General features: G+C 64.7%; 60 protein-coding genes (1 of these 60 only partly in view). 29 read left to right on the top strand and 31 right to left on the bottom strand.

What is annotated here, in order from left to right; translation table 11 throughout:
• Nucleotides 1–51: the start of an SDR family NAD(P)-dependent oxidoreductase gene (locus IE122_RS00520; RefSeq protein ID WP_229813600.1), read on the bottom strand. 705 nt of this gene lie to the left of the window's left edge; the window shows 51 of its 756 coding nt (coding positions 1–51); it begins with the start codon at nt 49–51; the stop codon falls past the left edge of the window.
• Nucleotides 52–80: 29 nt separating this feature from the next.
• Nucleotides 81–491 (bottom strand): nuclear transport factor 2 family protein, encoded by a 411-nt coding sequence (locus IE122_RS00515; RefSeq protein ID WP_189619140.1) that lies wholly within the window; start codon nt 489–491, stop codon nt 81–83.
• Between the two features lie 244 nt (nt 492–735).
• Here IE122_RS00515 and IE122_RS00510 point away from each other — a divergent pair, with 244 nt between their 5' ends.
• Nucleotides 736–1,602, top strand: coding sequence for an NmrA family NAD(P)-binding protein (locus tag IE122_RS00510; protein WP_189619139.1), 867 nt, complete (start codon nt 736–738; stop codon nt 1,600–1,602).
• Between the two features lie 58 nt (nt 1,603–1,660).
• Here the strand turns inward: IE122_RS00510 and IE122_RS00505 are convergent, their stop codons facing one another.
• From IE122_RS00505 to IE122_RS00490, 4 genes are all read right to left on the bottom strand, one after another.
• Nucleotides 1,661–2,353, bottom strand: coding sequence for an EthD domain-containing protein (locus IE122_RS00505; protein ID WP_189619138.1), 693 nt, complete (start codon nt 2,351–2,353; stop codon nt 1,661–1,663).
• Nucleotides 2,354–2,405: 52 nt separating this feature from the next.
• Entirely contained in the window at nt 2,406–2,825 is a 420-nt protein-coding gene (locus IE122_RS00500) for a nuclear transport factor 2 family protein (protein ID WP_189619137.1), read from the bottom strand.
• A 14-nt stretch (nt 2,826–2,839) separates the two neighbouring features.
• Nucleotides 2,840–3,442 carry a VOC family protein gene (locus IE122_RS00495; protein WP_229813599.1) on the bottom strand — a complete coding sequence of 201 codons (603 nt, stop codon included), beginning with the start codon at nt 3,440–3,442 and terminating at the stop codon, nt 2,840–2,842.
• A gap of 74 nt (nt 3,443–3,516) precedes the next feature.
• Complete coding sequence (locus IE122_RS00490; protein ID WP_189619136.1) at nt 3,517–3,921, bottom strand: nuclear transport factor 2 family protein; 405 nt, start codon at nt 3,919–3,921, stop codon at nt 3,517–3,519.
• Between the two features lie 110 nt (nt 3,922–4,031).
• Between IE122_RS00490 and IE122_RS00485 the strand changes: the two genes are divergently transcribed.
• The gene (locus tag IE122_RS00485; protein ID WP_189619135.1) at nt 4,032–4,517 is read left to right on the top strand and encodes a VOC family protein; all 486 of its coding nucleotides are present in this window, start codon (nt 4,032–4,034) and stop codon (nt 4,515–4,517) included.
• Nucleotides 4,518–4,576: 59 nt separating this feature from the next.
• On the opposite strand, the gene IE122_RS00480 is transcribed toward IE122_RS00485, so the two are convergent.
• From IE122_RS00480 to IE122_RS00455, 6 genes are all read right to left on the bottom strand, one after another.
• Nucleotides 4,577–5,305: a TetR/AcrR family transcriptional regulator gene (locus IE122_RS00480; RefSeq protein ID WP_189619134.1), complete on the bottom strand. Its 729-nt coding sequence runs from the start codon at nt 5,303–5,305 to the stop codon at nt 4,577–4,579.
• Nucleotides 5,306–5,435: 130 nt separating this feature from the next.
• The gene (locus tag IE122_RS00475) at nt 5,436–6,290 is read right to left on the bottom strand and encodes a fumarylacetoacetate hydrolase family protein (protein ID WP_189619133.1); all 855 of its coding nucleotides are present in this window, start codon (nt 6,288–6,290) and stop codon (nt 5,436–5,438) included.
• A gap of 45 nt (nt 6,291–6,335) precedes the next feature.
• The gene (locus IE122_RS00470) at nt 6,336–7,151 is read right to left on the bottom strand and encodes an SDR family NAD(P)-dependent oxidoreductase (protein ID WP_189619132.1); all 816 of its coding nucleotides are present in this window, start codon (nt 7,149–7,151) and stop codon (nt 6,336–6,338) included.
• Nucleotides 7,152–7,231: 80 nt separating this feature from the next.
• Nucleotides 7,232–7,576 (bottom strand): hypothetical protein, encoded by a 345-nt coding sequence (locus tag IE122_RS00465; RefSeq protein ID WP_189619131.1) that lies wholly within the window; start codon nt 7,574–7,576, stop codon nt 7,232–7,234.
• Nucleotides 7,573–8,838 (bottom strand): aromatic ring-hydroxylating oxygenase subunit alpha, encoded by a 1,266-nt coding sequence (locus IE122_RS00460; RefSeq protein ID WP_229813598.1) that lies wholly within the window; start codon nt 8,836–8,838, stop codon nt 7,573–7,575. Before IE122_RS00460 ends, IE122_RS00465 begins: the two co-directional genes overlap by 4 nt.
• Nucleotides 8,839–9,001: 163 nt before the next feature.
• Nucleotides 9,002–9,751, bottom strand: coding sequence for a MerR family transcriptional regulator (locus IE122_RS00455; protein ID WP_308430379.1), 750 nt, complete (start codon nt 9,749–9,751; stop codon nt 9,002–9,004).
• Nucleotides 9,752–9,899: 148 nt separating this feature from the next.
• Here IE122_RS00455 and IE122_RS00450 point away from each other — a divergent pair, with 148 nt between their 5' ends.
• Entirely contained in the window at nt 9,900–11,015 is a 1,116-nt protein-coding gene (locus IE122_RS00450) for an alkane 1-monooxygenase (RefSeq protein ID WP_189619129.1), read from the top strand.
• 79 nt (nt 11,016–11,094) lie between these two features.
• Here IE122_RS00450 and IE122_RS00445 read toward each other — a convergent pair whose 3' ends face one another.
• Genes IE122_RS00445 through IE122_RS00435 form a run of 3 tightly spaced genes read right to left on the bottom strand, consistent with a single transcriptional unit; the run spans nt 11,095 to nt 14,447 of the window.
• Nucleotides 11,095–11,904 (bottom strand): tyrosine-protein phosphatase, encoded by an 810-nt coding sequence (locus IE122_RS00445; protein ID WP_189619128.1) that lies wholly within the window; start codon nt 11,902–11,904, stop codon nt 11,095–11,097.
• Between the two features lie 6 nt (nt 11,905–11,910).
• Complete coding sequence (locus IE122_RS00440; RefSeq protein ID WP_189619127.1) at nt 11,911–13,350, bottom strand: aldehyde dehydrogenase; 1,440 nt, start codon at nt 13,348–13,350, stop codon at nt 11,911–11,913.
• Between the two features lie 53 nt (nt 13,351–13,403).
• Complete coding sequence (locus IE122_RS00435) at nt 13,404–14,447, bottom strand: 2Fe-2S iron-sulfur cluster-binding protein (RefSeq protein ID WP_189619126.1); 1,044 nt, start codon at nt 14,445–14,447, stop codon at nt 13,404–13,406.
• Between the two features lie 166 nt (nt 14,448–14,613).
• On the opposite strand from IE122_RS00435, the gene IE122_RS00430 reads away from it, so the two are divergent.
• From IE122_RS00430 to IE122_RS00375, 12 genes are all read left to right on the top strand, one after another.
• A complete protein-coding gene (locus tag IE122_RS00430) occupies nt 14,614–17,187 on the top strand; it encodes a TonB-dependent receptor (RefSeq protein WP_189619125.1) in 2,574 nt (857 codons plus the stop codon).
• Between the two features lie 75 nt (nt 17,188–17,262).
• The gene (locus IE122_RS00425) at nt 17,263–17,991 is read left to right on the top strand and encodes a hypothetical protein (protein ID WP_189619124.1); all 729 of its coding nucleotides are present in this window, start codon (nt 17,263–17,265) and stop codon (nt 17,989–17,991) included.
• A 5-nt stretch (nt 17,992–17,996) separates the two neighbouring features.
• Nucleotides 17,997–18,599 carry a cytochrome c oxidase subunit 3 gene (locus IE122_RS00420; RefSeq protein ID WP_189619123.1) on the top strand — a complete coding sequence of 201 codons (603 nt, stop codon included), beginning with the start codon at nt 17,997–17,999 and terminating at the stop codon, nt 18,597–18,599.
• Entirely contained in the window at nt 18,596–18,859 is a 264-nt protein-coding gene (locus IE122_RS00415) for a cytochrome C oxidase subunit IV family protein (RefSeq protein WP_189619122.1), read from the top strand. The genes IE122_RS00420 and IE122_RS00415 overlap by 4 nt, the downstream gene beginning before the upstream one ends.
• 58 nt (nt 18,860–18,917) lie before the next feature.
• The gene (locus tag IE122_RS00410) at nt 18,918–19,880 is read left to right on the top strand and encodes a DUF7064 domain-containing protein (protein WP_189619121.1); all 963 of its coding nucleotides are present in this window, start codon (nt 18,918–18,920) and stop codon (nt 19,878–19,880) included.
• A gap of 4 nt (nt 19,881–19,884) precedes the next feature.
• Nucleotides 19,885–21,024 (top strand): phosphotransferase family protein, encoded by a 1,140-nt coding sequence (locus IE122_RS00405; protein ID WP_189619120.1) that lies wholly within the window; start codon nt 19,885–19,887, stop codon nt 21,022–21,024.
• A complete protein-coding gene (locus tag IE122_RS00400) occupies nt 21,021–21,488 on the top strand; it encodes a hypothetical protein (protein WP_189619119.1) in 468 nt (155 codons plus the stop codon). Before IE122_RS00405 ends, IE122_RS00400 begins: the two co-directional genes overlap by 4 nt.
• Before the next feature lie 25 nt (nt 21,489–21,513).
• Nucleotides 21,514–22,620: an NAD(P)-dependent alcohol dehydrogenase gene (locus tag IE122_RS00395; RefSeq protein WP_189619118.1), complete on the top strand. Its 1,107-nt coding sequence runs from the start codon at nt 21,514–21,516 to the stop codon at nt 22,618–22,620.
• Nucleotides 22,621–22,638: 18 nt separating this feature from the next.
• Complete coding sequence (locus IE122_RS00390; protein WP_189619117.1) at nt 22,639–23,427, top strand: enoyl-CoA hydratase/isomerase family protein; 789 nt, start codon at nt 22,639–22,641, stop codon at nt 23,425–23,427.
• 6 nt (nt 23,428–23,433) lie between these two features.
• Entirely contained in the window at nt 23,434–24,993 is a 1,560-nt protein-coding gene (locus IE122_RS00385; RefSeq protein WP_189619116.1) for a long-chain-fatty-acid--CoA ligase, read from the top strand.
• Complete coding sequence (locus IE122_RS00380) at nt 24,974–25,657, top strand: molybdopterin-dependent oxidoreductase (protein ID WP_189619115.1); 684 nt, start codon at nt 24,974–24,976, stop codon at nt 25,655–25,657. Before IE122_RS00385 ends, IE122_RS00380 begins: the two co-directional genes overlap by 20 nt.
• 33 nt (nt 25,658–25,690) lie before the next feature.
• Nucleotides 25,691–26,794, top strand: coding sequence for an alkene reductase (locus IE122_RS00375; RefSeq protein WP_189619114.1), 1,104 nt, complete (start codon nt 25,691–25,693; stop codon nt 26,792–26,794).
• A 22-nt stretch (nt 26,795–26,816) separates the two neighbouring features.
• Here IE122_RS00375 and IE122_RS00370 read toward each other — a convergent pair whose 3' ends face one another.
• The 4 genes from IE122_RS00370 to IE122_RS00355 all read right to left on the bottom strand — a co-directional run bounded on the left by IE122_RS00370 (nt 26,817) and on the right by IE122_RS00355 (nt 28,970).
• Nucleotides 26,817–27,119: a putative quinol monooxygenase gene (locus IE122_RS00370; protein WP_189619113.1), complete on the bottom strand. Its 303-nt coding sequence runs from the start codon at nt 27,117–27,119 to the stop codon at nt 26,817–26,819.
• A 220-nt stretch (nt 27,120–27,339) separates the two neighbouring features.
• Nucleotides 27,340–27,624, bottom strand: a complete 285-nt coding sequence (locus IE122_RS00365; RefSeq protein WP_189619112.1) for a cytochrome C oxidase subunit IV family protein — start codon at nt 27,622–27,624, stop codon at nt 27,340–27,342.
• 9 nt (nt 27,625–27,633) lie between these two features.
• Complete coding sequence (locus tag IE122_RS00360) at nt 27,634–28,233, bottom strand: cytochrome c oxidase subunit 3 (RefSeq protein WP_189619111.1); 600 nt, start codon at nt 28,231–28,233, stop codon at nt 27,634–27,636.
• A gap of 5 nt (nt 28,234–28,238) precedes the next feature.
• Entirely contained in the window at nt 28,239–28,970 is a 732-nt protein-coding gene (locus IE122_RS00355) for a hypothetical protein (RefSeq protein ID WP_189619110.1), read from the bottom strand.
• Between the two features lie 206 nt (nt 28,971–29,176).
• Between IE122_RS00355 and IE122_RS00350 the strand changes: the two genes are divergently transcribed.
• Together IE122_RS00350 and IE122_RS00345 are read left to right on the top strand one after the other, a co-directional pair.
• Nucleotides 29,177–30,421, top strand: coding sequence for a cytochrome P450 (locus IE122_RS00350; protein WP_189619109.1), 1,245 nt, complete (start codon nt 29,177–29,179; stop codon nt 30,419–30,421).
• Nucleotides 30,414–30,593 (top strand): rubredoxin, encoded by a 180-nt coding sequence (locus IE122_RS00345; protein ID WP_189619108.1) that lies wholly within the window; start codon nt 30,414–30,416, stop codon nt 30,591–30,593. Before IE122_RS00350 ends, IE122_RS00345 begins: the two co-directional genes overlap by 8 nt.
• A gap of 55 nt (nt 30,594–30,648) precedes the next feature.
• Here the strand turns inward: IE122_RS00345 and IE122_RS00340 are convergent, their stop codons facing one another.
• The 9 genes from IE122_RS00340 to IE122_RS00300 form a co-directional block, all read right to left on the bottom strand.
• Nucleotides 30,649–31,587 carry an NAD(P)H-dependent flavin oxidoreductase gene (locus tag IE122_RS00340; RefSeq protein WP_189619107.1) on the bottom strand — a complete coding sequence of 313 codons (939 nt, stop codon included), beginning with the start codon at nt 31,585–31,587 and terminating at the stop codon, nt 30,649–30,651.
• 7 nt (nt 31,588–31,594) lie between these two features.
• Complete coding sequence (locus IE122_RS00335; protein WP_189619106.1) at nt 31,595–32,443, bottom strand: MaoC/PaaZ C-terminal domain-containing protein; 849 nt, start codon at nt 32,441–32,443, stop codon at nt 31,595–31,597.
• 13 nt (nt 32,444–32,456) lie between these two features.
• Entirely contained in the window at nt 32,457–33,371 is a 915-nt protein-coding gene (locus IE122_RS00330; RefSeq protein WP_229813597.1) for an SDR family NAD(P)-dependent oxidoreductase, read from the bottom strand.
• 79 nt (nt 33,372–33,450) lie between these two features.
• Nucleotides 33,451–34,629, bottom strand: a complete 1,179-nt coding sequence (locus tag IE122_RS00325) for an acyl-CoA dehydrogenase family protein (RefSeq protein ID WP_189619105.1) — start codon at nt 34,627–34,629, stop codon at nt 33,451–33,453.
• Nucleotides 34,626–34,955 carry a hypothetical protein gene (locus IE122_RS00320; RefSeq protein WP_189619104.1) on the bottom strand — a complete coding sequence of 110 codons (330 nt, stop codon included), beginning with the start codon at nt 34,953–34,955 and terminating at the stop codon, nt 34,626–34,628. Before IE122_RS00320 ends, IE122_RS00325 begins: the two co-directional genes overlap by 4 nt.
• Nucleotides 34,952–35,827: an HpcH/HpaI aldolase/citrate lyase family protein gene (locus tag IE122_RS00315; RefSeq protein WP_189619103.1), complete on the bottom strand. Its 876-nt coding sequence runs from the start codon at nt 35,825–35,827 to the stop codon at nt 34,952–34,954. The genes IE122_RS00320 and IE122_RS00315 overlap by 4 nt, the downstream gene beginning before the upstream one ends.
• Nucleotides 35,824–36,276, bottom strand: coding sequence for a MaoC family dehydratase (locus tag IE122_RS00310; protein ID WP_189619102.1), 453 nt, complete (start codon nt 36,274–36,276; stop codon nt 35,824–35,826). Before IE122_RS00310 ends, IE122_RS00315 begins: the two co-directional genes overlap by 4 nt.
• A 26-nt stretch (nt 36,277–36,302) precedes the next feature.
• Nucleotides 36,303–37,502 (bottom strand): acetyl-CoA acetyltransferase, encoded by a 1,200-nt coding sequence (locus IE122_RS00305; RefSeq protein ID WP_189619101.1) that lies wholly within the window; start codon nt 37,500–37,502, stop codon nt 36,303–36,305.
• Nucleotides 37,502–38,926 (bottom strand): OB-fold domain-containing protein, encoded by a 1,425-nt coding sequence (locus IE122_RS00300; protein ID WP_189619100.1) that lies wholly within the window; start codon nt 38,924–38,926, stop codon nt 37,502–37,504. The genes IE122_RS00305 and IE122_RS00300 overlap by 1 nt, the downstream gene beginning before the upstream one ends.
• 167 nt (nt 38,927–39,093) lie before the next feature.
• Between IE122_RS00300 and IE122_RS00295 the strand changes: the two genes are divergently transcribed.
• The 11 genes from IE122_RS00295 (at nt 39,094) to IE122_RS00245 (ending at nt 50,862) form a co-directional block, all read left to right on the top strand.
• Nucleotides 39,094–39,984, top strand: a complete 891-nt coding sequence (locus IE122_RS00295) for an SDR family oxidoreductase (protein ID WP_189619099.1) — start codon at nt 39,094–39,096, stop codon at nt 39,982–39,984.
• A 3-nt stretch (nt 39,985–39,987) separates the two neighbouring features.
• Nucleotides 39,988–41,151 (top strand): acyl-CoA dehydrogenase family protein, encoded by a 1,164-nt coding sequence (locus IE122_RS00290; RefSeq protein WP_189619098.1) that lies wholly within the window; start codon nt 39,988–39,990, stop codon nt 41,149–41,151.
• Nucleotides 41,152–41,225: 74 nt separating this feature from the next.
• Nucleotides 41,226–41,702: a MarR family winged helix-turn-helix transcriptional regulator gene (locus IE122_RS00285; protein ID WP_189619097.1), complete on the top strand. Its 477-nt coding sequence runs from the start codon at nt 41,226–41,228 to the stop codon at nt 41,700–41,702.
• 29 nt (nt 41,703–41,731) lie between these two features.
• Nucleotides 41,732–42,490: an SDR family oxidoreductase gene (locus IE122_RS00280; RefSeq protein WP_189619096.1), complete on the top strand. Its 759-nt coding sequence runs from the start codon at nt 41,732–41,734 to the stop codon at nt 42,488–42,490.
• 4 nt (nt 42,491–42,494) lie between these two features.
• Entirely contained in the window at nt 42,495–42,908 is a 414-nt protein-coding gene (locus IE122_RS00275; protein ID WP_189619095.1) for a PaaI family thioesterase, read from the top strand.
• Nucleotides 42,909–42,919: 11 nt separating this feature from the next.
• The gene (locus tag IE122_RS00270; protein ID WP_189619094.1) at nt 42,920–43,714 is read left to right on the top strand and encodes an enoyl-CoA hydratase-related protein; all 795 of its coding nucleotides are present in this window, start codon (nt 42,920–42,922) and stop codon (nt 43,712–43,714) included.
• A gap of 84 nt (nt 43,715–43,798) precedes the next feature.
• Nucleotides 43,799–45,043, top strand: coding sequence for an acetyl-CoA hydrolase/transferase family protein (locus IE122_RS00265; RefSeq protein WP_189619093.1), 1,245 nt, complete (start codon nt 43,799–43,801; stop codon nt 45,041–45,043).
• A gap of 103 nt (nt 45,044–45,146) precedes the next feature.
• The gene (gene kce, locus IE122_RS00260; protein WP_189619092.1) at nt 45,147–46,076 is read left to right on the top strand and encodes a 3,5-dioxohexanoate:acetyl-CoA acetone transferase; all 930 of its coding nucleotides are present in this window, start codon (nt 45,147–45,149) and stop codon (nt 46,074–46,076) included.
• Nucleotides 46,077–46,078: 2 nt separating this feature from the next.
• Nucleotides 46,079–47,497 carry an AMP-binding protein gene (locus IE122_RS00255; RefSeq protein ID WP_189619091.1) on the top strand — a complete coding sequence of 473 codons (1,419 nt, stop codon included), beginning with the start codon at nt 46,079–46,081 and terminating at the stop codon, nt 47,495–47,497.
• On the top strand, nt 47,494–48,771 hold the full coding sequence (locus tag IE122_RS00250; RefSeq protein ID WP_189619090.1) for an enoyl-CoA hydratase-related protein: 1,278 nt from the start codon (nt 47,494–47,496) through the stop codon (nt 48,769–48,771). The genes IE122_RS00255 and IE122_RS00250 overlap by 4 nt, the downstream gene beginning before the upstream one ends.
• Nucleotides 48,772–49,008: 237 nt before the next feature.
• The gene (locus IE122_RS00245) at nt 49,009–50,862 is read left to right on the top strand and encodes a fatty acid desaturase (RefSeq protein ID WP_189619089.1); all 1,854 of its coding nucleotides are present in this window, start codon (nt 49,009–49,011) and stop codon (nt 50,860–50,862) included.
• Between the two features lie 58 nt (nt 50,863–50,920).
• Here the strand turns inward: IE122_RS00245 and IE122_RS00240 are convergent, their stop codons facing one another.
• A complete protein-coding gene (locus IE122_RS00240) occupies nt 50,921–51,901 on the bottom strand; it encodes an alpha/beta hydrolase fold domain-containing protein (RefSeq protein WP_189619088.1) in 981 nt (326 codons plus the stop codon).
• Between the two features lie 254 nt (nt 51,902–52,155).
• Here IE122_RS00240 and IE122_RS00235 point away from each other — a divergent pair, with 254 nt between their 5' ends.
• Nucleotides 52,156–52,644, top strand: a complete 489-nt coding sequence (locus tag IE122_RS00235) for a flavin reductase family protein (RefSeq protein WP_229813596.1) — start codon at nt 52,156–52,158, stop codon at nt 52,642–52,644.
• Nucleotides 52,645–52,716: 72 nt separating this feature from the next.
• On the opposite strand, the gene IE122_RS00230 is transcribed toward IE122_RS00235, so the two are convergent.
• A complete protein-coding gene (locus IE122_RS00230) occupies nt 52,717–53,646 on the bottom strand; it encodes an electron transfer flavoprotein subunit alpha/FixB family protein (protein WP_189619086.1) in 930 nt (309 codons plus the stop codon).
• A gap of 35 nt (nt 53,647–53,681) precedes the next feature.
• Complete coding sequence (locus IE122_RS00225; RefSeq protein ID WP_189619085.1) at nt 53,682–54,428, bottom strand: electron transfer flavoprotein subunit beta/FixA family protein; 747 nt, start codon at nt 54,426–54,428, stop codon at nt 53,682–53,684.
• Between the last annotated feature and the right edge of the window lie 183 nt (nt 54,429–54,611).

Here is a 54,611-nt window from a genome sequence, read left to right as displayed (position 1 = left end):
GCCGGACGCCGCGCCGGTCACGACAATCGACTTGCCGGTGAGATCAAACATCATCGTATCCTTGTATCGGGAGATTGCGCTCAGGCGTTCGCGTCAACGAGCTTGCGGCCCACCAGCGCGGTTTCGACCGCAACGGTATCGAGGTACTCGACGATTTCGGTGATCTGCCCGTCGCGGGTGCGCAGGATGAAGCAGTAGGGATTCTGCACGTAAGGCCCATAGGGGCCGACGCCCTTCACGCTGGCAATCACCACGGCGCGATCGTTTTCCGCGATGATTTCCTGGACCGCCATCTGCGCGGGTTCCTTGAACGTGGAAAGCATCGGGATCATGTCCGAAATCAACCGATCCTTGGTGAAATGCTTGGACAGCGGGGTATCCCCGATGATCGTCCAGGTCGCATCATCGCTGAGCGTGGCGAACCCGCCCATGAAATCACCCGAGCACAACTTGTCGAAAAACGCCTTCGCGATCTGACGGCTATCGGTCATGATCCACTCCTCTCCGGTCAGCTCCACAATCGGGCCGATATTTACCGGGGAAGTTCGCATCCCTGACCAATAAGTCAACATTGCATCGCGGTTTTGCGGTGAATTTCTAGCTCCTGATCCCGCGCGACGGCGGATCATGGCAAATTTCCTGTTCTATCGGTCAGGTATTGTTGCGTCGCAATCTCGCCTCGTCCATAGAGGGCACCGCAAAAGCCGCAGGGCGGCACATCGGGAGAACATGGTCATGGGTTCAGGCACGGTAACGGTATTCGGCGGAACCGGCACGGCAGGCGGCGGCGTGGTTCGCGCCATGCTGGACGCAGGCTGGAACGTCCGCGCGGTCACCCGCGACACCACCGGAGACAAGGCTCGCGCGGTCGCCGCGCTGGGTGCCGAGCCGGTGGCCGCCGACATGGAGGACCGCGTCGCGCTGCGCGCCGCCATCAGCGGTTCGGACGCAGTCTATTTTTCGGGCCCTTCGCTGCAGGATCGCTGGGACATCGGCCAGGCCATCCAGGGCATCATGGTCGCGGAAAGCGTCCGCGAAGTCGGCACCGGGCACTTCATCTACCAGTCGGCCCAGATCGGCGGTTCCAGGGGCGTGCTGTCGGTGGGCGGCAAGCGCGCGATCGAGGAACGCATCGCCGAACTGCATCTGGATGCCACGATCCTGCGCCCGGCGTGGTTCATGGACAACTTCCTGACATATTTCCCCGTGACCGAGAACGACGGCACGCTGGTCGTCGCCATGGCCATGCCGACCGATGTGCCGCTGGCGCTGGTCTGCTCGGACGATATCGGCCGCGCCGCGGCCGCGGTGTTCGCCAACCCCGATGCTTATCGCAACGCCGAAATCGATCTCGTCGGCGATGTCGGCAGCACCGCGCAGATGGCGGCCACGATCGGAGAGATCGCCGGCAGACCGGCCGTAGCAGTCGAAGTGCCGATGGCCGCGATCGAGGAACACTGGCCGCAGGGCGTCGATCTCTACAAGTGGCTGGCCACCAAGCCCGCCGAGAACGACACCGGCCCGCTGACCGCGCTGGTCGGCAGCCCGATCGGCTTCCGTGCTTGGGCGCAGGAAAAGCTCGCCCCCGCCCTGCCGGGCTGATCGGCGTTTTCGCTATCGAGGGGACGGGACAGGCTACGGCCTGACCCGCCCTTTTTGATTACATGAACCGTTCGGCGTGGGCGACGTATTCGATCGATTCGCCCGGCCGGTGCAGCAACTCCGCCCAAGCCTGGGGATCGCTGGCCACGCCTTCTTCCATGGCGGTCTGCGTCGGCCAGTAGAGTTCGCGCACACCGATGCAGAACGCACCGTCCGGGTGGACCACCGGCGAGGGCCGGCAGCGGACGTGGCGCAGCGCGCCGATCCGGCGGCCGAGTTCGAGGTCACCCTCGTCATCCCAGCGGCCATCTCCTTCGGCCAGCACGAACTGGAGCAGCTTGCAGCTTATCGGCCGGCGATCGAGCCGGAACAGCTTGTCGCCGGTCTCCACCCCCTCCTCGTTCCAGTCCGCACCCGACTGCAGCACTTCTTCCTCGGCAAAAACAAACCGCAGCTTTTCCATGTCGACGAACAAGGGCTCGTCAGGGATCAGCATCGCCACGTAGTTGGGTTCCTGCGGAAAGGTAAGCGCATCGGCGGCGCAATCGAACCACACTTCGGCGCAGGCTTCGAAATGGGTCTGCTTTTCGCCCAGCAGGTCGGAGTGGACCTGATGGCTCTGCGTATAGGCCCGCATCGTCGAGATGTGGCGGCCCATGGTGCCGTGGGGATGGCGATAGTGATCGTGGAACCACTTCGACGTGATCCCCGGCTTGCGCGGAATCGCGCCGAACATCTTGACTCGGCTCACCGGCCTCTCTCCTCTTTCGTTGTTCTTGTCGTATCGCCGGGAACGGGCGCGGTCAGCCGGGGCTGAACACCGGCAGGATCTGGCGCGCGGCGATACGCCACGCGCCATTTACCAGCACGCAATCGTCGATAATGTCGGCGACCGAGCGCACCACCGGCGCAAGGTCGGCATCCGGCGTGCGGAACAGGGTCAGGAGCGAGCGGACCTGCGCCCGCCCCTCCCCTTCGTCCGACACGATCGGATTGGAGAGGACATGGCGCGAGGTAACCCCGGCCTGATCCTGCCGCGCCTGCATCGCCGCTGCGATCGCCGAACCTTCGATAGTGCCGACCATCGGCGCACCGGGCCCGAAGGTCAGACTGGCATCGGCCGCGAACAGGTGCGCCGATTGCGCCGCCTGCCCGTTATCGATCAGCCAGAAGCTGCGATACACCAGTTGGGCAAGGTCCAACTGGTCCTGCGTGGAAAGCATGCCGTAACCGTCCGTCAGCGCAGCTTGACCGCTTCGAGCCCGCGCTTGCCAATGTCGGGGCGACGCTTGAGCGCTTCCTGATCCTCGCCCGCCTCGACCCGTGCCAGCAGGTCTTCGGGATCGAATTCCACGCCGATCGGATTTTCGGCGAAGGCTTCGGAGTAGAAGAACGCGGTCGCGTCCTCGATATTGTCGTAGTTGTCGACCTGCAGTTCGACCTGGTTTCCGTCGGGATCTGCATAGTACATCGACGTGGTCGGGCCGTGGTTGATCGGGAAGATCGGCTTGATGTCCAGATCACGCAGGCGCTTGTAAGTGGCCAAAAGGTCCGACAGGCTGTCATACGTGAACGCCACATGGTGGACGCCGACGATCCCTTCGGGCTGGGGCTTGAGATCGGGCATGTGCAGGAATGCCACCCGATGATGTTCCTCGTCGTAGGACAGGAACGCCAGGATCTCGTTCTGGAACGCGGGTTCGGCGCCCAGCACCGCCTTGTACCAATCGATCATTTCCTGGAAGCGCGAGGTGCGCAGGACGAAATGCGCCAGCCGGGCGGGCGAGATGATGGTCGATGTGTCGAGCGGCTTGGCAACGGTGCCGGCGGTTTCGGTCATGTCAGTGTCCTTGTGATTCCCGACCGACGCTTTCTCGCGACCGATCGGCGATGGGTGTCTGGCGAACCGCCGGCTCAGGCCGGCTCGGCTTCGCCGAAAACGGCGGACACCAGCATCTGGGTGTCCATGAACTCGATCATTTCCATCAGCTTGCCATCGGCGAACTTCAGCACGAAGGCGTAATACGGCTGATTGTACGGGCCGGTAGGGCCCAGCCCCGTGCCGCTGCCCAGCAGCACGGCGCGGTCACCCTGGATGATCGGCTCTTCGAACTTGACGGCCGGCGGTTCCTTGAAGCCACCCAGCACCGGGACAAGCCGGTCGAACACGTCCTGCGGCCCGTGATAGACCCCGGAGGCCGGGGTCGTGCCGATGACGTGGTACTTGCCGTCATCGTCCAGCAGGGAGAAAGCATCCAGGAACCGCAGTTTCTCGATCGCGGTTGCGAACGCGCGCGTGATCCTCTCGGCATCGGTCATGTCACCCTCCATTCGTTCGGTGTTATATTGATCTTTTGGTCAAGAAAGCATAAGACGCGGCTCAAGGCAAGCAGCTCGGCATCCAGCGCGGGCGCAGCGGGAGAACAGGCGTGAAGTTTCATCACATGGCCCTGATGGTGACCAACCTGGAAGAGGCGATCCGCCTGTGGCGGGATGTCATGGGATTCGAACTGGGCGTGCAGACGGTCATCCCCGACGGGCAGGAACCCGGCCCCAATACCTTCATGCATCCCAAACTGCTGGACGATATCTTCAAGGTCAAAGGCGCGCAGTCGCGCATGGCGCTGCTAAGTTCGAAGGACGGCGCGTTCATCGAACTGCAGGAATGCATCAACCCGAAGATCGAAAAGACGCCCGAGGAAAACCTGCGTTACGGCCACACCGGCATCCACGAACTGGGCCTGCTGGTCGAGGGGATCGACGGGTGGTTCGAGAAGATCAAGGCCGCCGGGTACCGCATGCAGACTGACTACGTGTGGCAATGCGCGGAAATCGGCCGCTCGTTCATCTTCTACGATCAGGACGGCAATATGATCCAGATCTGGGAAAACATGGGCCAGCCCGAATGGAGCTGAGCCTTCGGGCCGACTGAAAACGGCGGTGCCGGGCCCCTGCCCCCGCACCGCCGCTCACCTCACGGCGCGTCGATGAAGACCAGTTCGTAGAGGAACGCGATGTTGCGCAGGATTTCGGTCTCCGAAAACACATCCCGCCCGGTCAGCGCGCGGTATTCGGTCGATACGGTGAACGGCGTGCCGCCGGCACCGATAATCATGTAGTAGAGCCGCGCCGGATCGCACTGCCGCACCAGCCCCTGCTCCTGCCCGGCGCGAATCAGCTCGCGGACTTTGGCGAAGTGGCGGCGCAGGTAATTCTCGATCACCCAGTTCAGCCGGGTCGTATCCTGGTTGCTTTCCATGGTCAGGATACGGTGGATCTGCGGCTGGCGGGCAGACAGGCGGATGAACTGTTCGATGAAAGTCCGCAGCGCACCGGCGGCAGTATCGTCGGCCCCGGCCAAGTGCTCTTCCATCTCCGCACTGTAGCGGCCCAGCGCATTGTCGATCGTGGCGATCCAAAGCTGTTCCTTGGACCGGAAGTGATAGAGCACCAGCGTGTGCGTGACATCGGCATGCTCTGCCACCGCACGCGTGGAGGTCCCCTCGAAACCGAAAGCGCCGAAACATTCCAGTGCCGCCTTGAGCACCCGCTCGCGCACGTCATCGCCCCGGCGGCTGACCCGCACGCGGCGCTTGGCGGGGGCCTTCTGATCTACCGTCACCGGGTGCGCTTCGGCCCCGTCGAGCCGGACCGCCGTGCGCCCTCCGCTTGTTCGACGGCCGGCGCGCGCCGGCGCGTCCAAGTCATCAATTACGGATTGAGCCTCATCTCTGGCCATTCATCTGCCCCACGCCAAACGGTTGTTGTTGGGCAAACTACCATCAATTCTCCAACGAAAGCCAGAGCGGCGGCTAACCGCCCCGGCCTCGGGTTCAGGCGACCACCTTGTTCTCGATGATGCCGATGCCCTGGATCTCGCTGCGCACCACATCACCGGGCTGGAGGAAGCGGGGCGGCTGCATCGCCGCGCCGACGCCTTCGGGCGTGCCGGTGGAGATGATATCGCCAGGCTCCAGCGTGAAGGCGGTGGAGAGATATTCGATCTGCGCCGGCACCGAGTGGATGAACTGCTCGGTGTTGCTCGACTGACGCACTTCGCCGTTGACCGAGCAGGTGATGTCGAGCGTCGCCGGATCGGGAATCTCGTCCGCCGTGACGATCCACGGGCCGATCGGGCCATGGGTGTCGAAAGACTTGCCCATCGTGAAGGTGGCCGAATGGAACTGCCAGTCTCGCGCCGAGATGTCGTTGACGACGAGATAGCCGAAAACATGGTCCATCGCGTCCGCCGCCTTGACCGACTTGGCAGCGCGGCCGATCACCACGCCCAGCTCGACCTCGTAGTCGAGCTTTTCGGTGACCCCGCGCTCCAGATCGCCGAAGGGATCGTTGACGCAGGTGGTCTGCTTGTTGAACCATACCTGGTTGTCCGGAACGGCAATGCCGAGCGCGCGCGCTTCCTCGACGTGGCGGCGATAGTTCATCCCCAGCCCCAGGAACTTGCGCGGACGCAGCGGGGCCAGCAACTTGACGGTATCGAGCGCGACACGGGTTCCCTTGCCCCCGGCGATCGCCGCCGCGATCTGCGCCAGCGCTTCCGGGCCCGCCTCGATCAGGGCGATCATGTCGGTCTCGGCCCGGCCCAGGCTTTCGAGCGCGATCACGGACCCGTCGTCGACGATGCCCAGTTGCGGGCCCTGCCCTGCGTCAAACCGTGCGATCTTCATATCAACATTTCCACTTTAGATTGTTTCGGCGACCGGTGCAGCGCGTCAGCCCTGTGCCGGTGTATCGTAGAACCGGCGTGCGTCGGAATAGGTCGCAAGGTGGGCGGTCGATCCGCCATCGACGTTGATGACATGCCCGGTGATATAGCGCGCCTCGTCCGAAGCCAGCCAGGCGACGGCCTGCGCCACATCTTCGGGCGTGCCGAGATAGCCGGTAAGCGTCGCCTCGGCGTTCATTTCGATGAACGCGGCCGGGATCGACGCTTCGAGCAACGGGGTGGTGATCATCGAAGGGGCAACGGCGTTGCAGCGGATGCCTTCGCGGCCGAACGCGGTGGCGACCTGCTTGGTCAGGTGGATGACCGCCGCTTTCGACACGCCATAGGCCGGCATCTTGTAGAACGCATCGACGCCGTACATCGACGCGGTGTTGATGATCGACCCGCCGCCGTTCGGGCGCATCGCCAGGATCGCGTGGCGGCAACCCAGCATCGTACCGCGCACCGTCCCTTCGAAAATGCGGTCCCAGATATCGACGGGAATTTCGAGAATGTCGGTATCCTGGCTGATCGCCTCTGGCGCGGTATAGGCTGCGTTGTTGTGCAGGATATCGAGCTTGCCATAGCCATCGACCATCCGCGCGATCGCGGTCTTGAAGTCCTCTTCCACGCAGATATCGATGTGAAGCGCCTCGGCAGTGCCGCCCGCAGCGCGGATTTCTTCGACGGCGGCGGCGGCGGCAGAATCGTTGATATCGGCCACGCCGACCACCGCGCCTTCCGACGCCAGCCGCAGCGCGGTCGCCTTGCCCAGGCCCGAAGCCCCGCCGGTGACGATCGCCACCTTGCCCTTGAAACGCATGTGAAATTCTCCCGTAAATTCGGCATGCCCTTGGCGGGCGCGCTGTTTGTCCGACCCGGCCTGCCGCGGCCCGGCGCGGATCAGCCGAGCATCGGCAGTCCGCGCACGATCTTGAGCGAATTGGGCCAGGGCGTGCCCGGCGCGCGCGGCTGGCCGTGGATTTCCACCGCAACATGCGCCTGGGCGAGCCCGAGCACCAGCGCCATCAGGTTGTTGACCTGCGGCGGCAGCGAATCGAGCGCATAGCTGTCGATCAGGTCGCAGGCTTCGGCCGCGCGATCGGTCATCGCATCGTAGAAGTCGCGGATTTCCTCCATGGTCGATCCGCACCGCACCGCATGGCGCTCGCGCGTGGTGTGCAGGCCCCAGGTGTCACAATAGCGTTCGAGATCGCCGAACCCTTCGGGCAAGCGCGCGCCGCTCATCGCAGGGCCTCCGTAACGCTGGGGGCATCGACCCACTTGAGCAACTGGTCCATCGAATGGCGGATGCCGACCTCGCTGTCCTGGATCTGCATGAAATCGTTGCCGCCGCTATCGATGCCCCGCTGGGTGCGGGCCACATTGGCAAGGTCTTCCAGCACCACCTCGATCACCCGCGCCACATACATCTCCTGCTGCAACCGCTGCCGCGCGGTGAGCGGTTCCGGGACGTAGAACTTGACCTCATAGCGCGAGGTGTTCTCGGTCAGCGGCCAGAACTGGTGAACCCAGAACCCGCCGGGCCCGAAATCGATCTGGGTGTTGGGGAAGATGTTATTGACGTCCATCGACCAGCAATCCGAACCCGTCGGGTTCACCGCATCGTGGCGCAGGAACGCATCCATCTGGGCGCTGGTGCCGGCGGAAATGAGGCTACCGGTATCGCCCGAGGCATAGGCCAGCATCGTCACCTTGTGCGCCGGATCGATGCTCATCGCCGGGTTGCCGTACATCGACACCGTGCGGTGCGGCCCGAACACCCTGGCGTCCAGCAGGCGGGCGAACTTGTTCTCGTCCGAGGAAAATGTCTCGGCGATGGTCTTCTTGTGGATCGCCGGGATGTGATAGCTTTCGATGAAAGCATCCTGGACGACCTTCCAGTTGGCATCGAGATCGGCCTGCAACACGATCGGCCGGTCAGCGGCGACATAGGGCACGCCAGCGAGGCGATCGGCGAAAGTGCCGAGGAATTCCTGGAGGCCGACTTCGGGCTGCTTTTGCAGATTGACGAAGATCCAGCCCTCCCACACGTCAACCGACATGCGCGACAGGCCGCAGGCCTTCTTGTCGACGTTGAAGAAGCTGGGCTCGTCGGGAATCGAAACCACGTCGCCATCGGCCGCATAAGTCCAGGCGTGATAGGGGCACACAATGCGCTTGGCATTGCCGGCCCCGGCATCAAGCACTTGCGAGCCGCGATGCGAGCAGGTGTTGTAGAATGCCCGCACCGTGCCGTCCTTGCCGCGGTTGATGATCGCGGGGACGTTGCCGGGCAGCAGGTTGACGGTGATGTAATCGCCGTAGTTGGGAATTTCCTCGACCCGCCCGGCGACCAGCCAGGCGCGTTCGAATACTTGCGTGCGTTCCCGTTCGAAGAAAGCGGCGGAGCGGTACGGCTCCAGCGGCACCGGTGCGGTGCCAAGCCCGCAACTCTGGGTGAAAGTCGTCACCCCGGCGAATGGCTTGGCCATCGTGTTCACGTTCATCGCCTCTCCTCCTGCGATACGGCGGCCCCGTCGATCCCTGTTTCTGATCCGGAGTCTGTAACTGCAATCTGACCGCTTGGTAAGTTTAGATCAGGCACTAGGCATGTCAATAGGCCGCCCGACGAGCTCCGCCGAGGTGTGCGAAAGTCTGGCCTGTTGAAACTTACGACCCCGGCGTGGTTCGCCGCCGGCGCTTGCCGCCCAGCCGGGGCACGTCGATGGTCGCCCCCTCGCGGGTCTTGGCCCGGATCATGCGCAGGAACGCCTTCTGGCGCAGGATGCCGAAGAAATCGAGCATGAACGGCAAGGCCAGTTCGAGCATGGCCGCCGCCTCGGTCTGGCCGATCCGTCCTTCCACCTGATCGAGGAATATCTTCGCTTCGTTCGCGGCGATGTATTCCGAACCTTCGACATAATAGGCGAGGATATCGGGCGGGAAGCCGTGATCCTCGTCGAACCCGGCTTCGCGCATGCGGCACCAGATGTTCAGCAGCCCGGCATCGGTCAGGCTGATCTGTGGCCCGCCATCGCCATCGATCAGTTCGATGATCCCCAGGTTGGCCAGCGCCCTGGCATCGACCAGCGCCTTCGGATTCTTGTCCAGCAGCGCATCGATGGCGAGATAGCCCTTGTCGACCCCTACCCGCGTGGAGACGAGGTCTTCCAGTTGCGAGAAGGCAGCGGCCCCGATCTGAGTATCGCCGCCCTGCCCCTGCATCGCCGCCTTGATCTGAGGCAGGGTCATGCGCGAATCGAGCTGGAGTTTGCGCACGGCCAGGATCGCACGGACATGATCCTCGCCATAATCGGCGACATTACGGGCCGGCCGGCTCGGCTCGGGCAACAGTCCTTCGCGGAACAGGACGCGAATCGTTTCGCGGTTTACCCCGGTCCGGGCCTCAAGTTCACGCATTTTCATGGCATCGCTCTACGCAAAAATATCTGGAAAGTCTTGATCTGGCGCATGGCAAATTTCCGATTGATCATCGGGGCATTTTTGCGTATGTTCCTAACGTGAAATTGCGCTGGCCCGGTTGAAGGTCCGCGCGGGAGAGTTCGCAATGGATTATACTCGTTACTATCTGGGCGCGTTGCTGCAGCTTGCGGTGATCGCGGGCTTTTTCGTTGGCGGGGCGTGGGTGTTCATCGGCATCGCCAGCCTGCCCGCTTTCGGCCTGATCGACAGCATGTTGCCCAACGACATGAAACCGCGTCGGATTTCGAACAAGACGCTGGCCGATATCCCGGTCTGGCTGTGCTCGCTGCTGGGCCCGGCGATCTACATCGCCGCCGCATTCTGGGTCGCCCGCAACCCCGGCGCGCCGGCATGGCAGTACGTCGGCGTGATTACCTCGTGCGCCTGGATGAGCGTCATCCCGGTCGTGCCGGCCACGCATGAACTGTATCACCAGCGCGGCAAGCTGCGCCGTCTGGTCGGTCGCTATTGCCAGATCTGCTATCTCGACGCGACGCGCGAGATCGCGCACGTTGTCGGCCATCACATTGATGTCGCCACCAGCAAGGACGGCGATACCGCCCCGCGCGGCACCTCGCTCTATGCCTTCACGCCGCGCGCGGTAATCGTCAGCACCCGCGAAGCCTGGGGTTCGGAAAGCGACAATCTCGAAAAGATGGGCAAGGGCCGCTGGAGCATCGGCCACCGCATCTACCGCGCGATCCTGGCACAGATCATCTTCCAGGCGATCATCTTCGCCATCGGCGGGTGGACGGCTGTCGCGGTGACCATCGCCGGCATGATCGGTGCCCGCTTCTGGGTCGAAAGCTTCAACTACTTCCAGCACTATGGTCTGGTCCGCATCGAAGGCGCGCCGATCGGCAAGCGGCACGTGTGGAACCACCTCAAGCCGCTGTCGCGCATCATGGGCTTCGAGATCACCAACCACGCCGATCACCACACCAACAGCTTCGCGGCGTTCCACGAACTGGTGCCCGATCGGGACTGGATTCCGATGCCTTCGGTCTACGTGTGCTTCTTCTCGGCGCTGATCCCGCCGCTGTGGCACCACAAGGTCATCATGCCCGCGCTCAAGCGCTGGGACAATGAAATGGCCACCCCGGCCGAGCGTGAGGTTGCCCGCGAACAGAACCGCCGTGCCGGCTGGCCGGACTGGTTCGATGGCACCCCCGCCACGGACGGACGCCTGGCCGCCGCCTGACGTCCGCTGCCCGAACGAAAACGGCCCGGCCGCCAGCAGGCGACCGGGGCCGTTTTCGTTTGGGCGTTACGCTATTTGATCAGGCGGTCAGCCGCTCGGCCATCCGCTCGATCCGGGCCAAGTCCATGCCGGAGAGGTGCGCGAGGTATTGCGCGGCCGAGCCGTAGTTCCGACCGATGACCTCCAGCGCGTTGGCCAGGTATTCGGGCCGCACCGCCATCACCTCGGCGATCATCCAGTCCGGGAACCGGCTCTGTCTATTCCCGAGCAGCGCAGTCATGGCCACCTCAACCCGTTCCGCGCCCATGTCGTTGGTCTGGAGATAGTTGGCGTAGACATCGTCTTCGTGGACGCCCAGCGCCAGATGCAGCAGCGCCACGGCCAGCCCGGTGCGGTCCTTGCCGGCAAAACAGTGGATCAGCACCGCCTCGTCCTCGGTCTCGGATGCCTGCTCAACCGCCGTGACATAATGCTGCGCTGCCTGGCGGAAGCGCGGGCCTTCGGGCAGCTTGCGATAGATCGAACAGTAGTGTGCCATTACCTGATCGTTGGAGGTCAGGCCGCGAAAGGCATCCACGGCGTGCGGGATGGTGTTGTCTTCGCAATCGGGGCTGAGCACGCGCCCGTCGAACCCGTCGAACGCCACGCCGCGCGGGGTGTTGCGTTCGGCATCGGTGCGCATGTCGATGATGGTGCCGATCCGCAGCGCCGCCAGCACTCCGGCGAGATCGGTTCCTGCAGTTTCCAACTGGCCGGAACGGAACAGGCGCCCGGTTTGCAACCGGGCGCCTGACGTGGTGGCGAAACCACCTGCTTCACGAAGATTGTACGCGGCGGCGCCGGGCGAGCTAAGCTGGAAACTGCCTTCAGGCCGGACGGTATCGCGCATCAATTCTTACCCCATGACATAGATGGATTTGGTGTTCTGGTAGGCACCGATCGCCTCGGGCCCGAACTCGCGGCCCAGACCGCTCGCCTTGATGCCGCCGAACGGCGCACCGAGCGAGGGCATGTAGCCATTAACGCCGACTGTGCCGCTTGCAACCCGGCGGGCGACATCGGTGGCATGCGCACTGTCCGCGCTCCACACCGACCCGCCGAGGCCGAACTGGCTATCGTTGGCGATCCGCACCGCCTCGTCCTCACCGTCATACGGAATGACGGCCAGCACGGGGCCGAAGATTTCCTCCTGCGCGATCCGGTCCGAATTGTCCACATCGGCAAAGATCGTCGGCTCGACGAACCAGCCGCGATTGGTCGACTGCGGGCGACCGCCACCGGCCACGAGGCGGGCCTCTTCCTTGCCGATGGCGATATAGCTTTCAACCTTGTCGCGATGCGCGGACGAAGCCATCGGCCCGATGTGGGTGGCGGGATCGAGCGCATCGCCCACGGTCAGCGAATTGGCGAACTGCGCCAGCGCGCCGACCACTTCGTCATAGCGCTTGCGCGGCGCAAGAACGCGGGTGCCGTTGTAGCAGGCCTGTCCGTTGTTGAGCATCGAAGCCATCGGCACGCCCTGCAGGAAAGTCCCGATATCGGCATCCTCCAGCAGGATCGCCGCCGACTTGCCGCCCAGTTCCAGCGTCACCGGACGCAGCAGCTCGCCGCAGGTGCGGGCGATGGCGCGGCCGGCACCGGTCGATCCGGTGAAAGCCACCTTGTCGATCCCCGGATGGCTGACGAGATAGGCACCGACATCGCGATCGGCCGCCACCCAGTTCAGCACGCCGGCGGGAACGCCCGCTTCCAGCGCCGCTTCGGCCAAAAGGTAGCTGTCGAGGATGGTGCCCGGCGAAGGCTTGATCACCAGCGTGCAGCCCGCCGCCATCGCCGGTGCGATCTTGTTGAGCGCGAGGGTGACGGGGAAGTTCCACGGCACGATCGCCGCGACGACGCCCAGCGGCGAGCCTTCGACCAGCGTTTCCTTGCCCATCTGCGAGGGGCGCACATCGGGCGCGCCGATGCCGCGCGCGAGCTGGGCGTAATACTGGATGACACCGGCACCGAACTGGCCTTCGAGCAGGCTGCTGAGCGCAATCGGCATGCCGTTCTGCATGCTGACCGCCTGCGCGATCTGTTCCCCGCGCGCGGCGACCGCGCCCATGAACCGCTCCATCACCTCGGCCCGCCAGGTCGGGCTTGCGTCGCGCCAGCCCGAACCGTCGAACGCGGCGCGCGCGGCGGCGACGGCGGCGTCGACATCGGCTTCAACCGCTTCGGGCACGACGGCGAAATCCTCGCCGGTCGAAGCGTTCACCAGCGTGAAGCGACGGTCGCTCTGGGGGGCGACCCATTCGTTGCCGATAAAGAAGGCGTCCCGGTTCATATCCATCAGATCAATCCTCTCAAACTTCGATGATTTGCGTTCAATGCGTCGTTATGAAGTCAGCGAAGCGTGCTCGCATCGGTGAATTTGTCGTAGTAAATGGCGCTAAGCCCGACCCCACCCCCGGTCAGCACGGCGACGGCAGCGTCGATCATCGGCGGCGGGCCACACATATAGGCCTGCAACCCTTGCGAGCCACCCAGTTGCGCGATCGCGGCGGGGATTTCCTGCGTCACCATACCATGGCGCATCCCGTCCACGGCTTCTTCCGACAGCACCGGCCAGAAATCGAACCGCCCCTTCCACTGCGCGCCGATCGCGGCGATCTCGTCGATGCAGTAAAGGTCGCGGGCACCGCGCCCCCCGAACAAAAGTACGGCATCGCGGGCCACGCCGCGCGCCACCGCATCTTCGAGCAGGCTCATCAGCGGCGACAGGCCGCTGCCGCCGCCGACCAGCAGGATCGGGCCATCGCCGTCGCGCAGCCAGAAACCACCGTGCGGAGCCTCGATGACGAATTCGGTGGCGGCGAAGCTGTCGGCGAACAGCGGTTCGGTGAACGCCCCGCCCGGCACCTTGCGGATGAACGCCGACACCCGGCCGGAGCCGTCCGCCGATGGCTTGGCGCTGAACGAATAGGACCGGTGGCCGGGCGAACCGGGCCACGAGACGTTCATGTACTGCCCGGCGCGATAGCGCAGCGGGGCATCGACCTGCCAGGTGATCTTGCGGATATCGTGCGTCAGATCGATCGATTCGACGATGCGGCCGGTGGTCTGCGCCGGGGCTTCATCGGCCGAGGGCAGATCGACCTCGATCACCAGGTCCGATTCGGGGACCGCCTGGCAGGCAAGGATGTAGCCGCCCTGCAATTCCTCGCGACTGAGGGTGTAGCCGAAGGGAGTGATGGCATCGACCTTGCCCGAGACCAGCCGCGAACGGCACGAGCCGCAAGTGCCGACGGTGCAATCGTGCGGAAAGGCGATTCCCAGTTCGAGGGCGCTTTCCAGGACCGTCTTGTTCTTGCCGACTTCGAACGTGGTACCCGATGGTTCCAGCACAACCTTGGGGGGGGCTTTCTTGCCGAAAAGCTTGCTGAACATAGGCTTGCCTGACTCTCCCGAAACGGCCCGCCGTGGCCGATTTGCCACGGTCTGGAATGCTGCACTGCGTCAACTTGTAAATGTGTTGACATTATCACCGCATTACCTAGTTTGCGTATCAAGGTCACGCAAAATCGCGATGGCCGATTAGCAAGGGAGGTAATGCATGAAAGCAATTCGCTATGTAAGCCTGTGTGCGCTGGCCATGGGCATCAGTGCACCTGCTTGGGCTCAGGAAAGCCAAGGCGAAAGCACCGGCGGACTCCAGGAAATCATCGTCACCGCCACCAAGCGCTCTGAGAATCTGCAGAACGTGCCGGTTGCCGTCTCGGCGATCTCGTCCGAAGCGCTGGCCAAGAAGGGCGTGTTCGAAACCTCGGACCTAAACGCCTCGATGCCGAACCTGCAGGTGTCTTCGCCTTATGGTTCGCAGCAGCCCAATTTCTCGCTGCGCGGCGTCGGCGTCGGCACCGAATTCAACGCCAACGCGGCATCGCCGGTCGGCGTCTATGTCGACGAAGTCTACCAGGCGTTCCGGGCCAGCCACGGTCAGCAGCTCTATGATCTGGAACAGATCGAAGTCGTGCGCGGTCCACAGGGCACGCTTTACGGCCGCAACACCACCGGCGGCGCAATCAACTTCATCACCCGCAAGCCCAAGCTTTCGGGTGCCAACGGCTATGCCACGATCGGCTATGGCAACTTCAACCGCGTCAACGGTGAAGCGGCCATCGAAGTGACCCCGGTCGAGGACAAGATCGGCCTGCGTGTCGCCGGCACGTTCGTGAACTCCGACCCCTATGTCCATAACGTCCTGGCGCCCGGCCTCAACACCTCGGCAGCGGGCGGTGCGTCCGGCCTGAACATGATCAACGATCGCAGCCCCGGCGGCACCAAGAGCTACGGCATCCGCGGCACGCTGCGTGTGAAGCCCACCGATACGCTCGATATCATGCTCAAGGGATACTACGCGAAGGCTGTCGGCGGAACCGAATCCCCGCTGCCGACCGGGCAGACCAAGGGCAGCGACGAGATCGACTATACCTCTCCCAACTTCCTGTTGGGCGGCCTGTTTGCAGCCTTGGCACCCGCCGGCTTGGTTCCCGACCATTACAGCCAGTCCGAAAACGGTCTGAGCAGGAATCAGGTGCAGCTTGATACCGTAGGCAAGGCGCTGACGCGGGCCGAGGGCGTGGTGCTGACGGTGAAGGCGGAACTGACCGATTCGCTCGATCTCGTTTCGATCAGCGGATATGACTCGGGCCGGTATCTGCAATCGCAAACGGACTGCGACGCGACGCCGCTACGTCTGTGCTCGATCGGTTATGGATCGAAGTTCCACGCGTTCAACCAGGATCTCCGCTTCGTATACGACGGCGGGCCGTTCAAGATGATTCTCGGCGGGTTCTATGGCAAGGATACGGTGACCGGCGACAACAAGCCGGACTTCTTCAACTTCACCAGTGACATTCGTGCGGCGCTGGGCCTACCCGCCACCTATTTCAATCCGGGCGGCGCGTTCGGCGCGGCTTTCCCGGCTGGGTCGCTGCCGACAGGCATTCGCGCCACGCAGCACTTCAAGCAGGTTCGCGACAGCAAGGCGATCTACGGGGAAGGCAGCTACGAGCTGACGCCAACCCTGAAATTTACCGCCGGGCTGCGCTATACGATCGACAAGAACACCTTCAAGGACGGCATCACTACCTATTACGATGACACTGGAACCGCCCGGATGCTGACGGTTTCGGATTATGCGGGCGGTCCCTACTTCCTTGCGCCGATCTATGACCCAACGGGCACGCTGGTCATTCCCGCGTCCACCGGTCCGCTTCCGGGCGGCCTCGAACGGCGGGGCAAGACCAAGAAGTTCTCCGGCCGCGCCATCGTGGACTGGAAGCCGGTGGACGGCGTGATGCTCTACGCCAGCTACAGCAAGGGCTATCGCGCGGGCACCTTCAACGGCCTCGCCTATGGCAGCGCCAACCAGGTCTACTTTGTCCGTCCGGAACAGGTCGATGCCTATGAAGTGGGCTTCAAGACCCGCTTCATGAACAACCGCGTGCAGATCAACGGCGCGTTCTTCTACTATGACTACCAGGGCCAGCAGGGCCAGGTGGTGGACAACACCGCCACCGCCAACCTGATCGCTCTCGACGGAACGCTGAAGGGCTTCGAAGCGGACATGCAGTTCGCCGCGACCGACACCCTGACGCTGACCGCCGCAGTCGGTGTCCTCGACACCAAGTACAAGGGCTTCGACCAGACCAAGTGCGCCGCGCTCAGCCTCGCCGGCAAGTTCCCCGCGCAGCAGGGTTCGTGCGTGCAGTCGTCGGGCGGCAACGTCAGCGTCGGCGGCAATCCGTTCCCTTACGCGGCCAAGCTCTCGCTCAACTTCGGGTTCGACTGGGATGCGGTCGAGCTGGGTGACGGCAAGATCAAGATCCACGGCGACACGTCGTACACCGGCAAGTTCTACTTCGATTCCTTCAAGGACTACAGCCGTGGCCCGCTGGTCAATGTCACCACCGGTGACTTCGCCAACGGCAGCGGCAAGTACTGGCTCGCCAACGGCCGGATCAGCTTCGACACCCCGAACTACACGGTTTCGCTGTGGGGCAAGAACCTGACCAACAAGACCTACTACCCCTATGGCATCGCCATCGAGAACCTGTTCGGTAACGGCTACCGCGTCCGCGCGCAGCCGCGCACCTACGGTGTCGAGGCCACCGTCCGCTTCTGATAAGGAAGGCGTTGCGCCGGATCATGTCCGGCGCAACGCCGACCCGCCAGAAGTCGCTCATTTGGGAGACACGCGATGGCATCGGCACCGATGACAGAAGACAACAGCTACGGCGCATGGAAATTCTGCGCCTGGAATGGCATGATCTTCATGGCCGTTTTCATGTATTTCTGGGGATGGCTCGGCCATAACCTGCCGCCTTTCGCAGGCGATGCCCCTGCCAGCGAAGTCGCCGGCTATTTCCGCAATCACAGCGATGCCGTTAGGCTCGGCATGGTCACGTCGATGACTTTCGCCGTGTCCTATGCGGTGTGGGGCATCGCAATCGGCAAAGTGATGGATTACGCGATCGGGCGGGGCCACATCCTCACCGACCTCCAGGTCTGGGGTGCCGGGCTGACCGTGGTCCCGATCCTCGTCTCGTCCTCGTTCTGGCTGCTCGGGTCGTACCGTCCCGAAGCGCTCGACGATACCACCCTGCAGATGATCTACGACGCCGCCTGGCTGCTGATCGACCTCGCCTATGCGGTGACGTCGGTCCAGATGTTCGGCCTCGGCTTCGGGTTCCTGCGCGACAAGCGGGCAGAGCCGTTCTTTCCCAAGTGGGTCTGCTGGTATTCGATTTGGGTCGGCTTCATGTTCATCGCGGAATGCTTCATGCCGTTCTTCAAGGGCGGCGCGTTCAACCGGTCGGGCATCCTGAACTTCTGGATCGAATTCAGCATCTTCTTCGCCTATGCGCCGATAATCACCTGGTACACCCTCAAGGCCATCGGCCGCATCCGCGTCGAAAACGGCGACTGATCCCGATGTACGCGCCATCGACCATGCCGGCTGAGACCAGAAAGAAGGCCCTCGCGCTTCCCGGAGACGAGGGCGTCTTCTTCTTCATCACCGCCGACATGGCGATGTTCGCGCTGTTCTTCCTCGTGTTCATGGTCGGCCAGGCGCAGGCCCCGGATATCTACCGCGCTTCGCGCGCGGCGCTCGATCCGACGCTGGGCCTGCTCAACACGCTGATCCTCGCCACCAGCGGCTGGCTGATGGTGCGGGCGGTCGACGCGGCGCGGCGCGAACGGTGGTCTGCCGCGCGCCGCAACGTGATCGCCGCCGCGCTGGTCGGGCTGGGCTTTGCCGTCACCAAGGCGTTCGAATATCACGCCAAGATCAGTCACGGCATCACGCTCAACACCAACGAATTTTTCACGTACTATTACGCCTTCACCGGGCTGCACTTCTTCCATTTCGTGATCGGCGTCCTCGTCCTCGCCATCACCCAGGCCAAGCTGGCCGCGCCCGAAGGCGAGAAGACGCGCATCTGGCTCGAAAGCGCAGCCGCCTACTGGCACATGGTCGATCTGCTGTGGATGGTGCTGTTCCCGATGCTCTATCTGGCCGGGGGCACGGCATGAAGCTGTCCAGCACCTTGGCCTATGGCATCATCGCCGCGCTTTCGATCAGCAGCTTCGCGCTGTTCGAAAGCCAGGGCCACACGCTGATCCTGGCGCTGGCGGTATTCGCCATCGCGCTGGTCAAGATCGCGACGATCCTCAACGGCTTCATGCACCTCGAATGGCAGCACCGTCCTTTCGCCCAGGTCCTGACCGGGTGGCTGGTCGTAGTTGGAGCCGTTCTGGCAGGCGGCATGTTCGCCCTGCCGTGGAATTCATGACCCGATGACGTCCGCTCCGGGGGGAGCAGCGGATCGGGTCGGACCGATGGAGAATAGCTTGTCGAAATTCGCAGGAATCACGCTGACCCGGCCGGAACTGACGCTGGATGCGGTGCATGACGGTCGCCATGCGCTGAGCACCGCCATCGCCAACGATCGCGAATCGATCCCGCTACTGGCGCACCTGCCGGAAGAGGGCATCGCCTTTTTCACGTATACGTGGGTGAATGCGGCCAGCGAAGCCGGCGCGGCGGTGTGCCTGTTCGGCCCCGGCGTCGGCCCCGAACCGATCGTGATCGGCCTGCCCGATCGCCCGGTCCCGGCCGACATGAACTTTTCCGAATGGAAGATCGAAGGCTTCGAGATGAAGCATGATCTCCAGTTCGGCACCGCCAGGTTCCACTTCGCCGACGATCGCGTCGCGCTCGACTTCACGTTCGAGGGCGCGCACCCGCCTTACGCCTATGCCGGGAGTGCCGGCGGCTGCCCGAGCTATTGCGCCACCAACCGCATCGAGCAGAGCGGCCGGGTGTGGGGCACGCTGACGCTGGCGGGGCGCACCATCGCATTCGACACCACCGGCCACCGCGATCATAGCTGGGGCACGCGCGACTGGAAGGCGATGCAGAACTATCGCTGGTTCCAGGGCCAGGCCGGCCCCGGCGTCTCGGTTCACTTCTGGCATCTCAACGCTCTCGGCCAGACGCGCCTGATCGGTTACGTGTTCAAGGACGGTGTCATGGCCGAAGTCACCGGCCTCGATTTCGACCTCGCATTCGACGACCGCTTCCTCCAGCGCAGCCTGACGGCGACGATCACCGACGATGCCGGCCGCACTACCAGCCTCGCAGCCGAATTCTACGCACACGCCCCGCTCATCCCCAGCCCGGACCTGGTGCTGAACGAAGCGGCGGCCACCATCACTGTCGACGGCAAGCCCGGCGTCGGCTGGCTTGAGTGTGCATGGCCCACCGATTACCTCGCGCACATCCGCGCCAATCCCGCCTACGCCCAAGGCTGAACCGATGTCGACCGGCCTCACCGAAATGGAAACGCCGCTGCGCGCCATCCTCGACCGGCGCGCTGCCAACCGCGACCTGCCGCCCTATCGCGCGGCGCTGCGCCACGAGATCGCGGCCGTGCTCCAGGGCTTCTTCGATGCCACCCTGCCCGGTGCCACTGTGGCCGACGTCAAGCGCGTCGGCGGCGGGGCATCGAAGGAACAGTTCTTCTTCGCGCTGACGCACGAGGGCGAAACCCAGCGCTACCTGCTGCGGATGGACCCGCGCAAAGCGATTACCGAGACCGACCGGGCCCGCGAAAGCCTGTTGCTGGACCTGATGCAGGGGATCGTCCCGGTCCCGCGCCCGGCCTGGACCGATAACGAAGCGCGCTATTTCCCGCAGCCGGCCGCGATAATGCATGTCGTGCGCGGGGTGACCAAGCCCAGCGTCTCGGCCCAGAAGGTCAGCGGCCTCGGCACCTGGCTCGGGCCGGACTATCGCGACCGGCTGAAGGACCAGTTCCTCGATCATCTGATCGCCATCCACGGTTTCGACTGGCGCGGCCGGCCGCTGCCCGGCTTCGAGGTGCCCGATGCCGATGCGAAGCAGGCGGCACGCTGGACGCTCAACTACTGGCGCGAAATCTGGCGGATCGACGAAGGCGAAACCCGGCCGATCTTCGCGCTGGCGGAACAGTGGCTGCTGGCCAACCTGCCCGATTGCGCCGAACTGGTGCTGACTCACGGCGATTATCGCACCGGCAATTACCTGTTCGACGAGGACACCGCCGAGATCACCGCCCTGCTGGACTGGGAGCTGGCGCGCATCGGCGATTACCACGAGGACCTGGCCTGGGTGCTGATGCAGGTGTTCGGCACATTCGATGAAAACCGCACGTTCCGCGCCTCGGACCTGTTCGAGCGCGAGGAGTTCATCCGCGCCTACGAACAGCGCTCGGGCCGCACGGTCAATCGCAAGACCTTGCACTTCTACGACGTCTTGAGCAGCTTCAAGTGCTACATCATCTGCGCCGCCAATGGTAGCGCGGCGGCACGTTCGCAGCACAACCACCAGGACGTGCTGCTCACGTTCCTCGCCGCCGCGGCCCCGATGTTCGCGGATGATCTCGTCCGCCTTCTGCGCCAGGGAGAACCGGCATGATCCCGACGATTGACGAACGCCTGGCCAGCATCGTGCGCTCGCTGTCCGAAGTGATCGTGCCGCACCTTCCCGAGGATGCATCGCTCGCGCGCGAACAGGCCGGGCTCATCATCGGCCATGTCCAGATCATCCGCAGCCAGATCGACGATGCCCCGGCCTACGAACAGGCCGAACGCGATGATGCCGCCGCGCTTGGTCAGGCGCTGCTGGCGGAGTTCCCGGCAGACCGCTACGGTGCGGCCGCGATGGATGCTCTGAAACAAGCAATCACGCTTACTACTTCCGATGTGAGGGAAAGCCGCCGGGCGATCAACACCGCCATCGAAGCGGTGATCCAGGCCATCTCGGCAGGAACCTGCGCCGCCTCGAAATCTCGTCTTTCCAGCATAATCCTTGATTTCGAGGACACCCGAACGCAAAAGGACCGCAAGTGGTTCGCCCCGTTCGGATTCGATACAATCTGATAAACAAACATATGGATATTGGGACATGGATGCACTTGCTGCTGTACTGCACGAACCCGCCGGGCCGTTCACCATCGAACGCATCGAAGTTGCCGAGCCGCAGGCCGGCGAAGTGCGCGTCGCCGTCAAGGCGGTAGGCATCTGCCACAGCGATCTCGTGATCGCCTCGGGCGCGCTGGGCAACCCCTTCCCCACGGTGCTGGGCCACGAAGGTGCCGGCGTGGTCGATGCAGTCGGGGAAGGCGTCACGTCGGTCAAGCCGGGCGACAAGGTGCTGATGTCGTTCAACAGTTGCGGCCATTGCGTCCGCTGCGACCATGACGATCCGGCCTATTGCCACTCCTTTTTTCCGCTCAACATGATCTGCGCCCGCGCCGACGGCTCGACCCGCATGACCAAGGACGGCCAGCCGATCGCCGACAACTGCTTTGGCCAGTCGTCGTTCTCGGCCGTTTGCGTCGCGAACGAGCGCAATGTCCTCAAGGTCGCCGACAATGCCGATCTTACCACGCTGGCACCGCTGGGTTGCGGCATCCAGACCGGCGCGGGCGCGGTGCTGCGCTCGCTCAAGGGCAAGGCCGGTGAAACGCTGCTGGTGATCGGCGGCGGCGCGGTCGGGCTGTCGGCGGTGATCGGCGGCACCCTGGCCGGATGCACGCAGATCATCCTGATCGAACCGCAGGCCAAGCGCCGCGAGATGGCGCTCGAAATCGGGGCCACCCACGTCATCGATCCCGCCACCGCCGGCAACATCGTCGAAGCGGTGCGCGCGATTGTCCCGATCGGGGTCGACATGATCGTCGATACCAGCGGCCACATGCCGACGCTCGAACAGACCCCCGGCATGATCGCGCCGATGGGCCGCATCGGCCTTGTCGGCCTTCCCGGCGCGCTTGATGCGGCGCTGCCGCTGCCGATGATCCAGTGGCTGACGCTGGGCGGCACCGTGCGCGGCATCGTCGAGGGTGACAGCGACATCACCGGCTTCCTGCCCGAACTGCTCGCCTATTACGCCGAAGGACGCCTGCCGTTTGACAAGTTCGTGACGCGCTATCCGTTCGAGAAGATCAACGAAGCCATCGCCGATTCCCACCACGGTGCCTGCATCAAGCCGGTGCTGGTTCTAGACTGACGGACAATTTCGCAAACCATGACTTACGATACCATGCGCATCGAACGGGACGGCGGGCTGGCCCGGCTGGTCCTGACCCAGGGCAGCCGCGGCAATCCGATCAATGGCGAATTCTGCCGGGATTTCCTGCTGGTCGCTAACGAACTGTCCGAAGACCGTTCGGTGCGCGCGGTTCTGGTGGTCGCGGAAGGCAAGAACTTCAGCTTCGGTGGCGATATCGCCAGCTTCACCGGTGAACTCGATCGTCTGCCGCTGATGATCAAGCGCTGGACCGCCGACATCCACGCCGGCATCGCCCGGCTGTCGCGGATGAACGCGCCGGTCATCGCGGCGGTGCAGGGTGTCTGTGCGGGCGGGATGAACGGTGTCGTTGCAGGCTGCGACTATGTGGTCGCCGCCGAAGGCGCGCGCTTCGTTGCGGCTTATGCCGGGATCGGTTTCTGCGCGGATGCCAGCACTTCGGTCACCCTGTCGCACCGGATCGGCATCGCCCGCGCCAAGCGCTTCCTGTTGCTGAACGAGACGCTGGATGCGCCCACCGCGTTGTCGCTGGGCATGATCGACGATCTTGCGCCGGCCGACGAATATCTGGCCCGCGCCGAAGCGGTGGCGCGCAGGCTGGCCGATGGCCCGACCCGGGCGTTCGGCGAAATCCGCCGGCTGTTCCTCTCGGTCGAGGATCAGCCGCTGGAAACGCAGCTCGAATTCGAAGCCCAGGCGCTGGCCCGCTGCGCCGGCACCGCCGACGCGCGCGAGGCGATCACCGCCTTTGCCGAAAAGCGCAAACCCACCTTCACCGGAGCATAACCCCGCATGTGGCTGTACCCCGAAGTCCGCACGCTGGGCGAATTCATCGAATACCACGGCCGCCACACGCCCGAGCGCCGCGCGCTGGTCAGTGGTGAACGGACGATTTCCTTCGCCGAATACGATGCCGTCGCCAACAGCATCGGCAATGGCCTGATCGCGCAAGGGATCGGGGCGGGCGATCGGGTCGGCTTTCTCGGCCTCAACAGCCCGGATTTCTATCTCGCGCTGGTCGGCTGCGCCAAGACGCGCGGAGCGTTTACCGTGTTCAACTGGCGGCTCGCCGCCGCCGAACTGGCGCAGCTTGTCGCTGACAGCGAGGCGAAGATCGTCTTCGTCGAGCGGGTGGTGGAGAACCTGTGGCACCAAGCGCTCGAACTGTGCGACGTGCATCCGGTGACGGTCTACTACGACGAGACCGATACGCTGGAACGGCAATACGCCCGCTATCCCACGACGAAGCCGGACCTGTTCATCAGCGAAGAGGACATCGCGGTCCAGCTTTACACCTCGGGCACCACCGGTCTGCCCAAGGGCGTGATGCTCAGCCACGGCGGCTTCAACCGCATGCGGCTGTGCGAGCATTTCGAGCCGGCCTACGAATGGCGGGACGGGGACATCTTCATCAACCCGCTGCCCAACTTCCACCTCCTGTCGATCGGCATCGCCTGGCAATGCCTTTACAACGGTGTGGCGATCTCGATCGTGCGGCAGTTCGATCCCGGCCTCGTCTGCGATGTCATCCAGCATGACCGCCCCACCCTGCTGACGCTGACGCCGACGATGATCCAGATGCTGCTCGATCATCCCAAGGCGGAAAGCACCGATTTCTCCTCGATCCGGCTGACGCTCTATGCCGGCTCGCCGATCTCGCTTGGCCTCATCAAGCGAGCGATCGGGCGGATGCCGGGCAAGTTCATGCAGTTCTACGGCGCGACCGAGGCGGGCGGGGCCTTCTCTATCCTGCGCCCGGACGAGCATGATCTGGAACATGAGGGCAAGCTGCAAAGCTGCGGCCGGCCGCTGCCGCTGATCGAGTTCCGCATCGTCGATGGCGAAGGCAACGAAGTGCCGCAGGGCACGCCGGGCGAACTGCTGGTGCGCGCCCCGGCGATCACGCCCGGCTACTGGAAGCAGCCCGAAGCCACGGCCAAGGTCCTGAAGAACGGCTGGTATCACACGGGTGACGTCGCGCGTCAGGATGAGGAAGGGCTCTACTACATCGTCGATCGGGTGAAGGACATGATCGTCTCGGGCGGGGAGAACATCTACTGCGCCGAGGTGGAGAACGTCCTGTCGATGCACCCCGCCGTCGGCTCGGTCGCGGTGATCGGCGTGCCGGATTCGCGCTGGGGCGAAGCGGTGATGGCCTGCGTCATCCTGAAGGCTGACAACACGCTGACCGAAGCGGACCTGATCGCCCATGCGCGTACCGGTCTTGCCGGCTACAAGGTGCCCAAGCGGGTCAAGTTCATGGACAGCTTCCCGCTGGTGCCCAGCGGCAAGGTTTCCAAGAAGGATCTGCGCGCGCCGTTCTGGGCCGAACATGGCCGCCAGATTGGCTGAGCCCGCACCCCGGCCACTGCCGCCCGGTCAGTTCCACGGCCGCGCTTTCGTGCGGTTCGGGCTGGGCCGGTTCAAGAATCGAAAGCTGCCTGCGGCTCCTCCGTTGCAGGTACGCCTGCGGGGGGACGTAGCTGCCGAAGTCGATGCAGGGCCGCAGATCGCGACGCTGCCCAAGGTCGAGCAGATTTCAGACTTCCACTGCGTCACCACCTGGTCACGGCTCGGTGTGCGGTGGACCGGTGTGCGCTTCGCAGACTTCTACCACACCATAGCGATCCCCATGGCCGAGCCCGATCCGCAGGCGCGGCTCGTCGTATTCCACGGCCTTGACGGCTATCGCTGCGCCATGAACCTGGATGACCTGCTGGCGAGCGACGATGTGCTCCTCGCCACAGCGCTGGACGGCGCGCCGCTGGGGGTGGAACACGGCGCACCGCTGCGGCTGATCGCCCCGGCGCACTATGGCTACAAGAACGTCAAGCACGTGGTTCGGATCGAATTCCTGAAATCGCGCCGGGGCTATCGCTTCCCGCTGCCCTATCCGTCACTGATGGATCACCCGCGCGGGCGGGTGGCGCTGGAGGAGCGGGCGCGCTTCCTGCCCAACTGGCTTATACGCCCCATATACAAATTGTTTGTTCCAAAGGCCGTGCGCAAAAGTTAACGCTGCGCCGCTGCAAATTTTCAGGATCACCGGATGCTCGACGCCCTGTTCTCGCCCGTGCGCATCGGCGCGCTGGATCTGCCTAACCGCGTGGTGATGGCCCCGCTGACCCGCGCCCGCGCCACCCCCAATAACGTGCCGACCGAGCTGATGGCCCGCTACTACGCGCAGCGCGCCGATTGCGGCCTGATCGTCAGCGAGGCTTGCGCGGTCGATCCGCTGGGCATGGGCTGGTACCGCGTGCCGGGCATCTGGACGGACGAAATGGCCGCCGGCTGGCGCAAGGTCACCGATGCGGTGCACGCAGCCGGCGGACGGATCGTGCTGCAACTTTGGCACATGGGCCGGCTGGTGCTGCCCGAATATCTGGGCGGCGAACTGCCTGTCGGCCCCTCGGCCATTGCTGGTGAGGGTGAAACGATGGCCCCTCCCGGTCCCGACTACAAAGGCGGCTTCCTGCCGATGAAGCCTTATGTAGTCCCGCGCGAGATGACGCAGGCGGATATCGACCGGGTGATCGCCGCCTATGGTGCCGGTGCCAGGCGGGCGATGGCGGCCGGGTTCGACGGGGTCGAGATCCACGGAGCCAACGGCTATATCATTGACCAGTTCCTGCAGTCGAAAACCAACGTCAGGACCGACAAGTACGGCGGCAGCCTGGAAAACCGCACCCGCCTGCTGAGCGAGATCGTCGCGGCGGTGGCGAAGGAAGTGCCGGCCGATCGCATCGGCCTGCGCATCAGCCCCACCAGCGAACGCAAGGGCATGGGCGATGAAAACCCCGGCGCGCTGGCCGAGCGGATCGGCGCGATCTGTGGTGAGGCCGGGCTGGCCTATGTCCACCTGATCGAGCCGATCGCATCGGGCTTTGTCGACAAGCCGGAACACCCGGTGATGGTCAACCTGCGGGCACGGTTCCACGGCGCGGTGATCCAGAACGGCAGCTTCGATGCCGCAAGCGCCGATGCCTTCATAGCCGGCAACCAGGCCGATGCGATCTCGTTCGGGCGGCCCTACATCGCCAACCCCGATCTCGTCACCCGCATGCGCGAAGGGCAGCCGCTGGCTGCGGCAAACTTCGATTTCGCCTATGTCGGTGAAGAACGCGGTTACACCGACTACCCGCGCGCCGGCTGACGCGCGGGCCGTTCGGCTCACGTCAGAAGCGCAGGAACGGTTCGTCCCAGATCAGAATCTTCGGCTCACCGCCAAGGATCGGGCCGAGCACGTCCATCAGCCCGGTATCCATCCGCCATTGCAGGTAGGTCTGATAGTGCTGGGCGCTTTCCCACTCTTCCAGCAGCAGCAGGGTGTTGGGATCATCGGGCTTGCGATGCGCGGCGATCGAAATGAAGCCGTCCTTGGTTGCGGTCTCGGTCAGGATCGCGGGGATCATCTCCAGAAAGCCTTCGACCGCTTCGGGTTTGAGGGGAAGTTCGAAGGTGATTACGGCCTTGGTCATGCATCGGTCTCCAGGGGTTATGGTTCTTGTGGGGTAAACTGAGAGTCATACTGTGTGCCTCATCCTCTCCGCTTCGTCTTTGCGAGCGACCCAATGTCGCGCGGCAATCCAGGGCGGTTTAAACCGCCCTGGATTGCTTCACCCGCTGCGCAGGTTCGCAATGACGAAGAGGAGCGGGAGGTCGGCACCTCGTGGGCATCAGACTGCCGAGCCGCCGGGTTCAGCGCAAGACAAGGATGGCGATCAGCGCGGTCATGGCACCAAAGACCCATACGCAAAATCCGGCGCGCAGGAACCAGACGGCCTCGCGCAGCTCCATGAACTGCAGGCCCACCGCCAGCACCTTGAGAAACGCGATCGCCACCACCCCGGCCACGGCGGCGCGGGCGGGGCCATGGGCATGCTGGGCGCTTTCGCCCAATTGCCAGCCCGCCAGCGTGGCGACGACCAGCGCCAGCCACACAAGAGTGAGCGAGCGCGACGGCAGGGAAGACGGTTTCGGCATCGGGGCCCTTCAGATCAGGTAGAGCAGCGCGAACAGGACGATCCACAAGAGATCGACCAGATGCCAGAACAGGCCCCCGCACTCGACGAAACGGTCCCTTTCCGGCCCCGCCGGTCGCTTGGAGCAGGCCCTGCTCAGCACCAGCATGTAGACCGTACCCAGCAGCACGTGGAACAGGTGGATGCCGGTGAACACGAAGAAGAACATGTAAAAGTCATCGGTCTGCGGGCTCGCGCCAAGGCGGATGAGGTGCGACCATTCGATGAACTTGTTGGCGATGAACCCCAGCCCGCACGCCGCCCCGGCCAGGAAATAGCGGCTTGCCGCCCGGCCCGCCCCCTTGCGGCTGGTCTCCACCCCTGCGGCGACCAGCCACGAACCGGTCAGCAGCAGCAGCGTGTTGGCCACGCCCAGCCCTATGTCGAGGCTGGCCCGGCCACGCGCGAAGACCTGCGGCTGATCGCCGTTGCCCAGCGCGATGAGGACGAAGAACAGGGTGAAGGCGAGCAGGTCTCCGGCAATGAAGATCCAGATCCCCGCCTCGCCCGGGACGCGCGCGCTATGGTGCGCCTGTGCCGTCGCTATCGACATCGTATCAGGTGTCTGCATCGCGCTCAGTAGAAGCGCGAGGGGACGTTTTCATCCTTGGTGGCATCGAACATGGCCCAGCTCATCAGCAGGATCCACAGGAAGAATGCCGTGAAGGGCAGCCACAGGGCAACCACGCCGTTCCAGGAAAACGGCCCGTGCTTGAAGAACAGCACCATCTGCCCCGGCGCGAACAGCACTGCCGCCCAGAGGTTGGCATAGCCGACCCAGCGCGGGAACGGCCGTTCGCCGTCCTTGGCCATCAGGATCGGCAGCGCGATGACCACGCACCAGCCGCCAAACACCGGCACCGAGAACACCGCCAGGAAGTAGGCGAAGTCCGCCAGGAACTGCACCAGCGTCGGATCGTATTCGTCGGGACGGAAGGCCATCAGCGCCCAGCAGAACGCCACCAGCACCGCCACCACGGTGCCTGCTGCCGTGAACAGCAACTGCACGTAGGAGAAGCAGGGATTGAGCTCCGCCCGCCGGGTCTGCGCGGCAATCCCGGCACCGAACGATCCGAACAGCGCGAACGAGATCATGCAGAATACCGAGCCCACGCGGATCGCCAGCAGGTGTTCGGAGATCTTGGCAACGAAAACCTCAGCAGGATCATCAGGCGCGAGCAGAGGCGGGATCATCCCGCCCAGCAGCATGCCCCCGATGATGAAGGCGACGACCGCAACGACCCCCGTCCAGCCGCAGAACCGCAGTGATTTGCGAAAATGATCGTCCCTGCCCTGGGCACCGGCCATCCGAATTCTCCCCTGTTCGCACCGCCATCCCCTCCTCAAGGAGGGGGCGGCGCTCATTCGTTAATACGTATGAATATTACGCAATGAAGTGAGCCAATCGCTTGTCCTTGTCAATCGGTCAGGATCGTTCCCATCCGTGAAAGTGCAAGGGTCGGGCAGGCTATCGTGTTAAACCGTATCCATAACAACAAGTGAGAGGTGCTGCCATGGCGAGTCTTACGATGCCCGATCCCGCCGAACTCGATCGCCTTGACGTATCGCGCGGGTCCCTGTGGGAAGCCAATGCCTGGCGTCCGTTGTTCGCCCGCCTGCGCGCGGAAGAGCCGGTGAGTTTCTGTCCGCAAAGCGCGTTCGGTCCTTACTGGTCGATTACCCGTTATGACGATATCGTAGCGGTGGAAGGCGATGCGCAAACCTATTCGTCCTCGTGGGAACATGGCGGCATCGTCATCTTCGACATGAAGGACACCGGCGTCCAGCTTCGCATGTTCATCGCCATGGACGATCCCGAGCATGCCGAAAAGCGCAAGGCCATCGCCCCGGCGGTGACCCCCACCGCAATGGCGGCACTGGCGGGTGCCATCCGCCAGCGGACCGCCGACCTGCTCGACACCCTGCCTGAAGGCGAGGTGTTCGATTGGGTCCACACCGTCTCGATCCCGCTGACGACCGCGATGATCGCCACCTTGTTCGATTTTCCCTGGGACGAACGGCACAAGCTGGCCCCCTGGTCCGACTGGTGCGCCAAGATCGATATCGGTCCCGATCCGGTGCTCAATGCCGAACGCGAAGGCCATATCTTCGAAATGGCCGCGCGCTTCCGCGAGCTCTACGACGAACGCAAGGCCCAGCCCGTCCGCCCCGATCTGCTGTCGATGATGGCGCATGCCGATTCGTTCGGCGAGATGGACGAACAGCGCTTCATCGGCGCGATCGCGCTGCTGCTGGTGGGCGGCAACGACACCACCCGCAACTCCATGTCGGGCATGATCGAAAGGATCACCCTTTTCCCGGAGGCCTGGGCGCAAGTGAAGGCCGACCCGGCACGGCTGGCCGGCGGCGCGGCGACCGAGACGATCCGCCTGCAAACACCGATCGCCCACATGCGCCGCACCGCCACCCGCGATGTCGAACTGCACGGCAAGACCATCCGCAAGGGCGACAAGGTGGTGCTGTGGTACAATTCGGGCAACCGCGACGAGACGGTATTCCCCGATGCCGATCGCTGGGACCCCGAACGCGAGAACTCGCGCCGCCACCTCTCGTTCGGCTACGGCATCCACCGCTGCCTCGGCGCGCGGCTGGCCGAGCTGCAACTGACCACGCTGATCGAGGAAATGGCCAAGCGCGACATGGACGTGAAGCTGGCCGGTGAGATCGAGCGGCTCGCCTCGTGCTTCACCAATGGCTACGAGCACATCCCGGTAACGATGAGCCGCAGCCATGACTGACGCGCCGTGGCGCCGCTACAAGTGCCTCAACTGCGGCGAGATATATGACGAGGAACTGGGCTGCCCCGATCTCGACGTGCCGCCGGGCACGCGCTGGGAAGACCTGCCGGACGATTTCGTCTGCCCGCAATGCGGATCGGACAAACGGGACTTCGAGCTGATCGAGGCATGATCTGCCTGTCCGCTGTCCTCTCCCGGCCGGAGAGGGCAGCGGCGGACGGCTGTGTTTACGCGCCGCAGAGCGCCTTTCTGGCGACACCGTAATCTTCGGCCAGCCAGTCGATCCATGCGGCGGCCGGGCCCGATGCCTTGATCGCGCCGATGCCCTGCCCGGCGCTCCAGATTTCCTTCCACGCCTTGGCGTTATCCCCGCCGCCGTCGATGTTGATCGACTTGCCCGCCGCGCGCACAAGGTTGTCGGGATCGAGCCCGTTCTCGACGATCGAGGGGCGCAGGAACGTGGCTTTGACGCCGGTGAAGCTATCACTGACGAGGATATCCTCGGCCCCGTGATCGACCACCATCTGCTTGAAGCCGGGCTGGGTGTTGGCTTCATCGCTGGCGAGGAAGGCCGAGCCGATATAGGCCAGATCCGCCCCCAGCGCCTCGCTGGCAAGCACTGCCTTGCCGTTGGCGATGCAGCCCGACAGCAGCAGCAGCCCGTCCCACCATTCGCGGATCTCCTGGACCAGCGCGAAGGGCGAAATGTTGCCGGTATGGCCACCCGCGCCGGCACCGACGGCGATGATGCCGTCCACGCCCATCTGCGCCGCCTTTCTGGCGTGGCGATTGCGGATCACGTCCTGGAACACCAGCGCGCCGTTGTCCTGCAACTGGCGCACCAGATCGCCGTTCGCGGCAAGCGCCAGCACCACGATCGGCACCTTGTGGCGCAGCACGACCTCAAGATCGGCTTCGAGGCGCGAGTTCGACGCATGGGCGACGAGGTTGATGGCATAGGGCATGTCGCCCACTTCGGCCTTGATGCGGGCGATATCGGCATCGAGCGCCGCCGTCGTGCGCGGGTTCAGCGCCGGCATCGAGCCGATGATGCCCGCCTTGCACTGCGCGATCACGAGATCGGCGGTGGAGGCAATGAACATCGGCCCGGCCATGACCGGAATGCGCAGTTTGGCCTTGAGTGCGGCGATCTCTTCCCTGGTCATCGTGTTTTCACTTCCAACTGATTTCGCCGCCGTCGAGAACCTTGCGGTCACCGATCAGGGCGCGGAACCGGCTGCCGCCGGTGGCGGCATCGTTCCAGATTTCGAAAGTCAGGGTATCGCCCGGCAGGACGATCCCGGAAAACTTGCAGGCGAGCTTCGCCACGTCCGCCGGATCACGCCCCATCGCGCGCGACACGGCGACGCCGGCGATGGCATAGCTGCACAGCCCCTGCAGGATGGGCTGCGTGAAGCCCGCCTTGGCGGCGAAGTCGGGATCGAGGTGCAGCGGGTTCCAGTCGCCCGAAAGCCGGTAGATCAGCGCCGCGCGGGAACTGACCGCGAAGGTGCCGGTGGCATCGGGCGGGCTCTGCGGGTCGAACTTCTCGTCCCGCGCCGCCGGCTCACCGCCGAACCCGCCATCGCCACGCAGCAGCAGCGTCTGGTGAAGGCGGCAATAGAGCGTATCGCTCGCCCCGTCGCGGATGGTGCGTTCGAGCACCAGCACCGCGCCGCGTCCTTCGCCCCGGTCAGTCAGCGAAATGACCTTGGCCTCGCCCAGCACCGTGGCCTTGGGCGGCAGCGGCGCGAAGAATTCCGCGCTCTGCGCGAAATGAACCAGCTTGCCGAAATCGACGCCGAGCGCAGGCTCGCGAATCCACATGCCCGGCGAACACAGCGTCACCGCATACGTCGGCAGCACGTCGAGCGCGCGTTCGTCCAGGAAGCGCAGGTCCGCACGATCGCACGGATCGGCACCCAGGCCGACGCCGAGCGCATAGAGGATGGCGTCACGCTCGACATAGGCATGCTCGCGCGTGCCGAAATCGTAGCCGAAGATGGCGGCGGTATCGATCACGGCCGCTCGTCCCTTACACCGGGTCCCAGGTGAAGACATCGCCCGACTTGTGCAGCGGGTAGAAGTCGTTCTGGAACTGCGGGAACACGCGCTCGCAGATCGTCGTGGGCGTCCAGCCCTCGGCGGTGTGCGCGGTGCGGATCGGGCGCGACTGCGAGAACAGGTAGATCTCGTTGTTGCGCACGCCGAACACCTGGCCGGTGACCTGCGCGCCGCCATCCGAGCAGAGCGCGGCGCAGAACGGGCCAATCTTGTCGGCGTCAAGCTTCTTGAGCCCTTCCACCCGCTTTTGCTGTTCGAGGGTTTCGGTGGGGATCGACGACACCATCCGCGTCCACGCCCAGGGTGCCACCGCGTTGGAGCGCACGCCGAAGCGCTGCATGTCGATCGCGATCGACTTGGACATGCCGACGATGCCGAGCTTGGCGGCGGCGTAGTTGGCCTGGCCCAGGTTGCCGACAAGGCCGCTGGAGCTGGTCATGTGCACGAACGCGCCCGAACCCTGTTCCTTGAAGAACGGCGCGGCCGAGCGGCTGGTGTGGAAGCTGCCCATCAGGTGGACATCCAGCACGGCGCGGAAATCATCGGGCGACATCTTGTGGAACAGCACGTCGCGCAGGTTACCGGCGTTGTTCACCACGGCATCGATGCGCCCGAAGTTGTCGATCACGGCCTTGACCATGGCCTGACCGCCGTCCCATTCCGCCACGCTGTCGTGGTTGGCAACGGCACGACCGCCCATGGCGCGGATTTCCTCCACCACCTGCTCGGCAGGAGAGCCTTCGGTCTCACCGTCACCGGTCAGCGCCACGCCCAGGTCGTTGACCACCACGGCCGCGCCTTCGCGCGCCATCGCCAGCGCAATGCCGCGGCCCACGCCGCGCCCGGCGCCCGTGACCAGGACGGCCTTGCCTTCCATCAAGCCCATGATGTGTTCCTTCGTTATGTCTGATTGGGAGCGGTGCCCCCCGGCGAGAGGCCGGCGCGCGCCGCGAAACCGTTCCGGCTCAGTAGCTCTTGGGAAGGTCGAGGACCTTCTCGGCGATGAAGCTCATGATCAGTTGTTCGGTAATCGGTGCAAGGCGGGTCAACGCCGATTCGCGGTAGAGCCGCTCGACATGGTATTCCTTGGCGTAACCGAAGCCTCCATGGGTCGCCACCGCCTGCCAGGCCGCATCGTGGCAGGCGCGGGCCGCCAGGAACTTGGCGCTGTTCGCCTCGGCACCGCAGGGCAGGCCGCTGTCATAAAGGCGCGCGGCCTTCTCGACCATCAGCCAGGCGCTCTGCAGGTACATCCAGCGTTCGGCCAGCGGATGCTGGATGCCCTGGTTCATGCCGATCGGGCGATCGAACACTACGCGCTCCTTGGCGTAGTTTACCCCACGGCGCAGCGCGTCCGAACCGATGCCCGTCGCGGCGGCGGCGATCAGGATGCGTTCCGGGTTGAGCGAGTGGAGGATATAGCCGAAGCCCTTGCCCTCCTCGCCGATCCGGTCCTCATCGGGGATGAACAGGTCTTCGATGAAGATCGCGTTCGAATCGACCGCCTTGCGGCCCATCTTCGGGATCAGGTGGACATCGATCTTCGAGCGATCGAGATCGGTGTAGAAGATGGTGATGCCGTCGGTCGGCTTCTTCACGTCCTCGAACTTGGTGGTGCGGGTCAACAGCATGATCTTGTTGGCGACCTGCGCGGTCGAGGTCCAGACCTTCTGACCATTGACGCGATAGCCGCCCGGCACCTTCTCCGCGAAAGTCTTGATGCGGGTGGTGTTGAGACCGGCGTCAGGCTCGGTGAAACCGAAGCAGACCTGATCCTCGCCCGAAACCAGGCGCGGCACCCAGCGGGCCTTCTGCTCGTCGGTGCCCTCGACCACGATCGGGTGCGGGCCGAACAGGTTGATGTGGATGGTGGACGATGCGGCAAACCCGCCGCCGCACGAGGCGACTTCGCGGATCATCGTCATCGCCTCGGTCACGCCAAGGCCCGAACCGCCGAATTCCTCGGGCATGGTGATGCCCAGCCAGCCGGCCTCAGCCATCGCGGTGTGGAATTCGCGCGGGAACTTGCCGTCGTTGTCGCGATCGAGCCAGTATTCGTCGTCGAACGGCTTGCAGACGGCGCGCACGCCCTCGCGGATGGCTTCGAGATCTTCCTCGGTCGGAAGCGGACGCTGTGCACTCATGATTCAACCCTCGTGGAAACACTGCGGATGCGTCGGAACAGGTCGGGGCCGCGGAGGAGAAGCCAGGCGGCGTTGACCATGTTGCCGGTGCAGCAGGTGATGATGAACAGGACGATCGTGAGCCCCAGCTTGCGCTCGTAGGCGTAGATCAGCAGCGAAAAGAGCAGGAAGCCGGCATAGGCGTCCGCCCAGACGTAGAGCCCCCACACGACCGACCAGACATGAAGCTGGTCAGCCAGAACGCGACCGGTGGCCAGGGCATAGAAGAGGAACCCGGTCAGCCCCAGCACGATCGCCAGACACAGGCCCCGGGCAAAGGCGCTCATGCCGCTTCCCCGGCGGCGGCGAGCGTCTTGTGTGCGGCCTTGAGGTGCGGGATATCGTACATCTTGCCGTCGATGCCGATGGTGCCCAGTTCGGGATTGGCGGCAAAGGCATCCGCGATCTTGCGGGCTTGTGCCACTTCTTCCTCGGACGGGCTGAAGCAGCGGTTGATCGTGTCGACCTGATCGGGATGGATGGCGATCCGCCCCAGGAACCCGTCACGACGGGCACGACGACAATCCACTTCGAGACCTTCAGGATCGCGGAAGTTGGCATAGAGCGTGTCGATCGGCGTCACCCCGGCGGCGGCGGCGGCGAACAGGCACTGCGCGCGTGCGACCTGATAAGGGAAGGTCCAGGACCCGTCCGCTTCCTTGTTGTCGGTCGCGCCGATGGCGGCCCCCAGATCCTCCGCGCCCCAGGTCAGCCCGACAAGGCGCGGGTGCGGCGGGGTGTAGGAACCCAGGTTGAACATCGCCAGCGGGGTTTCGGTGGAGACCACCGCGATCTTGACGGTGCCGTGCGCCATGCCGGCCGCGGCTTCGAGCTTGTCGAGCTTGGCGGCGATCTCGGCGATATCGGCCCCGCCGTTGGCCTTGGGCACGAGCAGACCGGCAAGACCGGGACGCACCACGGCAGCAAGATCGTCGTCGATCAGGCCCGAATCGAGCGGGTTGGGCCGCACGAAAAGGCTGGCCGGGACTTCGCCCGCCTTGTCGAGCCACCCGGCGACCGTCTGGCGAGCCTGCGGCTTGACCGCCGGGGCCACCGAATCCTCCAGGTCGAGGATCAGCACATCGGCGTTGCCGCCCGATGCCTTGGCGAACTTCTTCTCGCTGTCGCCCGGGACGAAAAGAAGCGAGCGCAGCCTCACGCCGGCCTCTTGAGCATCAGCGCGTTGCGCTTGGTGCGGCAGACGATCTCGTCTTTCTGGTTATAGCCGATGTGCTCGAACAGGACGATGCCCTGGGTCGGCCGCGACTTGCTCTCGCGCTTTTCGAGCACGTGGGTCTCGGAGCGGATGGTATCGCCCGAGAACACCGGCTTGGGAAACACCGTATCGGTCATCCCGAGGTTGGCGACCGTGGTGCCAAGCGTCGTATCCTGCACCGACAGGCCGATCACCAGCCCCAGCGTGAAGATGGAGTTCATCAGCGGCCGGCCGAATTCGGTCTTCGAGCAATAATCGTGGTCGATGTGGATCTGCGCCGGATTGTAGGTGAGCGACGAGAACATCATGTTCTCGTACTCCAGCACGGTCTTGCGGATCTCGTGCCGGATCACCTGTCCGACTTCCAGTTCGTCAAACCAAAGGCCTGCCATTTATCCTGTCCCGTATTGTGAATGCGTCAGTCGAGGCGGCCGAAGATCGCGACCGCAGCGACGCTGTTGAAAGGTGCCCCGCCCAGGTTGTGAGTGAGGCCGACATCGACCTTACCACGCTGGCGTTCGCCTGCACGACCCTGCAACTGGTTATAGACTTCATAAGCCATTCTGAGACCTGAAGCGCCGACCGGGTGGCCGAAGCACTTGAGCCCGCCATCGAGCTGGCACGGGATCGCGCCGTCGCGATCATAGCGGCCATCGAGGATATCGGCCGGCGCGCGGCCTTCCTCGGACAGGCCGAGGTCTTCCATGATGACGAGTTCGGTGATCGAGAAGCAGTCATGCACCTCGGTCATATCGATGCTCTGCCGCGGATCATGGATCCCCGCTTCGGCGTAGGCGCGGCCGGCGGCGACGCGGGTGTTCGGCACGCTGGCCCCGTCCCATTCGCCGTACTGCAGTTCCCAGCCGTTGCTGGCGCACAACTGGATGGCCTTGATGGTGACCGGATTGCCCTTGCCCAGCGCCTTGGCGATTTCAGGCGTGGTGACGATCGCGCAGGCCGCGCCATCGGACACGCCGCAGCAATCGAACAGTCCCAGCGGGTCCGCGATCAGCGGTGCCTTGAGGATGGTTTCGATATCGACCGCCTTCTGCAGGTGCGCCTTGGGGGAATGCACGCCGTTCTGGTGGCTCTTCCACGAAACGTGCGCCATCGCCCGCTTGAGGTCCCCGGCATCGATCCCGTGCCGCGCGGCATAAGCGCCGGCAAGCTGGGCGAACGTGCCCGGAGCCGAGCCATAGGGCATCCACAGGTCGTTCTGCACGCCCTTGGTGCGCAGCGGCAGACCGCCGTAGCCGGTGTCCTTGAGCTTCTCGACGCCGATCGCCAGCGCGATATCGACCGCGCCGGACGCCACCGCATAAGCTGCCCCGCGCAGCGCTTCGGTGCCGGTGGCGCACATGTTCTCGACCCGGGTGACCGGTACCCGGTTCAGCCGCAGCGCATGCGCGGCGGGCAGCGCCGAATTGCCGACGTTGATATCGTCGAGCGCATTGCCGACCCATGCCGCCTCGATCTGGTCCCGCTCGATCCCGGCGTCGGCCAGCGCTTCGGCGAAAGCCTCGACCATCAGGCCGTCCGCGCCCAGGTCCCAGCGTTCGCCGAACCGGGTGCAGCCCATGCCGACGATGGCGACCTTGTCCCTGAATCCGCTTGCCATCAGGCTTCTCCCAGCTCGGGCCGCGCCAGCGGCGCTGCCTTCCAGAAATATGTCCGCGTTCCCAGTTCGCGGTGCTGCGATTTGATCCGCAGGCGCATGCGCACGGCATCACCCACCGCAAAACCCTTTTCCGGGCGGTCGGTCAGTTCCATCAGCACCCGCGCGCCGTTGTCGAACTGGACGAGGCCGAAATCGAACGGCGGGTCGGGCGTGAAGTTGAGCCGGTCGGCCGTCACCGAGACGATCCTCGCCTCCAGATCGGCCAGCCTTACGTCCTCCAGCTTTTCGGGCCTGGTCAGCGCCGGATTGACCGGATAGTCGCTTTTGGGAAACTGGACGTTACCGGTGCTGTCGCGCCCGCCGACGAAGCCGATCATGTCGCGGCCGACCCGCTCGATCACGGTTGCCTGCGCCTTCTGCTGAAACTCCGAGCGCATTCCCCAGTCGAGCGAAAGCGCGCCGACGAGATTGAGGAAGCGCGTGGCCGAAGCCAGCCGGAAGCCCTGATCGAGCGCGGATGCGAACTGGTCTGTCCCGGTGATCGCACCGGTCACTTCGAACACCAGCGCATCGGCACCGCTGCCAAAGCCCAGCACCAGCACGTGATCGCCCGGCCTGGCCGCCGCAAGCGCGAGACCAAGGCCGAACAGCGGCATTGCCGCGCCCAGATCGCCGGCCTTTTCGCTCACCGCCTGGCAGTGATTGGGCGCAGCCACCTTGAGCTTGCGCGAAGCCGCCGCCCAGGTCCCGCCGACCGGTTCGGCCACCGCCACATGCGCCAGTTGCGCCGGTTCGATCCCGGCCGCAGCGCAGGCTTCGCGCACCACCGGCACGATGATTTCCGCCACCGCGATGTCGCGCACGAAGCGCTCTTCATAAGCGTAAGGGGTAGGGTGATCGACCGAGGCGTAGCGATCGACCAGATCGTGCGTGTGGCTGGCATAACCGGCCAGCCGGGCCGGCCCGGCGGCACCGACACGCACGGCCGCCGCGCCATCGCCATAGGCGAGCTGCGATGCGCTGCCGGCCTGGGTCAGGCGCTTTTCTGCGGCAATCACGATTTCATCGCGTCCCGCCAGCAGGGCATCGAGCAGCGCGGTAACACCGGCACGGCGCGAATTCGCAAGATCGGTGGTGCGCACCGAGCGCGGCAACGCCAGCGCATCGATCGCAATCGCGCTTTGCGCACGGTCCGTATAGAACGCCGAGGTCGAAGCGATCCGCAGCGCGTCCGGCGCGGTGGCGGCCAGCGCCCGCGCCGATTCGACCGCCATGGTCAGCGTGTCTTCGTCCCAGCCGGCAACGGCGCGCGATCCCGCACGCGGCATGCCCAGACCGCTCCATCCGAATTCGCGGGCCATCGCCTTGCGGTCGACCCGAAGCGCGGGCAGGTAAGCGCCCACTGCGGTTATCCCGATCTGCACCCTATCCTCCGCAAAACAAACATGACCGGGCCGCTTCACGAACCGTCGACCCCGGTAACCGACGCTCCCTTCTTGACAGCGCCGAATCATTTTGTAAACAGGTTCACAATTGCTGGCAAGGCCACAATTGGGAACAGGCCGTAACGCTTCGGCCAAGGGAGCAGGACGTGGACATTTTCAAGCAGGATGCCCTGGCGGGCAAGTCCATTCTCGTGACGGGCGGGGGCAGCGGTCTGGGTCGCGAGATCGCCACCAGCCTTAGCGGTCGCGGTGCCGTGGTGCACATCTGCGGTCGTCGTCAGGCGCTGCTGGACCAGACCGCCGCCGAAATCTCGGCCAAGACGGGCGGCAAGGTCTATGCCCATGCCTGCGATATCCGCGATGCCGACGCGGTGGACGCCATGATCGAGGCGATCTGGGCGATCGGCCCGCTGACCGGGCTGTTCAACAACGCCGCCGCCAATTTCATCGCCCCGACCAAGGATCTGAGCGCACGCGGTTTCCGCGCCGTCACCTCGACCGTGATCGACGGTACCTTCTTTACCACCCTGTCGGTCGGCAAGCGCTGGATTCGCGACGGCATTGCCGGTTCGGTGGTGTCCAACCTCACCACCTGGGTGTGGACCGGTTCGGCTTTCGTGGTTCCCTCGGCCATGGGCAAGACCGCGATCGATTCGATGACCAAATCGCTCGCCGTTGAATGGGGCCCTTACGGCATCCGCCTCAACGCGGTTGCTCCCGGCCCCTTCCCCACCGAAGGCGCGTGGGAAAAGCTGAACCCGATCCCCGATACGCAAAGCTCGGCCACCACGTTCGATACCGTGCCGTTGCGCCGGTTCGGCCAGATGCCCGAATTGTGCAACATGATTACCTTCCTGATGTCGGACGGATGCAACTACCTGACCGGTCAGACCATCGCCATCGACGGTGCGCAGCACCTCGCCAGCCCCGGCAGCTTTGCCGACCTCACCAACCTGACGCCCGAACAGTGGGATGCGGCCCGCGCCGCCATTGCCGCTTCGGTCGCCAAGGAAAAATCCCAGCGGGGGAACAGCTAAACCATGATCGAACGGACTCTCTTCGAGCCTGAGCATGAGATGTGGCGGGATACCGTCCGCAAGTTCATGGAAAAGGAAATCGTCCCGTTCCACGACCAGTGGGAAAAGGACGGCATCGTCCCGCGCGACATCTGGCTCAAGGCCGGTGAGGCCGGGATGCTGTGCTGCACTGTCCCCGAGGAATTCGGCGGCATCGGCGCGGACTATCTTTATGACGTGATCGTGTTCGAGGAACTGTGGCGCGCGGGCACTTCGGGCCCCGGCTTCCTGATTCACACCGATCTCGTCGCCAGCTACATCCTTGCGTTCGGGACCGATGAACAGAAGGCCCAGTGGCTACCCAGGATGGTCACCGGTGAAGCGATCGGCTCGCTCGGCATGACCGAGCCGCACGCCGGGTCCGACCTCAAGGCGATCAAGACCAAGGCCGTGCGCGACGGAGACGATTACATCATCAACGGCCAAAAGGTGTTCATCTCCAACGGCCAGATGTGCGACGTGCTGGTGCTGGCGACCAAGACCGACAGCGATGCCGGTGCCAAGGGCGTGACCCTGTTCCTGGTCGATACCAGCCTGCCCGGCTTCAACCGCGGCCAGAACCTGGAAAAGCTGGGCATGAAGGCCCAGGACACCTCTGAGCTGTTCTTCGACAACCTGCGCGTCCCCGCCAGCGCCATGCTGGGCGGTGAGGGCGAAGGCTTCAAGATCATGATGACGAAGCTGTCGCAGGAGCGTCTGGCCCAGGCGATCCGTTCGGCGACCGTCACCGAGACCGTGATCGAATGGACGGTGGACTATACCTCGGAACGCAAGGCGTTCGGCCAGACCATCGCCGATTTCCAGAACACCCAGTTCGTGCTCGCCGATCTCAAGGCCCGCGCCGTCATGGCGCGCGTGTTCACCGACAAGTGCATCGACCTGTTCATGCAGGGCAAGCTCGACCCGGTGGACGCGGCGATGGCCAAGATGACCACTTCGGAACTGCATTGCGAGGCGGTCGACAAGTGCCTCCAGTTGTTCGGCGGCTGGGGCTACATGTGGGAATACCCGATCTGCCGCGCCTATGCCGATGCGCGCATCGTCAAGATCGCCGGCGGCTCGATCGAGATTATGAAGACCATCATCGCGCGCGAGATGTTCAAGGGCAAGCTGACGCGCAAAGCCTGATGGAAACAGGCTTACCTCTTGATACCGGCGCGTATCTGGATAGTTCGGGGGTTTCGACCTCCGGAGTACCTGACGTGCAGAAGAATTTGGATGCCCATCTCCGCTTCGGCTTTCTCATCCACGACGTGTCGCGCATGCGCCGGATCGTCGTGGACCGGGCGCTCAAGCCGCTCGGGATCACCCGTTCGCAATGGTGGGTCCTGGCCTTCCTGTCGCGCCGTGACGGGATGACCCAGACCGCGCTTGCCGCCGATCTCGACCTGACGAAGGTCGCTATCGGCGGTCTGGTGGACCGGATGGAGGCAGCCGGTTTCGTGGAACGGCGCGCGGACGAGCGGGATGCCCGGGCGCGCAGGATTTTCCTGACCCGCGCCGGGCAGAAGCTGGTCACGACGATCCGCGAATCGGTCGATGCGGTCGAAACCGACATCATGACCGTGGTCAGCGAAGAGGAGCTCGATGCCGCAGGGATCGTGCTGCTCAAGGTGAAGACAAGACTAATCGAACTTATCGGCAGCGATGCCGAAGGGGCCGGCGATATAGAAATCTAGCCGGCTTCCCATTTCAGCAGGAGGTCCCAGTGAAAGGATTGGAAGGCAAAGTCGCCATCGTTACCGGCGGCGGACAGGGTATCGGCAGGGCGCTTGTCCTGCGTCTCGCGGCGGAAGGCTGCAAGGTCGCGATTTTCGACCTCAGCCCCGAAGCCGGCGAAGAAACCGCCAAGCTCGCCGGTGACGCCGTCGTCAAGACCTGGAAGGTCGACGTCAGCGACTACGACGCGGTGCAGGCCGCTGTCGCCGCCGTCGAGGATGACCTCGGTCCGGTCTGGGCGCTGGTCAACAATGCCGGCTGGGACAAGCCGCAGCCCTTCATCGTGACCGACCCCGCGTTCTGGGACAAGGTCATCGCGATCAACCTCAAGGGCAACCTCAACACCCACTTCGCCGTTGCCGGCCGCATGGCGCAGCGCGGCGGTGGTCGCATCATCAACATCGCCTCGGACGCGGCGCGCGTGGGCACCGCCAACGAGGCTGTCTATTCGGCATGCAAGGGCGGCCTCATCAGCTTCACCAAGTCGATCGCGCGCGAACTGGCCCGCAAGGGCGTACTCGCCAACTGCGTCTGCCCGGGGCCGACGAACACCCCGATGATGGCCTCGGTGGTCGGCGAAGGGCCGGAAGCCGAAAAGTGGAAGGACGCGATGGTTCGCGGCATTCCGCTCAAGCGCATCGGCGAGCCGGAAGACTATGCCGGCATGGTCGCGCTTCTGGCGTCGGACGACGGCGCCTTCATTACCGGCCAGGCGATTTCGATCTCCGGCGGCCTGACGATGCTCTAAGAGCATGTCGGTCGAACAAGGTCCGCCGCCGCTTCCCGGCACGTGGGTGACGGGTATCGTCACCCGCACCGGGGAGTGGACGGTCGGCGATGTCTGGGTCGATCGCGAGAACCGGCGCTATGCCCTCCTCGTCGGCGAACGTCACTGCAATGCCACCGGCACCATGCACGGCGGTGCCATGGCGACGTTCCTCGACGGGCAGGCCTTTGTCTATCAGGACCCTGACGGGGACGATCTGCACACGCCGACCGTGACGCTCAGCGTCGACTATCTCTCCCGCGCTGTGCCCGGCGACTGGCTCGTCGCGGACGTGGCGCTAATCAAGAAAACCAAGACCCTGCTCTTCACCGAAGCCAAGGCTTTCGTCGGCACGCGGATCATTGCCCGATCCTCCGCCATCTATCGCAATTACGAATGAAAGGACTTCCCATGAGCGAAGCACCCGTTTTCGAAGACATCATCTATGAAGTGCGCGGCCGCGCCGCCTGGGTCATCATCAACCGCCCCAAGCTTTACAACGCCTTCCGCGCCCAGACGATGGAAGAACTGATCACCGCCTTCAAGCTGGCATCCGACGATCGCGGCGTCTCCTGCGTCGTCCTGACCGGCGCCGGCGACAAGGCCTTCTGCACCGGCGGCGATCAGAGCGCCAAGGACGGGCAGTATGACGGCCGCGGCATCGTCGGCCTGCCGATCGACGAATTCCAGTCGATCATCCGCGACATTCCCAAGCCGGTCATCGCGCGCATCAACGGTTTCGCGATCGGCGGCGGCAACGTGTTCGCCACGCTGTGCGACCTGTCGATCATGGCCGACACCGCCAAGCTCGGCCAGGTCGGCCCCAAGGTCGGCTCGGTCGATGCCGGCTGGGGCACCGCCTATCTCGCCCGCCACGTGGGCGACAAGAAGGCGCGCGAGATCTGGTATCTCAACCTTCAGTATTCCGCGCAGGAAGCGCTGGAGATGGGCCTCGTCAACAAGGTCGTCCCGGCTGCAGAGCTGGACGATGCGGTGAACGAGTGGACCGACATTCTCGCCCAGCGTTCGCCCACCGCGCTGGCGCTCGCCAAGCGCAGCTTCAATGCGGACAGCGACAATATCCGGGGCATCTCGATGCTCGCGCTGAACTCGGTCAAGCTCTACTACGATACCGAGGAATCCAAGGAAGGCATGCGCGCGTTCCATGAACGCCGCACCCCCGATTTCCACAAGTACGTCAAGTAAGACAAGCGCAGCGGCACCGCGCCCCCCGCCCCGCCCCGGTGGAGCGCGGTGCCGCATAGCGCACGATTGGAGAGGTTGCGTATCATGGCGCCACGCGCCCTCAAGGTTGATGAACTGGCATCGGTTCTCCCGCCGGGTGGCCTGACGCTGGTGTCCGCCAGTCCCGCCGAATCCGACCTGCTGGTCGAGATGGTGGCGCAAGCCGGCGATGCGCTGGGTGACATGACCTTTTCCGGCATCTTCGTGCCGGGCCTGAACAAGCCCACGTACAGCGGTGGATCGCAAACCCGCGTTCTGTCGTTCTTCCAGACCCCGCAGTTGCGCGCCGAAGCGCACCGGGTCGATTTCGTCCCCGTCCATTATGCCGCCGGACAGGCGCTCTATCGGTCCTTGAAACCCCGCGCCGTACTGGCGATGGTCAGCCCGCCGGACGAAAACGGCATGTGCTCGTTCGGGGCGGAAACCGCGTGGATCCCCGACAACTGGCGCAACGCCGCCGTGCGCGTGGCGCACATCAACCCGGCCATGCCGCGCACCGCCGGTGATCCCGGTATCCCCTTCGCCGAACTGACCGGCTACATCGAAGGCGAGCAGCCGCTCAAGGGCATGCCCGATGGTGCCGCCGACCCGGTTTCCGAAGCGATCGCCCGCCACGCCGCCGCCTTCATCGAAGATGGCGCGACGATCCAGACCGGGCTCGGCAAAGTTCCCGACTGCATCCTCGACATGGTGCAGGACCGCCGCAACCTGCGCATCCATACCGGGCTGATCGGCGATGGCGCGCTGCGGCTGGTGCGGTCCGGGGCGATGGCAACGGGCAAGAGCGCGCTGGTCGGCGTCGCCATCGGCAGCCCCGCGCTCTATGCCGGGCTGGATGATCCGCACTTCGATTTCCGGCCGATCTCGGTCACGCACGATCCGCGCGTCTCGGGCGCAGCCGAACAACTGATCACCGTCAACGGCGCGTTGGAGGTTGACCTGTTCGGCCAGACTTACGCCGAAGTCGGGCCCAAGGGCGCAATGTCCGGCCCCGGCGGGGCGAGCGATTTCACGACCGCAGCCCGCCTGTCGCCGCGCGGCATCCGCATGATCTGCCTGCCCGCCGATGCCGGCAAGGGCGCGATCACGCGGATCATCGACCCCCGCGATGCCAAGGGCCCAGTCTCACTGGGGCGGCTCGATACCGACATCGTCGTCACCGAACATGGCGCGGCCGATCTGCGCGGTAAGGGCCACAACGCCCGCGCCGAAGCACTGATCGCAATCGCCGCGCCGGCGTTCCGCGATGCCCTGGCAGCAGCATGGAGCCGGATCGCGGATGGGCTATAACCCCGACCGGGCCCAGCCATACGGATTAAACCTGACCAATTGACCAGTCAGGCCAGTCGGGGCAAGCAGGCGCGCACCACGAGTTTTCGAGAGGACATTTTCCATGGCCAGACAAAAGACGATCATTTCCTGCGCGATCACCGGTTCGATCCACACCCCTTCGATGTCGCCCTATCTTCCGATAACGGCCGAGGAGATCGCCCAGAGCGCGCTCGAAGCGGCCGAAGCCGGCGCGGCGATCGTCCACCTCCACGCGCGCGATCCGCAGGACGGCCGGCCCGTCCACACGCCCGAGGATTTCGAGCCGTTCCTCAAGGTCATCAAGCAGGCGAGCGACGTGGTGGTCAACATCACCACCGGCGCATCGCCCTACATGCCGGTCGAGTACCGGGTGAAGCCCGCCGAAGTGTGGAAGCCCGAAGTCGCCAGCCTCAACATGGGCTCGATGAACTTCGGCCTGTTCCCGATGCTGAAGAAGGATCGCGAGTGGAAGCATGCCTGGGAGCCGGAAATGCTCGAAGGCAGCCATGACCTGGTGTTCCGCAACTCGTTCAAGGATATCCGCTACGCGCTGGAAACGCTGAACGCGACCGGCACCCGCTATGAGTTCGAGTGCTACGACACCGCGCACCTCTACAATCTGCACTATTTCTGGAAGGAAGGCCTGGTCCAGGGCCCGCTGTTCATCCAGACCTGCTTCGGCCTGCTCGGCGGCATCGGCGCGCACCCTGAAGACGTCATGCACATGAAGCGCACGGCGGACCGCCTGTTTGGTGACAATTACCGCTGGTCCGTGCTGGCCGCCGGTGCCCACCAGATGCCGGTGGCAGCGATGGCTGCCAGCATGGGCGGCAACGTGCGCGTCGGTCTTGAGGATTCGCTGTGGCTGGGCAAGGGCCAACTGGCCGAAACCAACGCCCAGCAGGTCACCAAGGTGCGCCAGATCATCGAAGGCCTGGGCGGCGAAATCGCCACTCCGGCCGAAGCGCGCGAGATCCTCCAGCTCAAGGGCGGCGACAAGGTCGCGTTCTGACGATGGCGATGCTTGCCCTCGCCACGCTGTGCCAACGGGTCGATCCCGCCCGCACGGCCGTGGTGCAGGGCGGGCAACGCTGGACTTACGGCGAACTGGACCGCGCCAGCGCAAGGCTGGCCGGCATGCTGCGCCAGTGCGGCGTGGTTGCCGATGGTCTGGTCGCTTACAGCCTGCCTAACGGGCCGGGCTTCCTCGCCCTGACCCTGGCCATCTACCGCTGCGGTGCCACCCCTGCCCCGCTGTCCCCCCGCCTGCCCGAGCCGGAACGCGCGGCGATCCTGGCGATCATGCAGCCGTGCTGCCACGTTACCCAGGACGATGTGGCCGCGATCGATCTGCCCGGCGATGAAACCGCCGCGACCGCGCAGGTGATGCCCGTCGCGGCAAGCTGGAAGGCCTGCACCAGCGGTGGCAGCACCGGCCGCCCCAAGGTCATTGTCGATCGCCGCCCTGCGGCCTTCGAGGCGGGAACGGGCTTTATCGACATTCCGCCCGGCGGCACGATCATGGTCCCCGGCCCGCTCTATCACAACGCCACCTTCAGCGCGGCAGTGTTTGCGTTGTGGCTGGGCTGCACGGTCGTCACCATGCCCCGGTTCGATGCCGCCGAGGCGCTGGATCTGATCGCCCGCGAACAGGTGGAATGGGCGATGATGGTGCCCACCATGATGGGGCGGATCATGGCCCTGCCCGCCCCGCAGCGCGATCCCGCGCGCATGCCGCACTGGCACCGCGTGGTCCACACCGCTTCGCCGATGGCCGCCTGGCTCAAGCAGGACTGGATCGACTGGTTCGGGCCCGACCACATCTGGGAAGTCTACGGTGCCACCGAAGGACTTGTGCGCTGCTGGATCGGCGGCGCGGAATGGATGGCGCGGCCGGGTTCGGTCGGTCGTCCGATCGGCGGCGCACGCATCCGCATCCTCAACGAGGCCGGGCAGGACATGCCGCCCGGCGAACAGGGCGAAGTCTTCGCCATGCCGCCCGGCGGCCAGGGATCGACTTATCGCTATATCGGCGCATCAAGCCGCGCCACCGCCGATGGTTGGGAAAGCGTAGGCGATATCGGCTGGCTGGACGCTCAGGGCTACCTCTACCTGGCCGACCGCCGCGACGATCTGATCATCTCGGGCGGCATCAACATCTGGCCGGCCGAAGTCGAAGCGGCGATCCTGCGCCATCCGGCGGTGGCAAGCTGCGCGGTGTGGGGCATGCCAGACGCCGATCTGGGCGCGCGCGTCCATGCCTTGATCGAGGCGGACGAACGCCGGCTCGACCGGGCTGCGCTCGACAGCTTCCTTGATGAATATCTGGCGCGGGCCAAGCACCCGCGCAGCCTCACTTTCACCTCAACGCCGGTACGCGATGACGCCGGCAAGATCCGCAAACCGCGCCAGACCGCGCAGGAGACACCATGACCAATCCGCTTCCCGAGTTCACCCAGTTCCGCGTCGAATTCCAGGACAACGGCCTTGTCCACTTCATCTTCGATGCGCCGCGCTCGATGAACGTGTTCTCCAACAAGGCGATCCATGAACTGGCCGCGTTCGCCGAATGGCTGCACCGCGCCGATGACGTGAAGGGCGTTGTGGTGCGATCGGGCAAGGCGAACGGGTTCTGCGCCGGGGCCGACCTCACCGAACTGGGCGTCGCTTACGAAATGATCGTCGCCGCCCCCAGGGCAGACCGCTTCGATATCGCCTTCAACCACTTCTTCCCGCTCAGCCACTCGATCCGCAGGCTCGAAACCGCCGGCAAGCCGGTGGCGGCGGCGATCGCCGGGGTGGCGCTGGGCGGCGGCTGCGAACTGGCGCTGGGCGCGCACTATCGCGTGATGACCAATTCGCGCCGCGCCATGCTCGGCCTGCCGGAATATGCCGTCGGCCTGCTGCCCGGTGCCGGCGGCACCCAGCGCATGACCCGCCTGGTCGGGGTGGAAGCGGGACTTGAGGTGCTGCTGCTGGGCCGCACCTATCAGGGTCAGGAAGCGGTCGACGCCGGCCTTGCCGGAGAGATCGTGGAAGAAGGCGAGGAAGTGGCGGCTGCCGAGCGCTGGCTGCTGTCCGATGCCGCCCACTGCACCCAGCCGTGGGACCGCGCCGATCACGTGCCACTGTCGCATGCCGCCATCGCCGAGCCGATCGAGCGCCACCGCACCCGCGAACTGGCACGCATGCTGGGCCACGAACCGGCCCCGATTGCGATCATCGACTGCGTGGAATTCGGCCTGATCCAACCCATCGACGGCGGCATTCGCGCCGAGATGTCGGTGTTCTCCGCACTGATCAGCCGGCCCGAACCGCGCAACATGATCCGCACCATGTTCCTGGGCAAGCAGGCCTATGACAAGGCGGCCAAGGACGGCACCATCCCCGCAGCGGTCACCGCCGCGCAGGAAGCGGTGACCGCTGCGGTGGCCGCGGCCGTGGCCGAAACCCCGGCGCTGCGCACGGCGCTGGTCGGTGGAGCGGCCGACGGAACGGCACCGGTGCAAACCCGCGTCGGCGCGGATTTCTGGGTCCGTGGCCAGGCCGACCAGATGGCCGCGCTCTCCCGCCTCTCGGCCACCTGCGCCCCGCTGGTTGCAGACCTTGACGAGACCGCGCTGCTCCAGCTCGACCATGCGCTGGCCCGCAGCGGCACCATCCCGGCCTATCTCGGCGGTACCAAGGGCCTGTCCGAGATCGTCTGACCCGTTTAAGGCAAACCCATTGCCGGACAAAGAGCCTGATCGGTCGCAAAATGCGCTCGATCGGGCTCTTTGTCTGTACTGCCCGGAATCGTCTGAAATGCGTTCCAGATTGCGGTCAAATATCTGATTTATCATCGGTATTTGCAGTTGATCTGAGTCAAAGATTCCCTCGCCATCCGACCCTATTTCACGTATACTAATTACGTAAAATTTTCCGGAGAGGCGATTCTCATGGTCATGACCAGAAACCCCACAGCCCGCGAGGTGCTGAACCAGATTGTGCTCGATCCACGGTACGCCGAGGTGATGCGGGTACCGACCTTCTCGTTCCCGCAGATCAGTCTGGCCGTGATCTCGCTGGGCACATTTGCCCTTGCGACTATCGGAGCAATTCAGGGCGTGATCCCGGTGTGGGCGGCCATGCTGCTAAACCTCGTGGCCGTCTACATCGCGTTCACGCCGCTGCATGATGCGTCGCACCGCGCGGTGTCGAGCAACGGCTTCATCAACGATACGATCGGCGTGCTGTGCGGCCAGCTCCTGCTGCCGTGCATCAATATGACCGCGTTTCGCACCATCCACATGGACCACCATCGCTTTGTCGGCCAGGAAGGCCGCGATCCGGATACCGCGCTGGTGGCACCGCCCAAGTGGGCTGGCCTGGCGTTCCTGATGTTCGCAGACCTCAACTGGGTCGCGTGGTTCTTCAAGTACGGCCGTCACCTGTGGTCACGCAAATCGGCGATCTCGATCTACGTGCTGCTGTTCATGGTCGTCGCCGTCCATGTCGCCTTCCTGGCATCGCCCTACTGGAAGGAGTTCCTGTTCCTCTACGTCATTCCGCAGCGGGTCGGCCTGGGTATCATCGCTTACACTTTCGCCCACATCCAGCACCCCGAAGGCCTGACCTGGGATAACGAACCGTTCCAGTCCACGCTTTATGTGCGCGGCGATTCGATCTTCCGTCGGCTGATGTTCGGGCAGGAAGAACACATCATCCACCACCTGCTGCCGCACGTTCCCTGGTTCAAGTACAAGCGCGTGTGGAACCTCGCCAACGGCACGCTGCGCAAGCAGGGGATCCCCGATCGCGGCTGGTGGGAAGGCCCGGGCGAGATCGCGGTCCCGACCGGCGAAGAACGCAAGCCGATCCCGATGAAGCTCGCCATGGTCCGCGACGATGCCAACGGCGTGCGCGCCTTCCGCTTCGAAACCACCGACGGCCGCAAGCTGGCCGAGGCCGAGGCCGGTGCGCACATCGACATCCACCTGCCCGGCAACCTCGTGCGCCAGTACTCGGTGGTCGATAGCGGCCCCGATCACTACACCGTGGCTGTGCGCCTTGATTCGAACGGCCGGGGCGGTTCGCGGGCGATGCATGCCCTCCAGGAAGGCGAAGTCCTGCTAGTCGGCAAGCCGCGCAACAACTTCGTGCTCTATGAGTCCGCGCCGCGCTTCGTGCTGATCGCCGGGGGTATCGGCATCACTCCGCTGCTGCCGATGGCGCGCCGCCTCAGCGACCTCGGCAAGCCTTTCGTGCTCCACGCCTGCGCCCGCGATGCGCAGTCTGCCCCGCTCGCCACGATCATGGACCAGGCTCCCTTCGCCAGCCAGGTGAAGTACCACCACGATCTGGCCGACGGTCGCAGCGGCTTTGATGCCGATGCCTGGCTGTCCAAGCCGATCGCCGGGACAATGCTCTACATCTGCGGGCCGCAGGGCTTCATGGACTTCGTCCGCGCCTCTGCCCTGGCGCGCGGGTGGGATGCCAGGCAGATCCGCACGGAAAGCTTCGGTGCCGCGATCGAGAACGATGGCGAAGTGCTGCCGTTCACCGTACACCTCCAGCGTTCGGGCAAGGACATTCCGGTCTCGGCGCAGGAATCGATCCTCGATGCACTCGGCCGGTTCGGCATGGACGTGCCTTATGCCTGCATGCAGGGGACGTGCGGCACCTGCATCGTCGGCGTGACCGGCGGCGAAGTGGACCACCGCGACGCCTTCCTCACCGCCGAAGACAAGGCCAAGAACGATTGCATGTGCCTGTGCGTCAGTCGCGCCAAGGGCGAGAGCGTCACGCTCGACCTCTGACCGGACTGCAACGGTAACCAACGCGGCGTCCCTCCTCGTCTGGAGGGACGCCGTTCGTCTATGCGCCGGGGTTCAGCACACGCGAAAGCGCGGCATGGCTCGCCGCGTCGAAGGCCTGCGCCGGGGCGGCTCCGGGGATCAGGTTGAAACCGTGGTAGGCCCCCGGATAGACATGGAGTTCCAGCGGGACCCCGCTGGCCGAAAGCCGCGCCGCGAAGGCAAGGTCTTCACTGACGAACAGATCGAGGTCGCCAACGGCCATGAACGTCGGCGGCAGTCCCGAAAGGTCCGCCTCGCGCGCGGGCACAGCAAACGACGGGGCGGTGTAAGCCGCGTCCCCCAGCAGCGATGCCCAGCCATAGAGATTGGCGCGGCGGGTCCACACGTGCTCGCCGACATGGGCCGGGGGATCGCAGCGATCGTCGAGCATCGGATAGATCAGTTGCAGCAGCGCGATCGGCAGGTTGCCCCGCGCCCGCGCCCGCAATGCCAGCCCCGCCGCCAGCCCGCCGCCGGCGCTGATCCCGCGCACCACGATCCGCGCCGGATCGATATCCAGCGTCGCATGCTCGCGGTGCAGCCATTCCAGCGCCGCCAGGCAATCATCGGCAGCGGCCGGAAACGGATGCTCGGGGGCAAGGCGGTAATCGAGGTTTAGCACCACGCAATCCAGCGCCAGCGCCAGCGCCAGCGCATGAGGATGTTCGCGCGCCGCGCTACCCAGCACATAGCCGCCACCGTGGACGATCAGCACCACGCCGCCGCCAGGACGCGCATTCGGCGGGCGATAGAGCAGCCCGGGCACGCCATGCCCGTTGTCTCCCACCGCGGTGACGGGATCGACACGGCAACCGTCGTGCAGCCCCGCCGCCACCGGTTCTGCCGTCATCGCCGTGCGGAACGAGGTCAGGGTCGAGCTGTCGAGGCTGTCGAAATTGGGCACCAGGGCCAGCGCCGCGTGCAGCACCGGATCGACCATCCCGGCCCTAGCCGCATCCGTCTTCGCGCGGACTGCGTTATCCAAGCCCGTATCGCTCATCGTCAGCCTCCCGGTCGCCGCGCGCCTTGTCCGGCCGCAGGTGCAGCGGCATCCATCCGCGATCACGCCGGGCACGACAACTAGCGTTTTGCGACCGGGACCATAACCATCGCTTATGCCACGCCGCAGGGCTCCCCCGCCGCGCATCCCCCGCAGGCCATCGGCGCGACGGCTTTGCCGCATAGCCCGTTGCTATTGTGAATTGGTGGCCCCAGCGCCTATATTGTGCGCCACACATGCTTGAGGGAGTGCTGATGACAATCGCCGAGGAAATGCGTCTGGGGCTGCGGCGCCTGGCTAAGGCCGTAGTGGTCATTACCTGCGTCAAGGACGGCCAGCGCCACGCGATGGCGGCCACGGCGGTGAGCGAGCTGAGCATGGACCCGCCGTCGCTGCTGATCTGCGTCAACAAGACCGCATCGATGGCCCCGATCCTGAGCGGCGGGGCAGACTTCGCCGTCAACATCCTTCATTCCTCGCACGCCGAAATCTCGCAGGTCTGCAGCGGTCGCGAGAAGGGCGAGGCACGGTTCGAAACCGGCGCATGGGAAACCGGGGCAACCGGCGTTCCGGTGCTGCAGGACGCCCAGGCATCGTTCGAATGCAAGCAGACCGAACTGCACGAATACGGCACCCACTACATCGTCATCGGTGACGTGATGGCGGTCAAGACCAGCGGCATCACCGATCCGCTGATCTACGCCGAAGGTGTCTACGGCCGCCTGGCAGACTGCGCCGCCTGAGGCCCCTGCCGACACCAAAAAAGGCCCCGCAAGCGATGCGCTTGCGGGGCCTTTTCGTGTCTGGCGACAGGTTCACAGCTTGCCGGTAAGTTCCGGTACGGCTGCGAAGAGGTCTGCGACGAGGCCGATGTCGGCGACCTGGAAGATGGGGGCGTCCTCATCCTTGTTGATGGCGATGATGGTCTTGGAGTCCTTCATGCCTGCAAGGTGCTGGATCGCGCCCGAGATGCCGACCGCGATGTAGACTTCGGGGGCGACGATCTTGCCGGTCTGGCCGACCTGGTAGTCGTTCGGCACGTAGCCCGCATCGACCGCGGCGCGGCTCGCGCCGACGGCTGCGCCCAGCTTGTCGGCGAGCGGCATGATCGTCGCCTCGAAGGTCGGCCCGTCCTTGAGCGCGCGACCGCCCGAGACGATGATCTTGGCGCTGGTCAGTTCCGGACGCTCCGACTTGGCGACTTCGGCACTCACGAAGCTGGACAGGCCCGCATCGCCGGTGGCGGCGACCGCTTCCACCGTGCCGCTGCCGCCGTTGGCCTCGGCCTTGGCGAAGGCGGTGCCGCGCACGGTGACGACCAGCTTGGCGTCCGAGCTTTCAACCGTGGCGATGGCGTTGCCGGCATAAGTCGGGCGGGTGAAGGTCTTGGGGCCTTCGACCGAGAGGATGTCCGAGACCTGCATCACGTCGAGCAGCGCGGCGACGCGCGGGGCGATGTTCTTGCCGTTGCTGGTCGCGGGGGCGACGAAGGCATCGTGGTGGCCCATCAGCTCGACCACCAGCGGCGCGACATTCTCGGCCAGCGCGTTGGCATAGGCGGCATCGTCCGCCAGATGCACCTTGCCGACCCCGGCGATCTTTGCAGCAGCTTCAGCCACCCCGGCGCAGCCAGCACCCGCCACCAGCAGGTGCACTTCACCCAGTTGCGATGCCGCGGTGACGGCGGCCAGCGTCGCGTCCTTGACCGACGCATTGTCATGTTCGACCCAAACGAGAGTTTTCATCTGGAATTCCTTTTATCTGATCCGGTCAGTGCCAATCAGGCGACGCCCATGTCCTTGAGCTTGGCGACCAGCGCATCGACGTCGGCAACCTTGATCCCGGCCACGCGCACCGCCGGTTCGACGACCTTGAGCGTCTTGAGGCGCGGGGTGATGTCCACGCCCAGATCGGCCGGGGTCTTCACGTCGAGCGGCTTCTTCTTCGCCTTCATGATGTTGGGAAGCGAGGCATAGCGCGGCTCGTTGAGGCGCAGGTCCGTCGTCACGATCGCCGGCATCGCCAGGCTCACCGTCTCGAGGCCACCGTCGACCTCGCGGGTGACGACGACCTTGTCGCCCTCGACCACCACCTTGCTGGCAAACGTACCCTGCGGCCGGCCCAGCAGCGCCGCCAGCATCTGGCCGGTCTGGTTCGAATCGTCGTCGATCGCCTGCTTGCCCAGGATCACCAGGCCCGGCGCTTCCGTCTCGACCAGCGACTTGAGGATCTTGGCCACCGCCAGCGGCTCGACCTCGGCGTCACTCTCCACCAGCACCGCCCGGTCCGCGCCCATCGCCAGCGCCGTGCGCAGCGTTTCCTGCGCCTTCGCCGGACCAACCGACACCACGATCACTTCTTCCGCCGCGCCGGCTTCCTTGATCCGCAGCGCTTCTTCCACCGCGATCTCGTCAAACGGGTTCATGCTCATCTTCACGTTCGAAAGATCAACACCCGTCCCGTCAGCCTTCACACGAGGCTTCACGTTATAATCAATCACCCGCTTCACGGGCACGAGGATCTTCATCGCCAATCCGTCCTCTCAATGAAGGCGCGCAACACCTGTTTAATCGCGCGGTTAAAAAGTCGCGGTCCCTTTGACGGGGACGCGGTGCGCCGTCAACCCCACAAAATCATGTAGCAAAGTGATCTACACATATGGGGCTGGAGCAATTCGGCCGGCCGGAACGCAAAGCGGCGGGGGGACTGT

The sequence above is a fragment of the Novosphingobium colocasiae genome, assembly GCF_014652555.1.
Lineage (GTDB): Bacteria > Pseudomonadota > Alphaproteobacteria > Sphingomonadales > Sphingomonadaceae > Novosphingobium > Novosphingobium colocasiae.
The sequence above is the reverse complement of the archived record's forward strand: the minus strand, read 5'-3'. Positions and strand labels throughout refer to the sequence as shown.

What these genes read in the sequence shown, in the direction of transcription:
- IE122_RS00515 (WP_189619140.1), bottom strand. Translation starts at nt 491, where the DNA reads ATGACCGATAGCCGTCAGATCGCGAAGGCGTTTTTCGACAAGTTGTGC.
- IE122_RS00510 (WP_189619139.1), top strand. Translation starts at nt 736, where the DNA reads ATGGGTTCAGGCACGGTAACGGTATTCGGCGGAACCGGCACGGCAGGC.
- IE122_RS00500 (WP_189619137.1), bottom strand. Translation starts at nt 2,825, where the DNA reads ATGCTTTCCACGCAGGACCAGTTGGACCTTGCCCAACTGGTGTATCGC.
- IE122_RS00495 (WP_229813599.1), bottom strand. Translation starts at nt 3,442, where the DNA reads ATGACCGAAACCGCCGGCACCGTTGCCAAGCCGCTCGACACATCGACC.
- IE122_RS00490 (WP_189619136.1), bottom strand. Translation starts at nt 3,921, where the DNA reads ATGACCGATGCCGAGAGGATCACGCGCGCGTTCGCAACCGCGATCGAG.
- IE122_RS00475 (WP_189619133.1), bottom strand. Translation starts at nt 6,290, where the DNA reads ATGAAGATCGCACGGTTTGACGCAGGGCAGGGCCCGCAACTGGGCATC.
- IE122_RS00470 (WP_189619132.1), bottom strand. Translation starts at nt 7,151, where the DNA reads ATGCGTTTCAAGGGCAAGGTGGCGATCGTCACCGGCGGGGCTTCGGGC.
- IE122_RS00465 (WP_189619131.1), bottom strand. Translation starts at nt 7,576, where the DNA reads ATGAGCGGCGCGCGCTTGCCCGAAGGGTTCGGCGATCTCGAACGCTAT.
- IE122_RS00460 (WP_229813598.1), bottom strand. Translation starts at nt 8,838, where the DNA reads ATGAACGTGAACACGATGGCCAAGCCATTCGCCGGGGTGACGACTTTC.
- IE122_RS00455 (WP_308430379.1), bottom strand. Translation starts at nt 9,751, where the DNA reads ATGCGTGAACTTGAGGCCCGGACCGGGGTAAACCGCGAAACGATTCGC.
- IE122_RS00450 (WP_189619129.1), top strand. Translation starts at nt 9,900, where the DNA reads ATGGATTATACTCGTTACTATCTGGGCGCGTTGCTGCAGCTTGCGGTG.
- IE122_RS00445 (WP_189619128.1), bottom strand. Translation starts at nt 11,904, where the DNA reads ATGCGCGATACCGTCCGGCCTGAAGGCAGTTTCCAGCTTAGCTCGCCC.
- IE122_RS00440 (WP_189619127.1), bottom strand. Translation starts at nt 13,350, where the DNA reads ATGGATATGAACCGGGACGCCTTCTTTATCGGCAACGAATGGGTCGCC.
- IE122_RS00435 (WP_189619126.1), bottom strand. Translation starts at nt 14,447, where the DNA reads ATGTTCAGCAAGCTTTTCGGCAAGAAAGCCCCCCCCAAGGTTGTGCTG.
- IE122_RS00430 (WP_189619125.1), top strand. Translation starts at nt 14,614, where the DNA reads ATGAAAGCAATTCGCTATGTAAGCCTGTGTGCGCTGGCCATGGGCATC.
- IE122_RS00425 (WP_189619124.1), top strand. Translation starts at nt 17,263, where the DNA reads ATGGCATCGGCACCGATGACAGAAGACAACAGCTACGGCGCATGGAAA.
- IE122_RS00420 (WP_189619123.1), top strand. Translation starts at nt 17,997, where the DNA reads ATGTACGCGCCATCGACCATGCCGGCTGAGACCAGAAAGAAGGCCCTC.
- IE122_RS00415 (WP_189619122.1), top strand. Translation starts at nt 18,596, where the DNA reads ATGAAGCTGTCCAGCACCTTGGCCTATGGCATCATCGCCGCGCTTTCG.
- IE122_RS00405 (WP_189619120.1), top strand. Translation starts at nt 19,885, where the DNA reads ATGTCGACCGGCCTCACCGAAATGGAAACGCCGCTGCGCGCCATCCTC.
- IE122_RS00400 (WP_189619119.1), top strand. Translation starts at nt 21,021, where the DNA reads ATGATCCCGACGATTGACGAACGCCTGGCCAGCATCGTGCGCTCGCTG.
- IE122_RS00395 (WP_189619118.1), top strand. Translation starts at nt 21,514, where the DNA reads ATGGATGCACTTGCTGCTGTACTGCACGAACCCGCCGGGCCGTTCACC.
- IE122_RS00390 (WP_189619117.1), top strand. Translation starts at nt 22,639, where the DNA reads ATGACTTACGATACCATGCGCATCGAACGGGACGGCGGGCTGGCCCGG.
- IE122_RS00385 (WP_189619116.1), top strand. Translation starts at nt 23,434, where the DNA reads ATGTGGCTGTACCCCGAAGTCCGCACGCTGGGCGAATTCATCGAATAC.
- IE122_RS00380 (WP_189619115.1), top strand. Translation starts at nt 24,974, where the DNA reads ATGGCCGCCAGATTGGCTGAGCCCGCACCCCGGCCACTGCCGCCCGGT.
- IE122_RS00375 (WP_189619114.1), top strand. Translation starts at nt 25,691, where the DNA reads ATGCTCGACGCCCTGTTCTCGCCCGTGCGCATCGGCGCGCTGGATCTG.
- IE122_RS00370 (WP_189619113.1), bottom strand. Translation starts at nt 27,119, where the DNA reads ATGACCAAGGCCGTAATCACCTTCGAACTTCCCCTCAAACCCGAAGCG.
- IE122_RS00365 (WP_189619112.1), bottom strand. Translation starts at nt 27,624, where the DNA reads ATGCCGAAACCGTCTTCCCTGCCGTCGCGCTCGCTCACTCTTGTGTGG.
- IE122_RS00360 (WP_189619111.1), bottom strand. Translation starts at nt 28,233, where the DNA reads ATGCAGACACCTGATACGATGTCGATAGCGACGGCACAGGCGCACCAT.
- IE122_RS00355 (WP_189619110.1), bottom strand. Translation starts at nt 28,970, where the DNA reads ATGGCCGGTGCCCAGGGCAGGGACGATCATTTTCGCAAATCACTGCGG.
- IE122_RS00350 (WP_189619109.1), top strand. Translation starts at nt 29,177, where the DNA reads ATGGCGAGTCTTACGATGCCCGATCCCGCCGAACTCGATCGCCTTGAC.
- IE122_RS00345 (WP_189619108.1), top strand. Translation starts at nt 30,414, where the DNA reads ATGACTGACGCGCCGTGGCGCCGCTACAAGTGCCTCAACTGCGGCGAG.
- IE122_RS00340 (WP_189619107.1), bottom strand. Translation starts at nt 31,587, where the DNA reads ATGACCAGGGAAGAGATCGCCGCACTCAAGGCCAAACTGCGCATTCCG.
- IE122_RS00330 (WP_229813597.1), bottom strand. Translation starts at nt 33,371, where the DNA reads ATGGGCTTGATGGAAGGCAAGGCCGTCCTGGTCACGGGCGCCGGGCGC.
- IE122_RS00325 (WP_189619105.1), bottom strand. Translation starts at nt 34,629, where the DNA reads ATGAGTGCACAGCGTCCGCTTCCGACCGAGGAAGATCTCGAAGCCATC.
- IE122_RS00320 (WP_189619104.1), bottom strand. Translation starts at nt 34,955, where the DNA reads ATGAGCGCCTTTGCCCGGGGCCTGTGTCTGGCGATCGTGCTGGGGCTG.
- IE122_RS00310 (WP_189619102.1), bottom strand. Translation starts at nt 36,276, where the DNA reads ATGGCAGGCCTTTGGTTTGACGAACTGGAAGTCGGACAGGTGATCCGG.
- IE122_RS00305 (WP_189619101.1), bottom strand. Translation starts at nt 37,502, where the DNA reads ATGGCAAGCGGATTCAGGGACAAGGTCGCCATCGTCGGCATGGGCTGC.
- IE122_RS00290 (WP_189619098.1), top strand. Translation starts at nt 39,988, where the DNA reads ATGATCGAACGGACTCTCTTCGAGCCTGAGCATGAGATGTGGCGGGAT.
- IE122_RS00275 (WP_189619095.1), top strand. Translation starts at nt 42,495, where the DNA reads ATGTCGGTCGAACAAGGTCCGCCGCCGCTTCCCGGCACGTGGGTGACG.
- IE122_RS00270 (WP_189619094.1), top strand. Translation starts at nt 42,920, where the DNA reads ATGAGCGAAGCACCCGTTTTCGAAGACATCATCTATGAAGTGCGCGGC.
- IE122_RS00265 (WP_189619093.1), top strand. Translation starts at nt 43,799, where the DNA reads ATGGCGCCACGCGCCCTCAAGGTTGATGAACTGGCATCGGTTCTCCCG.
- kce (WP_189619092.1), top strand. Translation starts at nt 45,147, where the DNA reads ATGGCCAGACAAAAGACGATCATTTCCTGCGCGATCACCGGTTCGATC.
- IE122_RS00255 (WP_189619091.1), top strand. Translation starts at nt 46,079, where the DNA reads ATGGCGATGCTTGCCCTCGCCACGCTGTGCCAACGGGTCGATCCCGCC.
- IE122_RS00250 (WP_189619090.1), top strand. Translation starts at nt 47,494, where the DNA reads ATGACCAATCCGCTTCCCGAGTTCACCCAGTTCCGCGTCGAATTCCAG.
- IE122_RS00245 (WP_189619089.1), top strand. Translation starts at nt 49,009, where the DNA reads ATGACCAGAAACCCCACAGCCCGCGAGGTGCTGAACCAGATTGTGCTC.
- IE122_RS00240 (WP_189619088.1), bottom strand. Translation starts at nt 51,901, where the DNA reads ATGAGCGATACGGGCTTGGATAACGCAGTCCGCGCGAAGACGGATGCG.
- IE122_RS00235 (WP_229813596.1), top strand. Translation starts at nt 52,156, where the DNA reads ATGACAATCGCCGAGGAAATGCGTCTGGGGCTGCGGCGCCTGGCTAAG.
- IE122_RS00230 (WP_189619086.1), bottom strand. Translation starts at nt 53,646, where the DNA reads ATGAAAACTCTCGTTTGGGTCGAACATGACAATGCGTCGGTCAAGGAC.
- IE122_RS00225 (WP_189619085.1), bottom strand. Translation starts at nt 54,428, where the DNA reads ATGAAGATCCTCGTGCCCGTGAAGCGGGTGATTGATTATAACGTGAAG.